This window comes from Paenibacillus sp. 1182 (assembly GCF_017833915.1).
GTDB classification, from domain to species: domain Bacteria; phylum Bacillota; class Bacilli; order Paenibacillales; family Paenibacillaceae; genus Paenibacillus; species Paenibacillus polymyxa_D.
This window is the reverse complement of the sequence record NZ_JAFICR010000019.1, coordinates 1-57,671: the sequence shown is the minus strand read 5'-3', so window position 1 is coordinate 57,671 and position 57,671 is coordinate 1. Positions and strand designations below refer to the sequence as shown.

The following is a 57,671-nucleotide window of genomic DNA, read 5'->3' as shown; positions in this document are numbered from 1 at the left end:
CATGCCTCTTTTTACGTTGGGTTGTTTGATGGTAGCCGTGTGCGCCGGTATCGGGAACGGCGCGGTGTTCAAACTGGTCCCGCTTTACTTTTCCAAACAGGGGGGCATCGCCAGCGGGATCGTCTCTGCAGCGGGCGGTCTGGGCGGTTTTTTTCCTCCACTGCTGCTTACCCTGCTGTTTGGGTGGACGGGCCACTACGCAATCGGCTTTATGGCCTTGTCCGAAGCCTCGCTGGCCAGCCTGATACTTGTTCTGTGGGTATTTTTCAGCAACAAGCTGGAGTTTGCGTCGGATATTATCAAGTCCACAGCCGATGCCGTGATGGTCACTGATGCCAAGGGCGTGATCCATACCGTAAACGCCGCCTTCACCGAGGTCACCGGATATCCCAAAGAAGCGGTGATTGGAAAAACTCCCAATATACTCAGCTCCGGCTTCCAAGATCGCTCTTTCTATAATGCCTTTTGGGACACTTTGCTGACCACCGGAAAATGGCAGGGAAAGATCGTCAATCGCAAGGCAAGCGGGGAGGTTTTTCGAGAGTGGCTCTCGGTAACGGCAATTACGAACGAGCAGAATGTCACTCATTATGTGGCTATATTCAACGACCTTTCGCTGGCTGACTCCGTAATCGGGGAAGGTGAAGGCGGCGGGCTAGCGCGAAATCATTTCTCAAAAAAAGCAACAGGAAAGGAGGCGGGGGATTCATGTCAGGACCCGCATTGAGACATGTGGACAGTCATTCGATGATTCATGAGGCGGCCTTAGGCGAAGCAAGAGAACTTACCGAACTGTTGTACAGAAGTATAAAAAAAGGTGAATTGGACAAAGCGGAGGAAATTGCCTACATCACGGTGGAGCATTGGGAGGGGCGTACGCTCCAGCACGCAGCCAGCGAAGAGGAAGGATTATATGTAGAAGCTGTGGGCATCAAGTCGGAGTTGAAGAACGTCATTATTTCCCTGACTCGCGATCATCAATTAATGCGAGAAATTGTCGCTGAGATTAAGGAACTGCTGGCGCAGAGCAAGGTGGGTGGCGAGCTTCTTGCTCGTTTTCAGGCTTTGATTATCGTTGATGAACTGCATAACCGGGATGAAATGAACATGCTGGAAAAAGAAGTGGAGGGACTGCTCCATGAAAAATGAGACCTATACACTGGCGGCGATGCTTCCCGACAAACCACTTCAATCTGTGGAGCCGAGACTGTATCGGCTACTGGTACAAGAGCTCGAGATGCTCCACCTTCATCCTTATGATGTGAAGGCGGGTGGCCGGACCGATGATCACGGCATCACCGTCTACCTCCGATTTGGCGAGGAATTGGGGCAGGTCACCAGCAGGAAATTTTCCTGGGCATTAGTGGAAGACGGCGATGAAGAGGTCTTGACCTTTTTTAAACAGTCGGCGGAAAAGATTAAGAAATCGATGATTGCCGATTATTTTAAAATGATGAAATTCTAACAAAGGTCGGCAGAATGAGTTGGAAAAATGGCTACGAAAGAAGGCGAACCAGATGAATCAGGTGGAAACGGAACAGTTTGTCCGGGATGATCGGAATGATTTGCTTGCCTTGCTTGAGATGAGATTCGGCGGAGTGCCGCAGCCTGTGCAAGAACAAATCTGCCGGCTGCAGGATCTGAACGAGCTTCAGCGCCTGATTATCGCGGCTTGCAACGCAGCGGATTGGGAAGTGTTTATGGAAGAGCTTCAGTTGGGACAAGACAGCTTCAAACTGACGGGGGAAAGGTTTAACCCGGTAAACCAGCAGGGAAAGGGGCATCTGTGCAATGGCTGAGCATAAAAACAAGCTGCTTGATGCGTTGAAATACTTGCAACGCGGAGAGGCCATAAACGAGGGATGGACCGAGGAGAGCCCAAGATCCCGGGATTGGGAGAGCCTATACCGTGGCCGCTGGCAGCATGACAAGGTCGTTCGGTCGACACATGGCGTCAACTGTACCGGTTCCTGCAGTTGGAATGTTTTCGTCAAGGACGGCATTATCACCTGGGAGACACAAAAAACGGACTACCCGACCACAGGAGCCGACTTCCCCGAGTATGAACCCCGGGGCTGCCCGCGCGGGGCAAGTTTCTCCTGGTATACCTATAGCCCGATCCGGGTGAAGTATCCCTATATCCGCGGTGATTTGTACGACATGTGGCGTGAGGAGCTGGCAGTTGTTGAGGACCCGGTCACGGCCTGGAAAAACATCGTCAGCAATCCCAAAAAGCGTGACAGATACGTCAAGGCCAGGGGGAAAGGCGGCTTCGTTCGGGCGGATTGGGATGATGCCTGTCAGATGATTGCCAGCTCTATTATCCATACCATTCAACAATACGGTCCAGATCGTGTTGTTGGTTTTAGCCCGATCCCGGCCATGTCCATGGTGAGTTATTCGGCTGGGACACGCTTCCTGTCGCTGATTGGCGGAACCATCCTCAGTTTTTATGATTGGTATGCAGACCTTCCCCCTGCCTCGCCGCAGGTTTGGGGAGAACAAACAGATGTGCCGGAAAGCGGCGACTGGTATAACTCCAAGTATTTTATTATCTGGGGGACCAACATTCCGCAAACCCGGTCTCCTGATGCGCATTTCATGGTGGAAGCCCGTTATAACGGCACCAAGGTGGTCGGGGTCAGCCCCGATTATGCCGAGTATGAAAAGTTTGCGGACATTTGGCTGCCAGCTAAAGCCGGGACCGATGCCGCGCTTGCCATGGCTATGACCCACGTCATTCTCAAAGAATTCTACGTGGATCAGCAAGTCCCTTATTTTACGGATTACGCGAAAAAATTTACAGACCTGCCTTTCCTCGTGATACTAGAGAAACATGCCGATGCGTTTCGTTCGGGCCGCTTCCTCCGGGCCTCCGACTTGGGAGATGCCCAGGAGTTGGCCGAATGGAAAACGGTAGTCTGGGACGAGGCATCAGGAGCGCCGATGGTTCCGAGCGGCAGCCAGGGCTTCCGTTGGGATCAGGACAGCAGGTGGAACCTGGATCTCGAAAATCCTGACGGGACAGTAGTGGATCCTCTGCTGTCATTTATTGATGCGGCGGATGAAGTGGCTCCCGTTGACTTTCCTTATTTCGTGGAATCGGAGGGAGGGACAGTTCGGCGTGGAGTTCCTGTAAAGCATTTGCCGAGTGTGGAAGGCAGGACGCTCAAAGTCGTGACGGTTTATGACCTTATGATGGCTCATGTGGGTGTACCCAGACAGCAACTGCAAGGCGATTATCCGGTCGATTATAACGATCCGAAGCCTTACACTCCGGCTTGGCAGGAGGCGATTACTGGCGTCAAGAAATCTCATTGCATTCAGGTAGCGAGGGAGTTTGCCGAAAATGCGGCCAAGACAGGTGGAAAATCGATGATCGCCATGGGCGGAGGAACGAATCATTGGTATCACAGCGACCAAATCTACCGTTCCATTCTGAATTTGGTTCTGCTCACGGGCTCCCAGGGAGTAAATGGCGGCGGATGGGCCCATTACGTAGGTCAGGAAAAGGTGAGGCCAGTGGAGGGGTGGCAGCAGATCGCATTTGCAGGAGATTGGATCAAGCCTCCCCGCTTACAAAACGGAACCTCCTTCTTCTACTTCGCGACGGAGCAGTTCCGCTATGAGGCCAAGGTCAATGAGGAGCAGAAACCATCCTGGGGCGGGCGGTTTAACCATATGCATCCTGCGGATGTCAATGCTCTGGCCGTAAGGCTCGGGTGGCTGCCTTCATTCCCGCAATTCAACCAGAACTCCATCGATGTGGCCAGACAGGTTCGAGAAAAAGGGTTTTCGGACGATCAGGAGGCCGTACAGGAAATTGCGAGAATGGTTAAAGAGGGAGAGCTAGATTTTGCGGTGGAGCACCCCAATGATCCGAACAATTTCCCGCGTGTCTTTTTCAACTGGCGGTCCAATCTGCTTGGCGATAGCGGTAAAGGGCATGAATACTTTGCCAAGCATTTGATCGGGACGGACAATCAGGTGTTGACGGACCCGAGCCATTCGTGGCGGCCGGAGACGGTGAAGACGGATGATGTTCCGCCGGAAGGCAAAACCGATTTGTTCATCAGCATGGATTTTAGAATGACGAGTTCAGGGCTGTTTTCGGATATCGTGCTGCCAGCAGCGACCTGGTACGAAAAATACGATTTAAGCACGACCGATATGCATCCGTTTGTCCATCCGTTTAATCCAGCTATTGAACCACCTTGGCAAAGCAAAAGCGATTGGGACGCTTTTCGGGAAATCGCCAAAACGTTCTCCCAATTGGCAGAGAAACATTTGCCAGCCTGCGAGGATGTTCTCATGACTCCGCTCGGACATGACAGTCCAGATGAAATCGCCCAAGTTCACGGAAAAATCCGCGATTGGCGCAAGGGAGAGACGGAGGCAGTGCCCGGCAAAACGATGCCCCATTTTTTATTGGTGAAGCGTGACTATCCGAACGTGTATGGAAAAATGATTACCATCGGACCGAACATTAAAAAGGGCTATGGAACAAAGGGGATTAAAATTCCCGGCGACAAGGTGTACGGCCAGCTCATGGAGCGGCTGGGGGCATCGAAACATGAGGGGATTGGCAAAGGACAGCCGGATCTATTCCGGGATAAACAGGTAATCGAAGCGATTCTGCTGATGTCTGGCGCCACGAACGGAGAACGGGCCGTGGAAGGCTGGCGTTCGTTAGAGACCAAAACCGGCAAAAAGCTGGAGGACATCTCAAAACCTCGGGAAGAAGAGGCTTTCACACTTCTGGATATTACTGCTCAGCCCCGGCATACGATCTCAACTCCGGTCTGGAGTGGCTTGGAGAAGGACAATCGGAGATACTCGCCCTTTACCTTAAATACGGAGTACAGCATTCCATGGCGCACTTTAACAGGCAGACAAAGCTTTTATCTGGACCATGAGATGATTTTGGATTTCGGTGAAGGGCTGCCGCTTTATTTGCCGCCGCTGGAGCACGTTCCTTTTTTTAAGGGTGAGAAAGAAGTGCCAGCGAATGGAAAAACGATGACGATCCGTTATTTGACCCCGCACCAAAAATGGGGAATTCATACGATGTTCATCGACACCAATCAAATGTCGACGCTGTTCCGCGGATGGCAGGTCGTCTGGCTGAACGAAAAAGACGGGGCTTCGATCGGGATCAAGGATAACGATTGGATTGAGGTATATAACCGGAATGGAGTCATCGCAGCAAGAGCGGTGCTGACTTACCGGATTCCAGAGGGGATCGCTTATATGTATCATGCCCAGGATCGCACGCTTGGCGTGCCGGGTACCTCTATCACCAAGCAGCGCGGCGGTACCCATAACAGTGTGACTCGAATTACGATGAAGCCGACACATATGATCGGAGGCTATGCCCAACTGAGCTACGGGTTTAATTACTACGGGCCGACAGGAAGTCAGAGAGATACGATGACAATCATCCGACCGTTGAAGGAGGTTGACTGGCTTGAGGATTAAAGCGCAAGTCGCCATGGTCATGAACTTGGACAAATGCATCGGCTGCCATACCTGTTCGGTGACCTGCAAGAACACGTGGACCAATCGGCCCGGAACGGAATACATGTGGTACAACAATGTGGAAACCCGGCCGGGTCCCGGTTACCCTCGGGCATGGGAAGACCTGAGGAAATTTAAAGGCGGGTGGGTTCTGCGCAACGGAAAGCTGGCACTCCGGGCGGGGGGGCCAATCACCAAGCTGGCGAATATTTTTTACAATCCGAATATGGCCAGCCTGGACAACTTCTATGAGCCGTGGACCTATGATTACGATAACTTGATTCATAGCCCCAAGCGGAAGCATCTTCCGGTCGCCCGGCCTGTATCACTGATTACCGGCGAATATATGGACAAGCCGGAATGGGGCCCGAACTGGGATGACGACCTGGCTGGCGGAAGCGAGATCGTACCGCTGGACCCAAATGTCAAGCAGCTTCAGGAACAGATCGCCATGGAGTATGAGAAGACGTTCATGATGTACCTGCCCCGCATTTGCGAGCACTGTCTGAACCCTTCCTGCGTGGCTTCCTGTCCATCCGGAGCTTTGTACAAGCGGGAGGAGGACGGTATTGTACTTGTGGATCAAGACGCCTGCCGGGGGTGGAGATTTTGTACCAACGGCTGCCCCTACCACAAGGTATACTACAACTGGAATACGCACAAGGCGGAAAAATGCAATTTCTGCTACCCGCGGACAGAAGCGGGCATGGCCACGATTTGCTCGGAAACCTGTGTGGGCCGGATTCGCTATATCGGTGTCGTCTTCTATGACGCAGATCGAGCCAAGGCGGCAGCTTCCGTGGAGAATCCGCAGGATTTGTATGAATCCCAGCTTTCGGTGTTCCTTGACCCCTTCGAGCCGGAAGTGATCAAGGAGGCGAGAAGAAGCGGGATCAACGATTCCTGGATCGATGCGGCACAGCGCTCGCCGATCTACAAGCTTGCCATGAAGTGGAAGGTTGCTCTGCCACTTCATCCGGAATACCGCACGCTCCCTATGGTGTGGTATGTTCCACCGCTTAGCCCGATTATGAACCATATTGAAGAAGACGAGCTTCAGACCGATCACTATATTCCCGCCGTCGATCAAATGCGGATTCCAATGGAGTATCTGGCATCTCTGCTTACGGCAGGGGATACCTCCGTCATCCGTAGAGTGTTGCTTAAAATGACCGCCATGCGTGTACATAGGCGGCAGCAAGCCGTTGGCGGCATGGATGATCTCAGACACAGCCAGCTTTTGGGAGAGGCGGGAATTACAGTGGAGGAAATTGAAGAGATGACCCGATTGTTCGCTGTTGCCAAATATAACGAAAGGTTTGTGATCCCAACCGCTCGGAGGGAAATGGATGGCGCGAAAGAGCTTCATTACAAGCAGGGGGCCTGCAGCATTGAATCCATTACCCCGTCAAGCGCGGTCACGTCACATCTTTTCGCAAGGGAGGACATGGATGATGGAACATAAGCCCGTTTTGCTGGCGGCCTGCGCCAGATTGCTAGGATATCCCGGTGAGGATTTTCAGGAAATGAAGGAGGAACTGCTTGCAGCTGTCCAAGAGGAAATGAAAGATAATGAGCTGGCGAGCAGGTTTGGCCAGGCGGCCGAGGCTATCTTCTCGGTTCCTCCCAAGGAGCTTCAGGAAATTTATGTTTGGACGTTCGATTGGAAGGAAAAGACCGGACTCTATCTGACCGCTCATGAATTGGGTGACAGTCGGGAACGTGGGGCAGCTCTGATTTTGCTTCAGCATATTGTCCGGGATGCGGGCTTTATGATGCCGAGCGGGGAGCTGTGCGACTTCATTCCGCTGTTGTACGAGCTACTGGCCGTAAGGTCCGACAATGTTCATGTACGCGCGCTTGAACTCCGGCTGGCCGCAGCCACAGAGCGGATTCGGAAGCATCTGTCTGAAGACAGTCCCTATTCCAGGTTGTTGAACTTTCTGATGACCGATGTTTTCGAGGTCCCTACGGAAGAAGAAATTCGCATGCTGGAGAGCAAGCGGGAGAGCGCCGATCTGGATGAACTGCCTTATCCTATCCTGTTTGGCATGGACGGTACGGCTCGTAGCGATTCAGGCTTACCTGTCTACAAAACGTGCGAAGGAATGGAGGTATAATGATGACTGGTATCTTTTGGTGGGTCGTGTTTCCCTATCTCACCTTGACGGTGATGATCTTTGGCTTGCTCTATCGGTTTGCTTTTCGTCAGGTCAGCTGGACGGCGCCTTCCACGGAGATTTTTGAAAAAAGATGGCTCAGAATCGGTTCGACTGTGTTCCATTACGGGATCATTTTCGCGTTTGTTGGCCATATCATGGGTGTGTTGATCCCGCGCAGTGTTTATCATTTCTTCGGCATATCCGATGAGACCTATCATATATTTGCGATCGCGGGGGGCGGCTTTGCCGGTCTGATGGTCGTCATCGGTCTGGTTCTTCTGCTTATGCGCAAAATCCTTAACCGTCGGGTAAGGGCCCATGCGGGTTTTGGTGATTATTTTGCAGTGATTTTAGTCCTGATCATCGCAGCCATCGGAACCTATATGACCATCGTGTATAATACGACTGTGGTGGCCTATGAATACCGTACGACCATCGGGCCTTGGTTTCGCAGCCTGTTCACCTTTAATCCGCAATACGGGTTGATGCACATGGTTCCCTTCGTGTTTCAGCTTCACATCATCCTGGCGTTTCTTCTGTTCGCTTCCATTCCGTTTACCCATCTGGTCCATATGTTTTCTTTTCCCGCACGTTATCCGGCAAGATCTCCGCAGCAGTACCGTTCCAGAAACAGTTACCGGAAACGGGAGAGAACCTGATTTTTATTTTGATATGGACGAAAATTTCTGATGACAATAATAGCTGTTCATGAAGAGCATCTCTGCTTAACCAATGAGAAACTGATTGAAAAATATGCTTCAGCTTTTGGAAAACCAGCTTTATCCGTGCATTCTCTGAGACATTCATTTGCAACCCGTTATCACCTAGAGAACAATAATGTGCCCAGATTGAAAAACAACCTTTATTGTTGGTGGGCGATCAAATTAAGATTGAAGCTCTTGGAGGACAGAACATAGGATGTAGAAAGTCGCCCTTAATGGCGGCTTTTTTCTATAGTAATGGATTCAGAATGATGGTTTGCGTCCAAGGAGAATTCTTTTATGGAATACATAGATAAAATTGTATAATAATATATAATTCACCACTTGCAAGAGGTGATTTCAGTTTCATCATTGATCAAACGACCAAAGTGATGAACTTATAGGTGGGGAGGTTTATCAGTGCTTCTGAACTATTGCCATGACTATATTATGTTTTTTGATTGGTTAGTTTCAGAAAACTTTACTAAGGAATCTATGATTGATGAGGTAGGATTCAATGCTCAGCGCGTACTGATGGAGTACATGAAGATAGCTTTTGCAGACATTAATTGGGTAGAGACGATGGTAGATGATGAAGACGAAGGACTCACCGGAGACGAAACGGAGGCTTTAAGTATTCAATAAACCGATTCCTGAATATCGTAAGAACCCACATTGTTCTGCCAAGAGATGCTTAAATTCTTTCCTGACGATTGGCAGGCAAGCACTCTTATGGATTTAGCAAATAATCCTCGTGTTTCAGTCTGTTCAGGTCAGAGTGTAGGAAAACCGGGCTGGAAGCAGCAACGACCCTTTATTTTCTGCGGTGGATTTTTGTGTTAATGAAGGGGCAATTTTTTACCCTGCCATCGCATTAACTTACCATTGAGGATGACATGGATAGTGTTTTATTATCAAATAACAGCCCCCTTACAAAATTTAATATAAAACAAACATTTTGAATTGAGCAATTTTTTTCCTATGGCAAGGGTTGTATGTCCATCCAATCCTACGGGTGGTCAAAAGGGGCTTATTGAAGGGAGCGAGAAGTGGTGAAGTGGGGCAATAACCTTCTTCGGAGAAAGTAATAGGAGGGCAGTTGTTTTCGAACAAAAATTACCGGCCAATGTCGGTAACGAACATTTTTTTTAATTAAATTGGAACCGGTTTCATAATATTAGGAGGAGAGAAATATGGATTACAAGCAAGTTGCAGCTGACATCCTGGATGCCCTGGGAGGTAAGGAAAACATAACGGCAGCTGCTCATTGTGCGACGCGATTGCGGCTCGTTCTTGAAGATGAATCTTTGCTTGATCAAAAAGCGCTTGATCAAATGGACGTTGTTAAAGGGACTTTTTCTATAGCAGGGCAATATCAAATTATCCTTGGAGCCGGGATTGTAAATAACGTGTATGGCGAGTTCGCCAAACTTACGGGTCTCGGAGAAATGTCCACCGGCGATGTAAAGACGGCAGGAGCAGCTAAAATGAATCCGCTTCAACGACTTGTGAAAGCACTTTCCGACATTTTTGTTCCGATCATTCCGGCGATTGTTGCCGGGGGTCTATTAATGGGGATCAACAACGTTCTGACTGCCAGCAATCTGTTTGGTCCCAGGTCTCTGGTCGAGATGTACCCTGGTATTGCCGATTGGGCAAGCATTATTAATTTATTCGCCAACGCTCCATTTGTTTTCCTTCCCATCCTGATCGGCTTCTCGGCCACTCGCAAGTTTGGTGGAAATCCTTATTTGGGTGCGGCGCTGGCCATGATTATGGTTCATCCCGATCTGCTTAATGGTTACAGCTACGGCCAGGCACTTGTAGATGGGACAGTACCCACCTGGCAACTGTTCGGTTTCTCAATCGAAAAGGTTGGCTATCAGGGAACGGTTCTGCCAGTACTGGCCGTATCCTATATTTTATCGGTAATCGAGAAAAATTTGCGAAAGGTAATTCCATCTTATCTTGATAATCTGTTGACTCCCTTGCTGTCTGTCCTCGTTACCGGCCTCTTGACCTTTGCTGTTGTTGGACCGGTCCTTCGCGCCGCGGGCAACGGACTGACAGATGGTCTCTTCTGGCTCTATGATACGACGGGTTTCATTGGAGGAGGTATTTTCGGTTTTTTCTATTCTTCGATTGCCATAACGGGAATGCATCACAGTTTCCTCGCTGTGGATACCCAACTATTGTCGGACGTTGCTAAGACGGGCGGATCCTTCTTGCTTCCGATTGCCTCGATGGCGAATATCGCTCAGGGCGCGGCTACGCTGGCCGTCTTTCTCATCACACGCAACAGCAAGACGAAGAGTATCGCCTCAGCTGCCGGCATATCCGCGCTGCTCGGTATTACCGAACCTGCAATGTTCGGAATCAACCTGAAGCTTCGCTACCCGTTCATTGCTGCGATGATCGGTTCCGGCCTGGCTTCCGCCTATATTGCTTACGCACATGTGCTGTCCATTTCAATGGGACCGGCGGCGCTACCCGGTATTATCGCAATCCGTCCACAGTCCATCGCTGATTTCTGTATCGGCATGGGCATCAGCTTTCTGGTTACGTTTCTCATCACCCTGCTCTGGGGCAAGCGGAAAAATGCGTCAGCCTCAGGGGAGACTTCAAGCGAAGCAGCGGATCGACCGTAAGTTTAAGCATGCTTGGAACTATTTTGCAGTAAGGAGGTTGCTGTGGAGTGGACAAAAGAAGAGAGATACAGAAGATTAGAAGATACCAATACGGAGGAAATCTCCGGTCTGGCCGCCAGAGTGGCAAGGTGCCCCTGGCGCCAGGGGTATCATATCCAGCCTGAGACAGGGTTGCTGAACGACCCGAATGGATTTGCTTTTTTTCATGAAGAGTATCATTTGTTCTATCAATGTTTTCCTCTCGGTACTGTGCATGGTCTCAAATATTGGTATCATACCAGCTCTCGGGATCTCGTTCACTGGACGAACCGGGGAGTGGCGTTAAAACCGGACCGGGATTTTGACAGTCATGGAGTATACTCGGGCAGTGCAATCGAACACAATGGGCGATTGTACCCTCAGGTACACCGGCAATACACATGATAAGAGTTGGGAGCGAGTGCCTTATCAGTGTATGGCTCAAATGGAGAGAGATGGACGTATACACAAGTTCTCCTCCCCGGTTATAAGCGGACCTCCGTCCGGGTATACCGATCATTGTCGCGACCCCAAAGTATGGAAACAGAAAGATTGCTTTTATGCCGTTTGGAGCGCAACGTTCCAATCTTACCGGCTGAGCCATGCTCTATCGCTCCATTGATCTTTACAAATGGGAAGAGGGTTTACTCTACGAGTTCAGACCGGTGACAAAATCAAGAAAGGACAGCTGCTGGAATTTGATATTTCCGAAATCGAGCAGGCGGGCTTTCCGGTGATCACACCAGTGTTGGTCCCGGACGACCAGGAAATGGTGAAACCGGTGGAGACGATGGAAGGCGCTGGGGTGGTAGACGGTGTCCCCACTGCTTCGTGTTCACTTAAAATGATGGTGTAGCTTGGATTTATCGGAGAACCGGCAAGCTGTTACAGCACATTTGCCAGTTGATTTTTGCTTCTCAAAATAATATAACCACGGCGAAGGGGCATAGCGAGCAGGGCCTGAAATCTCATGATTTCAGGCCCTGCTTTCTGTTGGACTTCTAATTTTTTTGCTTTGATACATTCATTGCTCGTCGATCTTACTAAACCGCCAGAACAGGCTGATAAAATCCCCTTTTATTCTTGGAAGTGTCAAACCGGCGTACATCAGCTCGTCACCTCCGTATATCTTTCCAGTTTCGTGATGGCGGTACAGGTAACGCGAATTCAATCCTTTGCATTTCAGAATAGGCACCCTTTCACCCGGCTGGCTCAGCACTCGGAAGAAAGCAAGTACAGCTTCGCTCTGGTCATCAGAAACAAAGGCCCAGGCCACCTCGTTGCCCTCGAACGGACTTAAAATGCGATAAAATTCTCCGAATTGGATAAGGGGGCGAATTGCTTTATATAGCGCAACTTGGGACTTGATCGCTATCTTTTCCTGCGACGACATCTTGGTAAGATCGAGTTCGTAGCCAAGGTTTCCCGACATCGCGACATGTCCTCGGGTGTCAAGAGGAGTAACCCGGTTGACTTGATGATTCGGTACACCCGAAACATGAGCGCCCATAGACACAGCCGGATAGACCATACTGTTGCCGTACTGGATTTTTAGCCGACTGATCGCATCGGTATTGTCGCTTGTCCACGTTTGCGGCATGTAATAGAGCATGCCGGGATCATAGCGCCCTCCCCCGCTGGAACAGCTCTCGAACAGTACATCCGGAAAGACGGAAGTGAGCTCGTCCAATACCCTATACAGACCGAGGATATACCGGTGTCCTGTTTCGCGCTGGCGCTCCGCCGGAAGCAGGGCAGAGCCGATCTCCGTCAAATGGCGGTTCATGTCCCATTTGACATAAGTAATCGGTGCGGAAGACAGAACATCGGACAGCGCTCCAACAATATAGTCGCATACATCCCGCCGCGCCAGATCGAGAACAAGCTGATTTCGCCCCACCGTGTGGGGACGATCCGTCACATGAAGACACCAGTCGGGATGGCGCCGGTAGAGTTCGCTGTCCGGTGAGACCATCTCCGGTTCGAACCACAGACCGAACTGCATGCCCATTCCGGTTATCCGCCGGGCCAGATTGTCCAGCCCCTCCGGAAGCTTGCGACGGTCAACGGTCCAGTCGCCCAGGGAACTCAAATCATTGTCCCGCTTGCCGAACCAGCCGTCGTCCAGGACAAAGAGCTCCATACCAAGTTCTTTCCCTTCGCGGGCGATCGCTTCGATCTTGTCGGTGTTAAAGTCAAAGTAGGTGGCCTCCCAGTTATTAATTAGAATCGGCCGTTCGGCGTCACGAAATTTGCCGCGACTGAGCCGCGTGCGGTAGAGCCTATTAAAGACGCGGGACATCCCGCCCAAGCCTTGTGCAGAGTATACCATGACGGTCTCGGGCGTTTGAAATCTTTCTCCGGGAGCCAACTGCCAGGAGAAGCCAAACGGATTGATGCCGATCGACAACCGAGTCGTCCGGTACTGCTGAACCTCGGCCTGGGCTATGAAGTTTCCGCTGTAAACGAGATTGAGCGCGTATACCTCGCCATTGTCTTCATCAGCGCCAGGACGAAGCAGGGCCAGAAACGGATTCTGCTGGGGACTGCTGGCACCTCGCCGGCTTTCCGCATTCTGGATGCCGGGCATAAGGGGTCTCCGCGCAATATTTCGCTCATTGGTATGCGTACCGTAGAAGGTCAACATGTCATACTCGTCATCTCTGAAATCGATACTGGCGCTGAGCGCGCGAAGAAGGACCAGATTGTCGGAGCCGGTATGGTCGAAACGAACCGACCGAGCGATGGCGTCGTATTTGTTAAAGACAGTATAAATTAAGGTAGCACGCAGACCGGTCAGTGCATCTTCAAGCACAAGCTCCAGCGTATCCGCTTCGTCCTCCCTCTCGATGTAAGTGGCAGGAAGACCTGGAAGCTTTGGCTTGCCGGCGAATATCCGATGAGTCTGGTAACGGAAATCACAGATTTCAGATCCATTAGACTGGCCGACCTGATAGGCGGGTATGCCAAAATCGCCGTTCCCGTAACCCGGATACTCCTGCGGAAGGTTGTCCAAGGAGAACCTTCGGTCAGCAGGGTCAGGATTCGGCGAAAAGCCCCGATCGATAAAATCAAAAGGTACAGAATCCTGGTAGATGGCGATTCGTCGTCCCCAGTATAAATGCCCAAGGTAGCCGTCGCGAACAATCTGAATGCAGTAGCTGGAACCGGGGGTTTGCAGGTGAAATACCATGCGTTTCTCATCGTAATGAATGCCCATAAGTGAAATCGTGCTCCTTTTAGTGTTATAATTTAGTAAGCGTATGAAATAACTGATTATAGAAAATTCGTCTTTATCATTAGCGTAAAGGTGCAGAAGAACCGAAACAAGAGTAACTTTATAAATTGAGGAGGGTGAAATATTGCTGTGAATCATGGGGAGGGAAACGGGAAAGAGAAGCAGTCCTCGATATCTTTTCACTTTATAACACCTATGCCCTATATCTTGTTAAAAGGTGCTGGATATGAGCTGATTACTTCGCATGATTATATCTGGGATGGACGGAACCGTACCGGAGACCATTGTGTGCTTCAATATACATTGAATGGTCGCGGTGAGATTGAAACGGGGGGGAGGAGACATTCCCTCGAGCCGGGGGATGCTTTTCTGGCTGATGTTCCGGGCGACCATATCTACCGTCTCCCCTCTGATTCTCCCAGATGGGAAGTGCTTTACTTCGAACTGTCACACTTGGCGCTGCATCTCCTCCAGGAATGGCTGGACATAAGCGGCTACATTTTCCGGATTGAGCCGGGGACCGATTTGGAGCATCTCCTGTGGGTGACTTATCGGGAAGCTATTGAGAACAGCTACCGCGATATGTATCAGTGCTCACGGGCTGCTTATTCACTGGCCATGTCACTGGCGAGTCATCTTGTCACTCTTGCCAGCAGCGTCCCATTGCCTCCGATTGTAGAACGCTGTAAGACCTTCATTGACAGTAATCTGCATCGGAGCATTGGCCTTCAGGACATGGCGGAGGTCTCCGGATGTTCTAAATTTCATCTCACCCGTGAGTTTGAGCACAAGCTTGGCCTCTCTCCCGGCCGCTATTTAACTCGTATGAGGTTGGAAAGAGCGGCTGCGCTTCTGCTGGAGCCCGCAAATCTGACATTGGAGCAGGTGGCGGAACAGTCCGGTTTCTCGAATGCGAATTATTTCGGCAAAGTGTTCCGAAAGTATACAGGAATGGCTCCAGGCGAATTCCGCATGGAGGGCGATTTGTATCAAATTCGGCGGTTGATCCGGAGCGATCAATGAAAATAGGGTGAAAAAAGTCAGAAAAAAAGCGCTTCAAAGATTATTGAAACGTTTCCAACTTCGTGCTATTATAATTCCCATAAGAGATATGGGGGGGTTAAATGCCAAGTATTAGAGATGTAGCTAAGATAGCTGGTGTTGCTGTGGGAACGGTGTCCCGCGTTATTAATAACTCGGGCTCTGTAAAACCAGATACACGAAGGAAAGTGGAGAAAGCTATACAAGAACTGAATTATTTTCCTAATGAAGTCGCTCGAAATTTTAAAATGAGGAAATCCAAGATGGTAGCCTTGCTGCTTCCAAGTATCTGGCATCCTTTTTTTTCTGAACTGGCTTATTACATTGAGGATGAGTTAGATCGGGAAGGCTTTAAGCTCATGTTATGTAATAGCGGCGGCAAGCCAGAAAAGGAACTGTATTACCTGGATATGCTACGTCAAAACAAAGTGGCTGGTATTGTCGGCATTACTTACAATGATATAGAAAATAGCGTAAGCAATGACATTCCGATTCTAAGTATTGACAGACATTTCAACAAAAAAATCACTTGTGTGACCTCAGATAATTATGAGGGAGGCCGTCTAGCTTTGAGGGAACTTGTTAAGGCAGGGGCCCAAAAACCGGCCTTTATAGGAAGTGTAACTTCAATTTTTAGTGAAACCATGAATCGAAGAAAAGGTTTCATTGATGAGGCGAAAAAATTGGGTGTAGACCATGTTGTATACGAGAAACCAGATCCTATTGTGGACGACGAAGCCTATTTTGGCGAATTTCTATCTAAGCATCGGGATGTGGATGGCATTTTCGCTATTACCGATATGTTTGCCGCCAAATATATAGAAAGAGCAGGTAGGCAGGGTATTCGAGTTCCAGAAGATGTAAAGGTCATCGGTTATGACGGCATTCAGGATCATCGTTATTTTCATCCGATATTGTCTACAATTAGGCAGCCAGTGGAGGAGATGGCACGTCTGACAATCAGACTACTGTATCAAAAGATGGATGGTATAACTTTAGATCAGCAAGTGTATCGTCTCCCCGTTATCTTCAGGCAGGGCGAAACGACATGAGTTTTATTGTATAAATATTAGCTCATTCAGTTGGATCTCAGTCTGGATCTGCAAACTCGCCTTTTTTTTATAATAAATTGGAAACGTTTCATTTGACAATCAGACTACTCTGTTAAAAGATCCAAGGAATAAGTTTGGATCAGCAAATGTATCGTCTCCTGTTATCTTAGGCAAGGTTGTTTTTGACTTTGGAAAAACTTCAGCTCATTCGGTGGATTTATGGTATGGATCACCGACTGAAGTTTTTCTTTTAATAAATTGGAAACGTTTCAAAAATGAAAATATTCTTTTACAAGAAAGGGAGTGTAATGATGAATTCAAGAACTAGTGAGTGGGATCATTCTACGATCAAGCCAAATCGCAAAATATGGAACCAGATCAAACGTGACTATGAACTATATCTGTTTTTGCTGCCAATCATTATTATTTATCTCGTATTTAAGTACTATCCAATGTATGGAATACAAATTGCTTTTAAGGATTTTTCACCAAGTCGGGGGATTTGGGGAAGCGAGTGGGTAGGTTTTAAGCACTTTATTGATTTTTTCGATTCCTATAACTTCTGGACGATCATGACCAATACGCTTACACTCAGTGCTCTATCGCTTGTGTTTAGCTTCCCAGCTCCGATTATTATAGCGATTATGCTCAATCAGATGCTGGCCAAGAGATACAAGAAAATTGTACAGACTGTAATTTATGCACCACACTTTATTTCGACCGTAGTGCTCGTCGGTATGCTTAATGTTTTTCTGTCTCCAAACAGCGGAATTGTGAATCACATCATCACTTGGTTTGGAGGGGACCCCATTATGTTCTTAGCCGACGAAGGGTGGTTCCGCCCTTTGTATATTTTATCAGGGGTTTGGCAAGAGACAGGTTTTGCTACCATCATTTACCTTGCTGCGTTGGCAGGGGTCAATCCAGAATTGCATGAAGCCGCGATCATGGATGGAGCAAGCAAATGGAAGCGCGTAATGCATGTGGATATTCCAAGCATTTTGCCGACGATCGTCATCTTATTGATTCTCGCACTCGGTAACATTATGGGTATCGGTTTTGAAAAGGCTTTCCTTATGCAGAACGATTTGAATTATGCCACCTCCAATATCATTCCGACCTATGTTTATGAAATCGGGATTCAAAAAGCACAATACAGCTTTTCTACAGCAGTTGGCCTGTTTAATTCAGTTGTAAATATTATCCTGATAGTCACCGTCAACCGGATCGCAAAAAAATTGACGGAAACCAGCCTGTGGTAAGGGGGAGTTCATTTTGAATCAATTATTAAAGAGAAAAAGCAAGGGAGACATGTGGTTTGACATCGTCAACTACGTCATGCTGACCATAGTTATGTTGCTTGTATTATTCCCGCTGTATTTTGTATTGATTGCTTCACTCAGTGACCCCAATCTCATCTACTCAGGTGAAGTATGGTTCTTTCCAAAGGGTTTTACGCTGGATGGATACGGGCGAATATTCAGCGATTCATCTATATGGATTGGATATGCCAATTCGATCTTATATGCGAGTCTAGGAACATTAATCGGAGTTGCCGTGACCATATGTGCAGCTTACCCGTTAGCTCGTAAAGGACTGGCAGGAAAGTCGGTGATAATGTGGTTTTTACTGATCTCCATGTTTTTTAGTGGGGGGTTGATCCCGACCTATTTGCTGATTAAAGATCTTCACATGCTGAATACGATCTGGGCACTTGTTATTCCTGGAGCGGGAGGTGTGTTCAATGTCATTATCGTAAGGACTTTTTTTCAGTCGACCATCCCGGATGAAATGTGGGAGGCCGCTTCCATTGATGGTTGTTCCAATACCAGATTTTTTTGGAGCATCGTATTACCTTTGTCTAAGTCCGTTATAGCCGTAATGGTACTGTATCATGTTGTCGGGTTCTGGAATGGTTTCTTTGACGCTTTGATTTACTTGAACGATGAAAGCAAGTATCCATTACAACTGGTCCTTCGCAACATTCTTGTCCAGAATCAGGCCAACTCGAGCATGATGATAGACGTGGAATCCTATGCAGCGAAGATGCGCGTTACAGAGCTTATCAAATATGGTGTCATCATGGTATCCAGCCTACCGTTGCTGATTTTGTATCCTTTCCTGCAAAAATACTTTGTTAAAGGCGTGATGATCGGCTCGATCAAAGGCTAACATTGTCATGGTGCCTGAAAGGGGGAATGTGCAACAGAATACCTAAATTCAGCATTCAGACAAGTAAATAACTAGGACAAGGGAAGTTCTCAGCTTGTGGACTGACATAAGGAGGTTATGTACGATGAAATTATTCAAAAGGGCTGGAATTCTAATGCTGGCTGGAGTGTTTGCTCTTAGCGGATGTTCGGGAGGCGGAGGCGAGTCAAAAAATCAGACGGTGAATCCAGATCAGGATGCAAATTTTAATAAAACCGGTCTTCCGATTGTTAAAGAAGCGGTGACATTAAAGATGGTATCCCCAAAAGCTGCTTTAGCGCCAGATTACTCGAAAATGGAAATATTTAAGCGGCTGGAAAAACAAACAAACGTAAAAATTGATTGGGAAAACATTCCAGACACTGACTTTGCAGAGAAGAAAAATTTGTTGTTGGCCAGCGGAGATTTGCCAGATGCCTTTTACGGAGCTGGATTCACAGATTACGATCTAATCAATTACGGTAAAGACGGAACCATTATTCCGCTGGAGAATTTAATTGATAAATATGCGCCTAATTTGAAAGCGCTTCTCGATCGACGGCCTGATATTAAACTAGCCATCACAGCGCCAGACGGTCACATCTATGGGCTGCCGTCGTGGGAAGAGAATAAGCTCGATACCAACCCCTTCTTTCACGTTATCAATAAAAATTGGCTCGATAAACTGGGCTTAAAATTACCTCAAACGCTGGACGAATACACGCAGGCTTTGATTGCCTTTAAAACGAAGGACCCGAACGGCAATGGCAAGGCTGATGAAATCCCATTAAGCTTTATGCATATGCAGTGGTGTAGTGACATTGCTGGCATATTCGGAGCTTTCGGTCTTCCGGATAATTTGGAACATCGGATCGTCCGCGAAGGTAAAGTGATCTTTACCGCTACGCAACCTCAATATAAGGAAGCATTAAAATATATTCATGATAACTGGTATAAGCAGGGGCTGATTGACCCTGAATCGTTCACCCAGGATGCCGCTCAGTATTTAGCAAAAGGCAAAACACCAGATGAAACGCTCGGCTCCTACGTTTGGTGGGAAGTCGAAGAAGTTGTCGGACCGGAGCGTAGTAAGGATTATGCTCTGCTGCCCCCGCTTAAAGGCCCAAATGGAGATCAAATGATTGGTCGCAACAACGGCGGCGGTCCGGGACGAGGTAGCTTCGTGATTACAAAGGAGAACCGTTATCCGGCAATGACGATGCGTTGGATCGATCAACAGTATGACCCTTACATGGCGGCTCAAATTCACTGGGGTCCGTTGGATGTCGTATTCAAGAAGGACGAAAAAGGAAAATTGGTGAACCTGCCGCTTCCCAAGGGAGTCTCCGCAGGTGAATTCCGTCAAAAAGTGGCTCCAGGCACAGGAAATCCGGGCGTCATTACTTTCGATGACTTCGGAAAAGTTGTTGATATGGAACCCCGAGCTCAGAAGCGTGCTGAGTATTTGGAGAAATATTACATTCCATATATGAAAAAGGAAAACTATCCGAGCATCTTCTTTGAACCGGATGAACTAGATAAAATCAATCGGATTGAGCCAGAACTTATTAAATATGTAAATACCCAAAGAGGCAAGTTCATCGTCGATGGCGAGGTAGATGAAAAGTGGGACAGCTATGTGAAGACACTCGAGAAGATGGGGCTGAACGAATTAATGGAGATCTATCAAAAAGGGTTGGATCGATATAATGCAAATTTAAAAAATAAATAATCAAACGATAGGTGGGGAGAAAACTGTGCTTGATGTAATAACCATTGGGGAAGTATTGATAGACTTTACGCCATCAGGTCGTACCACGGGAGGCAACGAGCAGTTTGAATGCAATCCTGGAGGGGCTCCGGCTAACGTAGCAGCTGCTCTATCCCGTTTAGGAGCTAGAGCGACATTGATTAGCAAAGTTGGGGATGATCAATTCGGTTCCTTGCTGCACGATACCTTGATGAACGGCGGCATCGACGTGTCTGCGCTTACGTTTACAGATGAAGCCAATACAACGCTGGCATTTGTTCATCTGGATGACAACGGAGACCGATCGTTCAGCTTCTACCGGAAACCAGGAGCGGATACATACTTGCGCACGCAGGATGTCCCGTTCGATAGGATTGAAAACTGCCATGCACTGCACTTTGGTTCTTTGTCGATGACCCATGAGCCGGCCCGTACGGCAACAAGAGCGGCAGTTGTGAAGGCTAAAGAGGCAGGAGTCCTGCTTTCATTCGATCCGAATATCCGGTTTGCTTTATGGGAGAGTAAAGAGGAAGCGAAACAGAATATCCTTTGGGGCATGAAGTATGCAGATATCCTGAAAATATCGGAAGATGAGCTCCACTTTATAATGGGTACAACTGATGTGGAAAAAGGCTCGCTAGAGCTGCAACAGCAATTCGGCATCGCCGGGATCTTCGTAACTTTAGCGGAAAAAGGCTGCTATTACCGATTAGCTGATCATGACGGATATGTGCCGGGTTTTCAAGTAGAGGCCACTGATACGACAGGAGCCGGCGACGCTTTTCTGGGCTGCTTGTTATATAAGATACTGAAAGCCGGTGTTTATTTGAATCAGCTGACCAAACAGCAAATCATCGGTATGCTAACTTTTGCTAATGCCGGCGGTGCATTATTAACCACACGGAAAGGGGCTCTTCAATCTATGCCGACGACAGATGAAATTACCCAGATAATCGAGACAAATAAACAGCACGATGATGATAGATTTAGGCCGGGTTTTCATTTTTCACCTCACTCCCATTGGTTGAATGATCCCAACGGATTAGTCTATTACGAGGGAGTCTATCATCTGTTTTATCAGCACCATCCTTATAGTAACCAATGGGGACCAATGCACTGGGGTCATGCTGTAAGCCAAGACCTGGTTCATTGGGAGCATATGCCTATCGCTCTGTTCCCGGATGAGCATGGCGCTATTTTCTCCGGTTGCTGTGTGGTTGACTGGAATAATAGCAGCGGACTGTTCGATGGTTCCCATGGATTGATCGCACTCTTCACTCATGCAGACAGCTGTCCGGAGACCGAACAACCTCGCCAGCGGCAAAGCCTGGCTTACAGCAGCGATAAAGGCCGAACTTGGCACAAATATGAGGAGAACCCAATACTCGACGAGCATGATCTGGTCGACTTCCGGGACCCCAAGGTGTTCTGGCATTCGCCAAGTGCATCCTGGATTATGGCTCTTGTCGCGGGAGACCACGTTCGGTTTTATCGTTCCGACAATTTGCGTGAATGGTCGTTGTCAGGCGAATTCGGAAAGAGTGAAGGCTCGCATGACGGAGTTTGGGAATGCCCTGATCTCTTTGAATTGCCGGTTGATGACAGCGGACATTCCAAATGGGTACTTATCATAAGCATCGGAGATAATCCCAACTGTCCAGAAGGCTCACGCACGCAATACTTTATCGGAGAGTTCGACGGAAATACGTTCATCAATGACCATCCGGCCGATCATATCCTGTGGCTGGATTATGGCCGGGACAATTATGCGGGGGTCACCTGGTCGGATATAGCTGAGCAGGACGGACGGCGTGTGATCATCGGATGGATGAGCAACTGGAAATATGCTAACCAAACGCCTACCGGGGCCTGGAGAGGCACAATGACTCTGCCTCGCGTCTTGTCATTGACCAGTCGAGACGAGGGCGTAGTTCTGACCCAAATGCCTGTTCGGGAAATAGAGCAGCTGCGGAAAGGAACGCTCTGCTGGAATGAGGTTAAGGTTACGCCAGAGGTGCCGTTTACGCAAAAAACGAATGATGTTCTGCTTGAAATTGAAGCGGATATCGACATTCGTTCCGAAGACGAGGTTCATATTAAAATGAAGTCCTCTGGGCAAAGTGAGACTATTATCGGTTATGACCCTGTGCGCCAATGGCTATTCATCGACCGCTCGAAATCGGGCCTGAGTGATTTCTACCCGTCGTTTGCGTGCAAGCACGGTGCTAGAATGGTTTCGGAGAATGGGAAGATCAAGCTGCATATCTGGCTGGATCGCAACGCGGTTGAAGTGTACGCGAATGAGGGCTTGGTTGCACTGACGGATCAAATATTCCCTGATGCTCCGATGGATCGTATTGAGATAAGTGCGAAATCAGGGGAAGTTGTAGTGAACTCGTTTTATATGCATGCTCTTAACTCCATTCATATTCCTAATGGTCCAACGGAGCAGACATCCAGGAGGGTTGAAGTATGAGCCATGCAACCGATAATCGGGGATTGATTATGTATTGGGCCTTCAATGAAGGAACCGGTACAAGCGCTCTGGAGAGCGTATCCCAAGTCCAGGATAATATCCAGTACGTGTTTAACCAAGCGGAGTTTACTCAACCTTGCCCTCCACGGTGGAGACAGGGGGTAATTGGAAATGGGCTTCTGTTCGATGGTTATTCGACTTACATTGCGCATTCGTTCGATGAGGGAAATCAGAACACCGAGCCAGAGTATCGATCAGCGTTAAGCATAGGAGTATGGGTAGCCCCACGCTCCTATGAATGGGGGGATGATGGCAAATTGTCCGCCATCGTGAACCGCTACAACCTGGATCGCAAGCAGGGTTATCTGCTCGGCATGTTCCGTCACGGTTCCTGGTCCTTCCAAGTCGGGCTGGAAGGAGGAGACTGGAAGGAACTTTGGTCGCCGGACGGCCATGAACTGCCCAAGAATGAATGGTCATACGTGAATGCTGTGTTCGATGGGAACCAAGGGGAAATCAAGCTGTATTTAAACGGCAGTGAAATCGCTTCAGCTGCCGTGCCTCGTGGTTCCCGCCTGGCTGAGGCGGCGGACACGGATCTTCTTATCGGCAAGAATAACCATAGCAGCCTGCTGGCGGAAGTGTTCAGCCTGCACATGTTTAGCGGTATCATTGATGAACTCAAGATTTATAATCGGGCGCTGAGCGCGGAAGAAGTGGCCGCTTCTTATCGGCATGTGCTGGATACCTTTCATGAAGGTATCCGGCCACAATTAAACTATGACGAGATCAAGCTGGACCGAACGCCACTGCTACTTGATCGGCACAGACCGCAATATCATGTTAGCCCGCCGGCCCATTGGATGAACGAACCTCATGCACCGATCTATTTTGACGGGCAATATCATTTGTTCTATCAGCATAACCCGCAGGGGCCGTTCTTTCATCAGATCCATTGGGGACATTGGGTAAGTCAGGATTTGGTGCATTGGCGTGATCTACCCGTGGCCCTGGCGCCCGAAAAGGATCAGCTCGCACCGGACGGGATCTGGTCGGGAAGCGCAACCTATGATGCTGACGGACTTCCTGTCTTGTTCTTTACGGCAGGTAATGACAGCGCTTCTCCGAATCAGAGCGTAGCGCTTGCCCGAAGCACTTATACCCTTGACGGAAACCCGGATCTGGTTCAGTGGGTCAAACATCCAGAGCCGTTGATCGTGCAGAAGAAGGGAATGGGCGCATTTGGGGATTTCCGAGATCCATTCGTATGGAAGGACGATGACGGCTGGTATGCTCTGGTCGGGTCCGGAATTGAAGGTGGAGCAGCACTGGCATTTGCGTCACAGGATATGCTGAATTGGACGTATAAAGGGCCGTTTTTTAAAGCGGATATTCAGAAGTTTCCTTACCTTGGACCCATCTGGGAGCTCCCTGTGCTTCTTCCCCTTGGCAGTGACAAGCAGGGAGTGAACAAACATCTGCTGCTTGTCAGCCCTGTGGGGAAGGGAGCGGATGTCGAGGTGTTCTATTGGATCGGACAACTTGACAAGCAAAATCTTTCGTTCATCCCCGATCAAGAAGAGCCTCAATTGATTGATGTCGGGGATTTCCATTTTACCGGACCGAGCGGAATGGTTGATCCGAAGACCGGCAGAAATATCGTCTTTACGATAGCCCAAGGCGACCGGACCTCCGAGATGGAATATAAGTCGGGTTGGGCTCATAACGGAGGCTTGCCGTTAAGCGTGTATTTGAGGGATGACGGACGTCTGGGAATAGAGCCGATTCAGGAGCTTCAATCGCTGCGTGGCCCTAAGCGGCTATCGCTTCGGGACCAGTCATTGGCTGAAACTAATGTGCAGCTTAGGAATGTTCATGGTGACATGCTTGAGATTCAATTGGAATTGGAGCCCGGCAGCGCCAAAAAATTCGGAGTCAAGGTCCGTTGTACGCCGGACGGAGAGGAAGAAACTCTGCTGTATTATGATTGGAATCAAGCGTTGCTCATGGTCGACCGCTCGAAAACGACCCTGCATCCTGGAGAAAAGTGCGGAGGGATTCAAGGCGGTAAGTTGGAGCTGCTTGGGGAGAATCTGAAGCTTCACATTTATTTGGACCGCTCCATGGTCGAAGCTTATGCAAGCGGATTGAAAAGCCTGACAACCCGGGTATATCCGAGCCGTATGGATGCTTTGGGACTCGAGATTTGGGGAGATGGAGAACCGTTTGTTAAATCCTTGGATATATGGGATATGCAGTCCGTTTGGTAAGACGGTTGTTTAGGCGCTCCTTACGAATGGGGTATGCACAAATGATCAAGAAACTTTGCATTCCTCCGTTTGGAAATTTTTCATTCATATTCTCCCTTCTTCATGACTATTCATCTTTGTACAAGGAGAGCATTTCGAAATGAGGTATCGATGTTCGCAAGTATAACAAGTTTCGAAGGAGGCTCGAGAATGAGGAAAGTCAAAAGAGGAAAATGTTGGATATCGGGAATGGTTATATGGGCTATGGTGCTCCAGCTTGTTGTTCCGGGAATCTCTGTCGCGTCCGAAAATAGAACTGTTGCTGGAGAAACGCTCATTCCTAAGAATGATGTGAAATCATCGGTTACGGATGCGATTTATCAAATCAAGAATATTCCTAAGAATGACATGGGATTGTCAGTTACAGATTCAGTCTATCAAATCCGGAATCCTGGATTTGAAACAGGAGATTTGACGGGATGGACCGTTATCAAAGGCGATGCGTTCGGTCCGAATAGCGTAACCGACGAAACGACTTGGTGGGCAGAAAAAATACCGTATAACCAGGAAGGAGCTTATCATTTAAACGGCTGGAAGTATGACGAATCTGCGACAGGTGTACTTCGTTCCAGCACTTTCGAGCTGGGCGGAAGCGGCTGGATCAGCTTCAAGCTTGGCGGTGCAAAGAACCCAGACAAGGTATTTATAAATATTGTGGAAGTCGATACGGGACAAGTTATTGCCCGATACGGAAATAGCGCATTCGCCGACGTTGGCTTCCCGGATCCTGCGCAGGGCATGCGGCTTGCCAATATGGTGCAATACAAGGCGGATCTTTCCACACAATTGGGCAAGAAACTGTATGTGGAGGTCGTCGATAATGCAACCTCGGATTGGGGAGTCATTTTTGCGGACGCATTCTCCATGTACCATGAGTCGGAGCCAGCTGAAGGAATTGTTGCGACGGATATCAAGCCGGATTTCAAGCGCTATGAAATCGATAATCCAAGCTTTGAAACCGGAAATCTCGATGGCTGGACGGTTGAGGAAGATGCTTTTGAAGTGACTGATGAAGCTCATGCGAGCAAAGAAGGGAACTTTTATGCCAAATCCTCCCTGCAAGGAAAGGGCTCCATCACTTCTAATACTTTCACGCTTCAGGGAACCGGAACAATTAATTTTACTGTTTTGGATATCCTCAAACCGGAAAATGCATATGTTGCACTTTTCGATGCGAACAGCAACACATTGCTTATGAAAACCGGGAATGTCAGCGCGAACGAGAAAATCTTATGGAAAGTGCAAGAACACTACAACAAGAAGCTCTATGTAAAGGTTGTCGATCATTCCAATGAAGCCAGCATTGCCGTTGATAGTTTCCAAGCAAGTGGTAGGGGGACTATTTTCTACTTAAACCTTGATGAAGGCGCAGGAAAGAAAGCGTTGGAGAAAGTACACGATCTTAAGCACGATGTGAACTATGTATTTAACAACGCCAGGTATATGGCGTCGAAGGATCCGAGATGGACTCCGCGCGGAATAAAAGGCGGCGCCTTATTGTTCGATGGATACTCGAATTATATTGAGGTCAATGCAAACGATACTGTGCCTATAAGCGACGCGTTAACCATCGAAGCTTGGGTTGCACCGCGTAGCTATGAGTGGGGAGACGGAAACAAGCTGTCTGCGATCGTAAACCAATCCGACCAGGATAAAGCGGAAGGCTTTTCTCTTGGTATGTATCGGCACGGTACATGGTCGATGCAAGTAGGCATAAGCGGTCAGTGGATTCAGGTATGGGTAAAGGATCACCCGTTGGAAAAATACAAGTGGAATTATGTGGCCGCTACTTTCAGTAAAGAAGATGGAAAAATTAAGTTATATCTAAACGGTGAGGAAGTGGCTTCCCAAGTAACCCCCCTCAACGTTCCGATCACACCATCTACCGAAAGCCTGATCATCGGGAAAAATAATAAACCTGTAGAGTTAGCAGGGGTGTTCTCCTTCAATATGTTCAGCGGACTCCTAGATGAAGTGAAGCTGCATAATAAAGCCCTTACGAACCAGGAGATACTTGCTGGATATGAGAGCGTGAAGGCGCTTCATGGAGGTGCAATTCCGAAAATTCCAAATGCGGACATTGATGAGGATCCAAGTGTGTTTGGCGGAGATCAGCACCGACCCCAGTACCACGCGATGCCTCCGCAAAACTGGATGAATGAAGCACATGCACCGATTTACTATAACGGCAAATACCATTTATTTTATCAACATAACCCGCAAGGTCCATTCTGGCATCAAATCCACTGGGGGCATTGGGTGAGTGACGATATGGTGAACTGGGAAAATGTAAGACCTGCTCTTGCGCCCGAAGCGGGCACCCTAGATCCGGACGGCACGTGGTCAGGCAGTGCAGCGTATGATCGAAACGGCAATCCTGTTCTGTTCTATACCGCTGGCAACGACTCCTTGTCGCCGAACCAAAGAACAGGGTTGGCAACTCCGGCGGATTTGTCCGATCCCTATTTGGAAAAATGGGTGAAATATCCTAAACCGGTAACGGAGCAGAACGGAAAAGGCATCCACAACGAGTTCCGCGATCCGTTTGTATGGTACGACAAAGAGGTGGACAAGTGGTATCAGTTAGTGACATCTGGTCTTCCAGACTTCAGCAGCGGCACAGCTTTGGTGTATGTATCCGATGATATGTACAATTGGGAATATAAGGGGCCGCTATACGTTAGTGACAGAAGCCGTTATCCAGAGTTGGGTACGGTATGGGAGCTACCAGTGTTATTGCCGTTAGGCACGGATAGTACGGGCAAGCAAAAATATATTTTCATGATTAATCCCCATGAAAAGCCGGAGCATGTTCCTCCAGCGAACGATGTGCAAAGAGATGTTGAGGTCTTTTACTGGATCGGGACTTGGGACCGGGATAACTTTAAATTTATTCCTGATCAGGAGGCACCCTCCAAAATGGATGTAGGTGACGGCTATTTAACCGCAGAGAGCGGTCTGGTCACACCTGACGGAAGAACGGTCGTATTCTCCATGGTGCAAAATGTAAGAACACCGCAAGCCGAATATCAATCCGGATGGGCTCATAATTTATCTTTGCCGGTTTCCCTAAGCCTCGATAACCATGATAAATTGCATATCGAACCGATTAAAGAACTGCAGAGCCTTCGAGGGAAAAAATGGGTTGATTTTTCGGACAAAAATTTGGAAAGCGCCAATCAATTGATCCAAAATGTCAAAGGCGACATGCTAGAGATTGTGATGGAGATTGATCCGCGTGAGGCCCAGAAATTCGGTCTCAAGGTACGCCGCTCGGAAAAAGGCCAAGAAGAGACGCTCATTTACTACGACAAGAAGAACGGGACGTTTAATGTGGATCGAACCAAGAGCAGCATTGATCCAGATGTGCGTGTGGACGGCATTCAAGGAGGATATGTAGATCTTAAAGGAGAGAACTTGAAACTCCATATCTTTCTCGATCGCTCGGTCATTGAAGCCTTTGCAAATTACAAGAAGAAGCTGACAACACGTGTCTATGTAGGCAGATACGACTCCTTAGGCTTACAGATCTGGGCCGATGGCGATATCAATATCAAATCCATGCAAGTATGGGATATGAATGCCTTAACGGGTAAACCGGCTGCTCCGGTCTATGTACCCGATAAGTGGGATAATTCTGTGTATAAGGATATTACAGAGCTGCCTAACCATGATTTTGCTACGGGAGACTTAACAGGATGGATGACGGAAGGAGACGCCTTCCAGAATGTCCATGTGACCAATACCCAGTTCTTCTGGGACAACATTTACTTCAACCCGTCGCATAAAATTCCGGGCGGCTACCATTTGTGGGGCTTCAACGAGCAAGCCGGCGGCGATAGCTTAACCGGAGCACTAAGATCTCAAAATTTCGTCCTTGGTGGGAACGGTAAGATCAACTTCCTTATCAGCGGCGGCCGGGATATAGATCGTCTGTATGTTGCGCTGGTTCGGGCGTCGGACGGCAAAGAGTTATTTAAAGAGACAGCGACCAATTATGAAGAATATCAACGTAAGATTTGGGATGCGTCGGATTATATCGGGGAGGAGCTTTATATAAAGGTGGTTGACCACTCCAAAGGCGGGTTTGGACATATTAACGTCGATGATTTTAATGTACCTGTTCAGGTAAAGAAGAAAACTAACAACTGACTCTTGTTAATACAGAATACCCGTGAGTCCTGTAGTCACTCCAAGCAAATCGAATAGTCAAATAGCTTATCATTCGAAATGGCATCGGTATTGTATCTGATTCTGGAATTGAGCTTTTGATAAATGGGAAGTAAATAATGTAAATCTCGAAACCCCTTATCTTATCTATGGATAGGGGGTGAATTATTGTTGTCAGAATGCAACGTATTGTGTAGAATTAAAGAAAATTATGGAAACATAATTGAGGTGGGGGTGGTCCCTCTATACTCAACTTATACAGAGGAATGAATAAAAATGCTTGGGAGAGGGGGGGAGTGTGTGTATAAAGAGCTTCTGAGTATAGCACAGCTAATGGGGGAAACAATGCGATTGGTTGGGTATGCCCGATACTACAAATCCCTTAACATTGATGGTTTACATTACATACATCAAGTAGAAGGTACCCAAGTGATCGCTATTGTTAAACCAAATCATAGTACTCATCATGAAGCTACAACATTTTTAATGAATCTATTATTAACGGAAAAGCTAAAAATGAATACGGTTACAGGGCATGCCCAGAATCTGAAAAAGTTCTTGGATTACATGATGTTCTGGAGGCTAGAGGAAGATTTTGAACATATCCATAATATCGAAGTAAAAGCAGGTGGACCGTATCCTATTGAAGTAATATTACTGGGATTTGCGGATTACCTTCGATGTATTCCAAAAGGTTACAAGCCATTTGAAGATTTAAAGGTGGCGACTCACGGGATTCATTGGTCTATGTTAAAGAATATCCCCCTTAACAAACATGCAATGGCAGAAGGGAAGCTATCAACCGTAATTCGAAGCAGTCATAACGATTTAAAGAAAACCAACTGGTGTGAGTACCCGTCTGGTGCACTTGCTCCGATCATCTATACTGCATGTGCATATCTGAAGTTCTTGCGTGATAGAACAACAAGATTTAAATACCTGCCATTAGAGCAGGTTCCGAGAAAAGAAATAAGAGATAATCATTCATTAATAGCGGGTACTGCGGGTAGTAGGGTGCGGATAGTGTTTGATGTGGAAAATATTGCTCGAGATTCCGGTACTGCAGGACCTGGAGGAGGGAAGAGCAGGCAAGCCTCTCCCATTAACCACGACAAGGTCTTTAGTGAGACCGAAGCAGACATGTTCTTTGAATTGATCGATCCGTATGAAAATGCTTTGGATCTTCTTCTCTTTGCGATATTGCGTTACTTTGGATTACGCCCTGGTGAAGCAGCTGAGATTCGAATTGAGCCGTCAACAATTCCTTCCAACTTAAACGTGTATCATACAGCAAGAGAGGAATTAACCGAGTCTCTTTCCGGGAACTTGCAGTTTGTAAAAGAACGCGGGTTGCGGGGGAATTGGGTCATTGATACGGGATGGAAAACGAAGGCTTCCTGCAGGGACGTGGCGTTGATAACTCACAAAACAATTGATCCATTTAGCAGGAAAAATATCCGATTTCCAACACAAGAGGAGTTCACTGATCTTCTGTATTGGGCACTTCTTCAGCGGCGGGAACTTTTGTCTTATTACACAAGTGAAGATCATGGCTATCTATTTGTATCAGAGTCAAACAATTCAAAAGGGAAGCCATTAAGTAAGAAAGGCGTTTACAGTAAGTATAATAATTTGGCTGATGACTTATTTCAACGAACTGGGGGAAGCGTAGACCTACGTTCCTACTATCCACACACCTTCCGACACTTATTCGCGACATCACTTCTCCTAAGATATCGCAGACCAATCGAAGAGATCAGCAAGTGGTTGGGGCATTCTTCTGTCGTGATTACGCGCGATACATATATTCATTGGATACCTGAGTCAAATAATGACACAGAAAAAGGTAAAGTAGATCATTTAGGGAGGGTATTTATGCGACAGGCGGAGATCTCAGAGGGAATCCACGCGCATGAGGAGGACTCGGAATGACACTAGAATGGACTCCATTATCGGAATTTCGCAAATTTTTAAAAAACACGCTGCGTTTGAATCATGTGAATCAAGTATTTTCTTCTATAAAAAATCCCGTCCTTCAATTATTTACTACATTTCCGGCCCCGGATAACTGGTTAGCTGTACCGCCTGAAGAGAGACCAACCTTTCGGCATCGCGACAGTCGAGACCTATGGTATGTCATTTTCTGGGCTTGGCATACAGGTTTTTGCAAGGGAAATGATGTAGTAGCACAATATCGTCGAAACGACTTGGTTTGTTACCTGTCAACCAGAGGTCGTGTTAATCTGTCGGATTTCCCCGTCAAAATGGGCCTCCTCAAAAATTCAGAAGCAGAACACATCCGCAAAAAAGACTCAAACCGTATAGGTTTGTTCAACAAACTATCTATACACCTTCTAGGTGTTATGAAACCGCTGGGCGATTTCACGGAAGAAGATATAGCGTTAGCGGATGTAATGCGTCCGAACGACAAACGTTATAACGCCAAGTGTTTAAAGGACATTCTTTTTGAGCTTGGATATTCGGATGAACCAGGAAGACGTAGGCAAAGAATACTGTTTGACGATTGCTGTGAGCATCCAAAGTGGGGGGGATATCGCACGTGAGTTTCGCGAGCATTTAAAACGAAGTAATTCGCTAGACTATTATATTCGTAAAGCGGGCAGTGCTTTGCATAAATTTTTCAAATGGCTTGACCAGCACGGGGAGTCGGATGCTTCATCTCTCGAGTATGAAGATTTTCTCGATTTGTTTGATTACATTTCAAAGAATAACGATGGAGAGGAGTTTTCAGCTAAGTATACCGGGAACAATCTTCTACACATAAAGTTATTCTTTGATTGGGGGAAAGGTTCTCATACATTTTTTCCAACATACGTTGACTGGCCCAGTGATTTATATTCTGGAATTCATCGTGAGGCCCAAGAAGAAACATATTCCGGTGATGGCCTCGCTTTTGATGACCCAAACTTCCCGATGCTCATGAAGGAAGCAATTGAAAATTATCATCCCGAAGATGATGTTGAAGTTTTATGTCGCGCTTTTTGGTTAATTATTGCCTCATCACCGGTGCGTAAAACGTATCTGCTCAATCTTCAGGCTGAAGAATGTATGCTGCCATTGCCTAATGCTCCATCAGCGGTAGGATTATACAGCCCATATTCAGGTATTGAGAAAGCTAAACATCGTAACGGCCAATTTCCTATAATTGATTCTGCAGGTCTTAGAGCGGTCGAATTTTTACAGAAAAGATCGAGCGATAAAGCCTTCCGACCGATACGGAACGAAAGAGCGGATGCATCGTATGTGCATCTTTTTCAATTGGAGAAATATCCCTGGATTTTGAATGAAAGACAAATATATAGGTTTTTTGACAAGATAGCAGAATTTATTGGACATGGAGATAAAAAAGGGAAGGCTCATGGTTACAGACACTATCTCATAACTCACATTGCAATCGAAACCGGGAACAGTGAGTTAGCACGACTTGCTGCAGGTCATGAAAATCAAACCATGCTGAATCGATACTTACGAAGTAATCTCTCCCGTCAAGCATTGTTATTTGCTACTATTAAGAAATATCAGGATGGTGAGATTGCGGGACGGTTTATTTGGCGAATCTTCGAAGCACTTGCCAGCGAACAAACTGAGCCTGACGAATTGATAAAAGCTTTGGGATCTGAAGAGCTATCTTTAGATGAATTCTTTGCAAAATTCGGGCTTCCAGCTCCTACAGGTGTAGGAAGATGTTTAATACAGGGGGCTTGCCTTTTTGAGGCAAAGTGTTTTTCCTGTCATCATTTCGCCATACGAAAAAGTGAAGCAGCACAGGCATTTCATACTTTGGCCAGATTAACCAAGGACATGTGGAACATGATGCGAGGCAGTCGGGATTTTACAACCAAAAACGCCAAGGCGGCCGGATTAGCTACGCAAATAGCGTTGCTTGGGGACATGATTCGGCATTTCGGCTATAGTGACGAACAGATTCAAATAGAGGTTATCAGTCGACTAGTCTGAGCTTAGATTGGAAAGAGGTGAAATCGTGTCGCAAATATTAGCTTGGCAATCCCTGAGATTTGGACCCATTACTGTAAGGCGAAAGGGACAATTCGAGAGTAGAGAGCATCTGACAAGATCGGAGTATGAACAATACAGATCGGCAGAGACTTGGGGACGGGTTGAACCTATTTTATCAAGCTCCTTAACGGATTTGGTACAACCCACAATATTTTTCAAGTTACCCGGCACCCAAAGAGATTACGTATTACTGCTTGCCTTTTTACAACGGATCAGTTTGCCTTTAGAGATCGTATTTCCAACCAAGACCGAATTCAATAAATTTCCTTTTCCCGAGTTACCGAATTTTGAGTACTTTGATGCGCTTTACGATAAATACTATCCGGTATTGTATCCGATGGATAGCGAAAAACAACTACAAAAGGCAAAGAAAAGGATTCCTTTGCTTCGAACTGTAGTTTGCTTATGGTTCGCAGGTTACGCCCTTAAGGAAGGGTTAGAGGGTAATCATATTATTACTTCCTCTGTATTAGCAAAAGCAAGTAAGATCGCTAAATATCATAGAAGTAGTTTAACCCTCCTAGGTAAGATGTTAGCTAAAGAAACAGATTCCTTGATTGAAAATAAACCGGTCATACCTTGCGATGAAGCGGAAAGAAGTGTCTGGATAGCCGCGGGAATATATCCAACCCAAACGCCGTTTGAGGAGAGTCTCTATACCTTTGCATTTTCTTACTTGAGGCAACGTGTGAATGATTCAATAACTGATGATTATTACGACGATGAAGGAAATTTACTTTTCAGATACGGTAAAAAAACTATCAGCATAAATTATTGGAAAGCGATAGTCAAGTACATCCGGTATTTTGCAATCAAATGTCGATCAAAAGGTCTTACTGACATAAGCGAGAATTCAATATCAGAAGTATACACAGAGATTTTTGGCCAGATGAAGGGACAAGAAGATAAGACGTTTTTCCGAGTGGCGCTTCGACATTGGCTTAGGTGGCTTATAAGAACTACAAATGCTTCATACAACATAGAACGGATTATGCCAAGACCTAGACGTGTTATGTCAAAAGATCATGGACGAGTATTTAGTATGTCCAAAGCTTATATTCTTGTGCAGACCTTAATGAACGATCAAACTCCTTTAATTAACGAGAACATTCTGATGGACTTTCGTCATAGGCGGGCTTGCCTGTTGATGTTATCAACTGCAGCAAGGCCTCATGAAATAGTTAATTTGCTTCAGAATGCTTTATTTATAGATTCGCAGGATAATTCCTGGATTCGTTTTCACAAAACCAAGACCATTCGCAATCAACCCGATCGAAACGGCTATGAATGGGTTCATCACGCTCTAGTGAAGAGCGATGCTGCAAGATGGTTTAACGAATTGATTCATTTTGCCCCATCAGAACCTATATTTTTTCCAAGAGAGTGGGGTGGGGATGGCCTTACGGAACTTCGTTTACTGGCTTCAAAACATAATGATGGCCCTATACGAACTAGCGGACTGTATAATTTTTTAACTCGCATTCAATCGAAGTTATGGCCTGAACTTAGGAAGCCATATTTCACACCCCATAATCTAAGAGCGCTCCATCTTACTTATCGGCGTATCTTAGGAGACAATGATGAGCTACTAGAGAGGCAGGCCGGACATAGTCATCCTTCCTCAAAAAAGCCTTATACGGAAACAATGCCTGCAGAAGAAGTTGCAAAGTTTGGTCATCTACTTCAAAAAGGCGTTTGGAGAAAGAAACCGGAAGGGGAGGATGCTGATAAGACAGAAGGGGCTGGAATTTCGTCTACTGAATATGTAGCCATTGATGAGATAACCGAAATTTCATCTAAGTTTGAGGTCACGCCTCAAAAGCTAGATGAAGCATATAAATTAACCCAGAAAATTATAGAGGAATCACCACGTTTCCAAGGTAAATTTATTGATTTGGAAGATGAGTTACACGAGGTTAACGTAGGTGGTTATACGCATAATTGTAATGCACATGTCTTGCTAAACTGTGGTCATACACCCGGGCATTGTAGAGCATGTGATGATTATAGTCCTGATGAGGGTACAGAAGATGCGCACAAGGCCGACATATTTCGTGAAATGTTGCATTATTACTATTGTCTCGATGCAGAGAAAAATTTCAAGTCCACAGGACAACGAAAAATGGTTTTTCAGAAGGCTGAGGATATAAAGGAACGGTTGAACAAAACAGAAAGAAGTCTCTGGGTAAATAAATTTAAAATGCCGCCAAATGAGGCGAAAAAACTGCATTCATTGCTCTTTAAGAAAGCAAAGGCATACTTTCGTGAACAGTCTAAAGAGAAGCCTAATCCAACTAATGCAGAAGTGCTTTGTTATATTTTAAGTGGGGAGGTAAAGTAAATTGGCTCGTCCGGTTTCTTTCAGTAGCAGCGACTTGGCATGGGAATGTGCACAAGTAAAAAGAAAGCTTTTAAATGATGTCAAAAAGGGGCGATTATCGCGTCTTTCAAAATCAGATGTGTACGATATGATTGCAAAACGCCCGCGAATCAGATTGAAAAGCTCGCGAATGTTGTGGACGGGTTCCTATAAGGAATATTTGGAAAAATGGTTCACCAAATTGAATGAGGAAATACAATTAATCCTAGACTCGGCCTCTGAAGGAGAACCAACGATTACAAGTCCTGAGATTGTAGCCCAGGAGCACCGGGAATTGCAAGCCAAGGTTACTCATTTAACACAGCTTATAAGTACGTATAAAGATGCTTTGGACGAATTACGCATAGAGAACGGACAGTACCGAGAATTAATCAGCCAGCGTTTCGGAGATATTGACTTATTCTAATGATCCTGAATGTCCCGTGTACTGATACCCTTCGCATACATATGTGCTCCTCAATGCCGGTCACATTCGTTTGATTTTTCTTCACGACTACAGGTTCAAATTCTACATCACCGTATTCGGAGGTTACGGTTTTCTTACTGTTGTAGCCGTCGCGGCTGTTTCTCGTTTGTTTGTTTTTACATCATGTTTCTCATAACCGGGATGCGTATCCAGTTCGGCTTCTAATGCTTCTTGAAGTACATCTGCAAATAATTCCTTTAATGTCCATTGAATATCTTCTGCCGATTGAAAATTATGCTCTTTTACGAATTGACGTAATTCTTGTTTTGACAATAATCCGCTTCAGGTCACCATGTGCTTATTCCTCCAACTTTGATCTAGTAGTCAGTATTGACAAATTTATCTCAGTTGAAGTAAAGATTATGTCCAAACTAAATTGTTACTTCAAGCCTTGTACGGAATTGAATTACAAATGGGTGAATCTCTCCCGGAGCGACTATTCTTTGGTGTGACGGTTCACTCGCAATTAATGAAAGCAGGCCGCGTGATAGATTTGAGGGCTGAACGCATTCTTATCATTGGAAATAAAACTGTATTTCATGAATATATCCAATCGTTATCGAGAATTGGTAATTTGTTAGAGAAGAAGATCATTGTTGTTTATCTTGGAGGTTTTCCAGGACCGGATAAACGATTTTTTCTTCGGCAAATCCAAGATAAATTTGATAAAAATGGTCTTCAGATTGAAGTTCAGTTTTGGGGCGACATCGATTGGGGAGGGTTCCAAATATTCCGGCATTTGCAAAAATCAGTGTTTCCACAACTACGACCCTATCGTATGGATAAGACTACTTTCCATCAGCATTTGGATTGGGCAGAAACCTTCACTGCAGATTATCAAGTCAAATTGGAGCAGCTACTGGAAAACACGGATAATTCCTAGTTTCACGGATTAATTCGAGAGATGTTGTGTACGGGCAAGCGTTTAGAGCAAGAAGCTATATTATTATAAACTGTATTTCAGCCACTGGTTGTTGCCGAATTCTATAAGATTCGTGGTAATACTTTGTATTGACAGTGTATTTCACAATAGCCGCGACTTTTGCGGCTTTTTTCATTTATTGTTATTAGTTGTTTTCTTGGACTGGGACAAAAATCAAAATTGAGCCTTCTATTTTTACCATAAAAATGCAAGTAAATCCGTAACTGGCCGATCAAGGAAACAAGGTTGTTACCAGGTTGGTGTAGAGCAAGGTAACGTCTGGGTATCTTGGCGGCTTATTTAAATGGGGGATGAAGAGCCAGTTGCAGACTACATTCTCAGTTCCCGGCTACAGCAAGCGATCAAAGCGTGATCGTGTGCTGACACCGGCGGTAAGCTTGTCCCTAGACACCAACAATAAACAGCACGCGATTCTCCAAGACCATGACATCTTCTTTTATTTATTCTTTGTACCCCCGGTTGTTTCAAAAATGTCATTTGTAATCCGATAAATCATGCTGATTTCCTCTAAGCTTTTTTGAATTAGCAGTTCCTGAAGCAGTTGAATGACGGTCATTTTATTTGAACGTATGCTGTCTAGTTGAATATTCTCCAATCTTAGTAACTCCAGCATCGTCACATCCAAAGCCCTCGTTAATTTATCCAATGTCTCTAAAGAAACGTTCACTTCTCCACGCTCGATTTCGCCGATATAGGATTGTGACATATCTACTTTTTCGCCAAGTTGCTCCTGTGACAATGATCTCGCTCTTCTGATTTCGCGGATTTTATAACCAATAATTGTCTTCAGTTCAGACATGTTACTCGCCTCCAATATTAGGTTAGGCAAGAACACCAAAAACTAACATACTGTTATAACATCTGAAATATTGATTTTAATAACTAAAACATCTATATTTAGGGTATAATTTAATTTAAGTGGTAAGGAGCTAAGTTAAAATATGAATGTTTTACCGACACAGTCAGTCATCGAAAATGTTCTGCAGTATAAAATGCGCGGTAAGGTAGCATACCTAGGTCATGTAACGGCTTCAGTTGCTGTTAATTTAACATATGTCAAGCCGTATAATGATCCATCTGGGAAAGGATATCAGAGACCAGTAGATCCCAAACGGTGCCACGATTTTTCGCTTTATTTATCAAAAGGGGACGATGCTTTATTTACTCCCGTTCTACTCAATGCCAATTCACAATGAGAATTTGTAGCGTATGATAAATTTAGATCTTCGTATGGAAGATTAATTTGCAAAGGTAAAGCATCTTTAATGGACGGCCAACATCGCTTGGGTGGGATAACAAAGTACATTAAAGAAACCAATTCTGAGCTTAATGTGCCATTTCTAGCATTTCATTGCTTAGACGAAGACGAAGAAATTCGTTTGTTTGATGTCATCAATACGAAAGCAAAAGGAATTGGTTCGTCTTTAAGTCGATTTCTGCGCAGAGATTCAGATGAGCTAAGTTGGGTCGCTACCGAATTAATGGTTCAGAATAGTAGCCCCTTTTTTAGTATTGGGAGTATAATCGGGAAACGAAATAAAGATAGGCATATCACGCTCCAAAACTTATATAAGACGCTTCATTATCTGACAAAAGAACCGCGAATTGCTTCTTTATCCAAAGAAGAAAAACTATCTTTATCTTTGAGTTATTTTGATTCTATTAGACAAACATTTGAAAACGAATGGAGCAATTACAAGGACTATCGACTGACACATATCGTTTGTTTGGATGCTTTGTCGATCGCAGGATCTGGAATATTGGATAGGGCAGTACACAATCAAAATAAGCGGTTCGACTACGCCTTAATAGAAAAAGCCGTAAAAAAATTAAAGAGAGTGGACTGGTCGATGAATGGCCCGCTGAAATATCTTAAAGGGCTCCCAGGATCAAGGAGTTTAGCAGAAGAACTTAAGGAACAAATGCTAAAATAATTTGATAGAGGTGTATACATGTCTGGGACGAATAGGAGAGTTGAGTCGCTAGTCATAGTAGATCCAGAGGGGAATCTCCAGCCATTTCATTTTATTGACCATTATAGAGAGAATGACCAATTTTATTGTATTTTACGTCACTATAACGAAATTAAAATTTTCAAGTTGGTTGAAAAAGATGGAGAGTCTGTTTTGTTTATGGCACCATTGGCGATGATGATTCAACCGTTGTGCCAACTGAATATAAAATTGCCGGCATCAGTTTTGATGCATTAACAACAGATAGTCAATTGTCCTGTAAATTCCAAGTATCACAAAATGGAAAATCAATAAATATACAGGAATATTTATAAAAATAGATGTTTTTCTAGGATTGTCAGCAGGTTCAATGGTTGGGGGACTGATCGTAAACCATTATTCTGTCACGACAAATTCCTGGGTTGGCGGACTGATTGTTATTTTAGCTATCATATCAGCAATCTTCTCCTTAATAACAAAAAGCAAAGGAATTGACCGTTACATCTTAGGAAAATAATAATTGGAACTAACCACACCTAATGAGCCAAACAATAGAGCGACGGTCGGTGTCAGTAAGTGCATAACCGTCGCCCTGAATCTGTGCTGGACTTCGAATCGTTCTAAATACCCGAATAAATAATATTCCTCAACTGGATGACCAGACTTTTGAGCTCTTTCTCTCTTTCCAAATAATAGAGCGAAGCTTGCAGCAACGGGAGATTCGGTTCCGCTTTTCTAACCTCCGTCTGGATAAAATGGCAAAGCTCACTCAGCTCCGAACGATGCTTGGCGCTGGACGAAAGAATGTTAAGGGCCGAATCCATCTCCCGGAACAGTTCGGTAAGGATCTGCTCTTTCTCCCCTTGGCGGTTCCCGAGCCCCCAGTTTAAATACCTCTCGAACGAAGCTTGTTTCAGCAGAGGCTTCGGATCGGAAGCCATCATATGCTTAACGAGCACGTTGAGCTTGTCAAAAATAAACTTTGCCGTTTCCTCGAGCGATAACGACTTTTCTTCATAAACAATCCAAAATAGATACTCCTTCAGAATCGCTCGATAGATGGAAACCAAATCCCACAGATACGGATGGATTTCTTCGCCGTACACATGCAGCAAACACTCACTATGCCATCGGATGAGCCGCCCTCTAACCTTGTGTCTAAGGGGGTGGAACTTGGGATCCTGTTGGATAGGGAGCTCCGTAAATTCGACCAGAATATGCTTGTATTCTATAAAATAACGGAATCGAAGAATGATCTGCTGTATAAACTGCTCTTCCGGCGAGAGTCCAGGAAGGCGCGTCAGCTCATCGACTTGATCAAAATAGTCGTTATGGCATTGATCAAACACCTCGCTGAATAGGTCTTCCTTGGAAGGGAAAAATTTATAGACGGATCCTTTGGCAATACCGCAATCCTCGGCAATATCCTGTATCGTCGTTAAAAGAAAACCCCGTTCCTTAAAAAGCCTCGTCGCCGATTTTAAAACCTCTTCCCTTGTCACACTCATAAACAATGTCTCCCCACTTGACTATTTTTGAATCATAGTACAAAATATAAGACATCAAGTCAAATGACCAAATGTTTAATATTTTAAACTTCAGGTCAAATCCAAAGGGTGAGGAGAACATATAGAATGGAAAAATTATTGGATCCGCAAAAAACAGCGTTAGTTGTCATTGATTTGCAAAAATGGCTTGGTAATCAATACGCCCCTTATTCCGCCGAGCAGGTAGTATCTAACGCTGCCGCCTTGGCAGATGCTTTCCGTGAGCAAGGCTCAATGGTTGCCCTGGTCCGGGTATCTAGCAAAGATCTGAAGGATATCCCGAGACCGAAGTTGGATTCGCCTGCACCACCACTGAATCTGCCTGAAGGATGGGATCAAATCGTCCCGGAAATGCGGGTCGCCGAAACAGACCACATCATTACTAAAAAGCAATGGGGAGCTTTTTACGGAACGGAGCTCGACCTGCAGTTGCGTCGCCGGGGAATCGACACCATCGTCTTATGCGGCATCGCTACCGGGCTTGGCGTGGATACGACCGCGCGGGAAGCGTTTATGAATGGGTATCAGCTGATTTTGGCGATCGATGCCATGACCGGGTTTTCTCAAGCCGAGCACGATCACGTGAAAAATTTTATTTTTCCACGCATCGGGCGTGTTCGGACAACACAGGAAATCATTTCTGCCTTTGCTGAAGTTTGAACCCAAAGGAGATGTGCCCTTGGATTTATCAGGTTCCAGGGGTCGTTTTTTTATTTCAGGAGGTTGGTCTCTATGACCCAAAAGAGAAGTCCCAAGTCCGACAGGATGTACCCCTGGTATGTCTTATCTGTAACCAGTCTCGGAGCGTTCCTGGTTCTGGTCAATATCGGAACGCTTAATGTCGCATTGCCGGAATTAAGCCAGCAATTTCATGCGAATGCGGCAGCTTCCAGCTGGATTTTACTTTCCTATATGCTGGTAAACACTATCCTGATTTTAATCTTCGGACAAATTTCGGATATTTTCGGAAGAAGCCGAATGTATTTAATAGGAATGGCCATCTTTACCGTATCCAGTTTACTACTCGGTTATGCTTTTAATGTAGAGGTACTAATCCTTCTTCGGATCGTACAGGCTGCCGGAGGAGCGCTCGTAGTGACGAACACAACACCGCTGATTACCGATGCGTTTCCCCAATCGCAGCTGGGCACCGGTCTCGGTCTGAATTTATTGTCCGCTTCCGTCGCGCAGGTGCTTGGCCCGGTCGTCGGCGGCGTGGTCACGACCGCCTGAGGCTGGAGGTGGGTGTTCTGGTCTAATGTTCCCTTCGGGATCATTGCTCTCATCTGGGGGCTCTGGATTCTAAGGGTGAAGCCCCTAGCGCAGCTCCATAAAAAAGTGGACGGATATGGAGGCATCATGATCTTTGTCGCTTTAGCGGGTCTAATCATTGCTTTATCCAAGGGGGGAGAACTGGGCTGGGGAGACAAGCAGGTGATCGGAGGTTTTGCGATATTCGCTATATTTACTACTATATTTTTATGGCATGAGCATCGTTCAGCATCACCTCTACTAGATTTAAGCCTTTTTGAAAGCTGGACGTTCAGTATGGGGAACATCGCTACATTCTTTAATTCTTTTGCCCGTACGGCGGTTGCTCTGCTCTTCGCTCTCTATTACCAATTTGCCTTCCACCAAAACGCGCTTAATGCCGGTCTAAGGATCCTTCCAATTACGATAGGGATGTTGGTCATTTCTCCGATTGCTGGCATGTTGACTAAGAAGGCGGCCATTCGAGTTCTGGCCTCACTTGGAATTCTTATTTCTATAGCAGGACTACTACTACTCCTATTCGTGGTCGGTGGAAATTTCTCTTACGGGGTCACCGCTTGCGGCATGTTGTTAATCGGGGTCGGGACCGGTTTATTCCTTACCCCCAATACGACGGAGATCATGTCAAGCGTTCCGGAGCAAAGCCGCGGGGTGGCGAATGGACTGCGGTCCATGCTATATAACTTGGGTCAAGTGCTGAGTACGGCTCTTTCTTTAACCATCGTCGGCGCAGCGCTGCCAGCCCACCTGAGGAACGTGCTGTATTCCGGAAAGAACAATGTGATTTCTGCCGTTGATTTTGCTTTCGTCATTCACGGTTACCGCTGGGTCATCATCGCACTAATAGGGACTTCTCTACTCGCTCTTGCTGCCTCGTGGTTCCGTCCGCAACAGAAAAAAGCTTACGAAAGCTCTTCAGCGGCCTCTTGACTTTGACGCATTGATGCCGCGTCAATCCGTCCGATCCTCATCGATCGGTCCTGCGGCTGCCGCCATAACCCCAGCGCGTCCGGTAAGCCCAAACTTCTGGAGCTAGCGATATATATCCGGCGGGTAGTGGAGCGTTGACGATAATATTGCTTACCAACCTGTAACTAAAGAAGTTTTTATTAGAAGGATACCTTTTTACTTCTACAAACCCGATACACGCTCAAAAAATGTAGGTGGCTTCCTTGCTATAATACGTTGCTCTCATTTTAAGATTTCCGGCCTGATAAAAATTTCAAGTAAAGTAGAACTTATGACCTATTGGAATTATTTTCATATTACTGTATTATCATTGAGTGTAAACATGATCGATCAGGACTTTTTAAAAGAACACATAAAGGATAAATACGGATACGAAAGACTCATCACTTATTTCTCAAGACATGAAGTAATTGGGGAAGAAATTTTTCCGTATCTTGGTACTGCCATTCACTAAACGGACTGGTATATTTGCGTTTATGGGAGGATTTCACGGAATGTCGCTGGGGAGTCTGGCTGTTACCAGCAACATTCAGAAAAGATCTTCCTCCGGCATAGCATTATCCGATGTTACCTTTTTCCCATACTCCGAGAGTCCAATTGACTCATTCGATACTATTGAATACATGGAAGCCGTTCTAAACGACGGTCACTCGGGAATCGAAAAACCGGCGGCTATTATATTTGAAACCATTCAGGCGGAAGGCGGCGTAAATATAGCTTCACCCGAATGGATGCTCAGGCTGAGGGAACTTAGCGACAGACACGGTATTCTACTGATTTGCGATGACATTCAGGTTGGCTGCGGACGCACCGGACCGTTCTTTTCATTTGAACGTGCCGGGATGATCCCTGATATTGTACTGCTTTCCAAGTCAATCAGCGGGTATGGCCTTCCCATGTCTATTCTGCTGATGAAACCGGAACTTGATGTCTGGAAGCCTGGTGAGCATAACGGTACGTTCCGGGGAAACCAGCTTGCTTTCATTGGAGCTACAGCTGCGTTGGAATATTGGGAAATGAATAATTTGGAACAGTCTGTGAAATATAAGGAAGCATTTGTAAGAGAATATTTAACCAAGCAGATTTTGTCATTACATAAGGGCCTGACCATTCGGGGTGCAGGTTTGATTTGGGGTATTGATTTTTCCAATGTGGAGGATGAGCGAATCACGCAAAAAGTAGTAGAGGAATGTTACCAAAACGGTTTAATCATCGAAAGCGCAGGAAGAAAAGACAGTGTTATAAAACTTATGCCTCCGTTAACCATCGAGCTTGAACTTTTGCAGCAGGGTTGTTCAATTATCAGACAAGCTATTCAAGAGAATATAAATAAAGTATTGGAGGTCGAAAGTTATGGATAAAATCGCCATTATAGGAATAGGATGCCGTTTGCCAGGAGGAATAAGGGGGCCTGAGGAGTTCTGGGAAGCATTGACTGCGGGAAAAGATATGACTTCCGATTTACCCGAAGGCCGCTGGGATTTAGAAAAGTTTTATGATCCTGACAAATCAAAGCCAGGCAAGCATTACACCTGTCATGGTGGATTTTTAGATAAAATAGATGAGTTTGACCCTTTGTTTTTTGGTATTTCTCCAAGGGAAGCGGCCTTTCTTGATCCACAGCAAAGACTGATGCTGGAGACATCATGGGAAGCAATGGAAGATGGAGGCTTGGATCCGGCCAAGCTAGCAGGAACCAATACCGGTGTCTTTGTAGCGGGCTTCACCCTTGACTATCAAGCAATACAATTTAAAAACGAATCGGTTGAAAGTTTAGATACACATTCGGCAACGGGTATGATGATGACAATGTTGTCCAACAGGATTTCATATATATATGATTTCAGAGGTCCAAGTTTGTCTGTAGATACAGCGTGTTCGGGCTCTTTGGTTGCAACACACCTTGCATGCGGGAGTTTATTGAATAATGAATGTAATCTCGCAATAGCAGGCGGAGTAAGTGTTATAGCTACACCTGAGTATACCATAGCGGAAAGTAAGGGTGGTTTTTTATCTCCCGATGGACGGTGCAAAACTTTCGATTCCAGTGCAAACGGCTATGCAAGAGGAGAAGGAGCCGGCGTTGTGGTTTTAAAACGCCTGTCAGATGCTATCGAAGACGGAGATAGGATTTATGCCGTAATAAGTGGATCGGGTGTAAACCAGGACGGCCACACAGACGGGATTACTGTTCCAAACGGGCAGGCTCAGGAAAACTTAATGAAGGAGGTATACAAAAAGGCAGGAATATCACCTTCAGATATAACATATATTGAAGCTCACGGCACCGGCACTCCGGTTGGAGACCCTATTGAGGCTAATGCAATAGCACGAGTGGTTTCAACAGACAGGCCAAAAGATAAAAAGTGTATTGTCGGATCTGTTAAGACAAACATTGCCCACCTTGAGGCCGCTGCAGGAGTTGCCGCACTGATAAAAGCTTCACTAATCATAAAGCATAAGCAAATACCTCCACATCTGCACTTTAAGAATCCAAACCCTAAAATTCCCTTTGACGATTTATGTATACGAATTCCTCAGACCCTGGAGCCTTTGCCGCAACCCGCATTGGTTGGCATAAATTCATTCGGTTTTGGAGGAACAAATGCCCATATCCTCTTGGAGGAAGCTACAGATCTCCAAAAACAGGGTACTCCTGAAGTTAATGTAAATACCGGATGGCCATATATGATTCCCATATCTGCGCGCTCAGAAAAGGCGCTAAAAAACTATGCGCAAAAGTATGTTGATTTTATTAATGGAAGTGGAGAAAGTATTTCTTTATATGATATTGGAAGCATGATGAGCAAAAAGCGCACCCATCATGACTATAGACTAGCGGTTTCGGCATCTTCAAAGGAAGAACTTGCAGGAAACCTGGAAGCGTATATTAAAGGACAAGCACGCCAGGGGATGTCTGCGGGAAATGTTGAGGCAGGAAAGTACAATAAAGCTGTTTTTGTATATACAGGTATGGGGCCCATATGGTGGGCTATGGGCAGACAGCTCCTTGAAAAAGACCCTGTGTTTAGAAATATGATAGAAAAATGCGATAAACTTACACGTCAGTATGCTGGATGGTCTCTACTGGAGGAACTTCTCGCCGATGAGGAGAATTCACGTCTGGACCAGCCCCAGTTTGCTCAACCTGCCAATTTTGCTGTTCAGGTGGGTTTGACTGAAGTATGGAAATCCTTGGGTATTATACCCCATGCGGTGGTAGGACACAGTGTTGGAGAAGTGGCTTCTACATATGTTGCAGGAATTTACAGCCTTGAAGATGCCATGTTGGTAAGTATTCACAGAAGCCGTGCACAGCAAAAAGCAGTAAACAAGGGCACAATGCTGGCGGTAGGTTTACCAGAAAAAGAAGTTGTGGCCCTGCTGGATGAGAACATAAAAGGTGTTTCAATGGCAGCAATCAATAGCCCAAATTCGGTAACTTTGTCAGGTGATCCTGATGCCCTTGAGCAGATCCAAAAACAGTTGCAGGATAAGGGGGTTTTTGCGCGGCTTTTAAAGGTCAATGTAGCGTATCACAGTTACCAAATGGAACCATATGAGCAGGAGCTATTGGAGGCATTAAAAGGAATAAAGTCCCAGCCTGCCGGGATACCGATATATTCCACGGTTACAGGGAAAATGCTGACGGGTACAGAGTGTGATGGACATTACTGGTATAAAAATGTAAGAGAGCCGGTACGTTTTGAAGCAGCAATGTATGAAATGATTTCGTTGAATTATAACTTATTTATTGAGGTGGGCCCTCACCCTGTTTTAGCAGCTTCTATTTCTGATTGTCTGTCAGCTAAAAACGTTGAAGGTAAGAAGTTGTTCTCTATAAAAAGAAATGAAAACGAACAGGTTTCAATACTGGAGAACTTAGGGAATCTATATGCACTGGGATACCCTATAGATTGGAACAAGATTTACCGGTACCAAGGTGAGTTTGTAAGTCTCCCTCTTTATCCATGGCAATGGGATAAATACTGGATGGAAACGCAGGAATCAAGTGAATTTAGGCAGGGAAAAAATAAGCACAAGTTTTTAGGACGCCGTTTGAAAACTTCCAGCCCTATATGGGAGATTGAACTTAATACTACCTATATGACGTATCTTTCTGATCATAAAATACAAGGTATAGAAGTTTTCCCCGGAGCAGGGTATGTAGAGCTGGGAATGGCTTGTGCCAGAAGCTATTTTGGAGAGGGTTTTTATACAGTTGAAGATATAAAGTTTGAAAATGCTTTATTTTTAAATCAAGGAGTATCACCTGTGGTGCAGGTGGTTTTGGATCCAAAAACCGCAAAATTCGAGATTTCAAGCAGGATACCGGGACAAGATAAGACTTGGACATGCAATGCATCCGGCACAATAAGAAAACGGCAAAACATAAAGATCACTGCTAAAGATGAGTTGATTCAAATACTTGGCAATTGTACCAAAGAATACGGAAAAGAAGTATGTTATAAAACCTTCTATCAAATGGGTTTCCATTATGGTCCTTATTTCCAAGGTATAGACAAGATATGGAAAGGCGATAACGAAGCTCTTGGCAGGATTGAGATCCCTAAAATACTGGAGATTGATAGCTCTATCTACGGTCTTCACCCGGCGGTATTGGACGCCTGTTTCCAGGTTACCATTGCGGCAGTTGCACCACTTAATGAAGATGAAAATAACGAAGGCCAATCATTCCTACCTGTAGGAATAGACAGGGTGCAGCTTTATGGAAGGCCGGAGCCTGTCATGCTTTGTCATACGCAGATGGTAGATAGGAAAGATAATAATTTGAACGCCAACATCCGTCTATATAGTGAGGACGGAAATCTAATCGCCGAAATACTGGGCATAAGAACTAAGGAACTTGGAAATAGTGGAGGGTCTGATGCTGGAAGAGTTAAGGATTATCTTTATGAGATAAACTGGGAGCTTCTAAAAAGTGAAGAAGTTGATACCCGCACAGCTGCTGCTAACTCTGGAGCATGGCTTATTTTTGTGGATCATAAAGCAGCAGGAAAAGAACTGGCAAATCTCCTTGAAAAAAGGGGAGAAGAATGCTTTATGGTATATCCTGGTGAGAATTTTGGTTGGCAGTATGAAGAGCGTGAGATATATATAAACCCTCGAAGCATTGAGGATCTTAGAGCGTTGTTTGATGAATTCTCAAAAATTAAAACGAAGCTAACAGGTATTGTATATATGTGGAGCCTCAATATCCTTGAGATCCAGGAAGTTAGCAATACAGCTATAGAAAAAGCTTGTTTTGAAAACCTGTTTGTATTAAAACACCTGGTACAAGCAACCACAAATCTGGGATTAAATTTTAAGCTGTGGGTTATTACAAGAGGAGCCCAAATGATCAACAGGGCTACTCCAAATTCTGCATTCTTACAGTCGTTGGTATGGGGCCTTGGCACCGTCATAGGTTACCATGAGTTGCCTTCAAATTGGGGAGGCCTTGTAGACCTTGACATAGAGGCCAATGCGGGTGAAATGGAAATGCTGTTAAAAGAAGTCTTAGGTAATGGAGAGAACCAAATTGCTTTCCGTAATGGGAATAGACTTGCAGCAAGAATCGATAAACTGCGGATTGATATGCAGCATCAAGTACCCGTACATCTTCGCCCCGATGGAAGTTATGTTATTACAGGTGCTTTTGGTGGCATAGGTATGATTACAGCCCAGTGGATGGTTGCCAAGGGAGCAAGACATCTGGTACTGCTTGGACGCGGAGAATTTCCAAAACGTTCTGAATGGAACAATGTAGAGCCAGGCAGCAGCCTTGCAGAGAGGATTGAGTTTGTTCGTAAGCTGGAGTCCCAGGGGGCAACAGTATATATTGGATCAGTGGATGTAACTGATGAGGAAAAGCTTGCTGGATTTTTTAAAGATTTTGATAAGGAAGAAAGGCCTCCTATTCGAGGTGTTGTACATTCTGCTGGTATTACGGATGATCAATTTCTTGAGGTTAGTAAAGATGAGACTTTTTATAGGGTCCTTTCGCCTAAGGTAAATGGTGCATGGAACCTTCACCGTATGACAGAGGGACGGCCTATTGACTTCTTTATTTTATTTTCTTCAGTTGCTTCTGTATTTGGTTCACCAGGCCAGGGAGCATATGCAACTGGGAATGCCTTTTTGGACTCACTTGCACATTACCGTTTATCGAGAGGACTTCCTGCACTGAGTATCAATTGGGGACCATGGTCAGAGGTTGGAATGGCTGCAAGGTTTATGGAACGTGATCCGGAGTATTATATACAAAAATCCATAGAATCTGTAACGGTAGAAAAGGGAATTAGGGCTATGGAGCACCTTGTTGGAGAAGCTGTTGCACAGTCTGTGGTTCTACCTATACTCTCGTGGCAAACGTTTTGGGAAAAATGGTTCTCACCCATGAGTTCTCCACATGTGCTTAAAACTCTTTTGCAAGATGAGTCAGGACAACAAGAGAATATAAATAAATCAAAGGTGGATGTTGATATCCTGGAGGATATTATTTCATCTCCAATACAGAGCAGGCAGAATATCGTTGAAATGCATATTAAAACAATAGTAGCGAAGGTTTTGCGTTATAATCCTGAGGATCTAAGTACCAAACAACCACTAACTGTTTTTGGGATGGATTCATTAATGGCCACCGAAATAAAAAACAGGATGGAGGTTGCCTTTAAAACACCTGTTTCCATAGTAGAACTTCTTAAGGGTTCCAGCATATACGATCTTTCCGAGCAAATGATATCAAAGCTATACGAATCGGGAAAGATTTCAGAACAGGGTTCCCTAAATATGGGTAAGGCTGAGCTTGAAAGAATACCTAAAGTTTCTGAAAAAGAGTACTATGAAACCTCATCTGCACAAAAGATGATGTATATCATTAATAATCTTGAGGGTAACAACATTGGGTATAACATACCTGTGGGAATTTTATTTGAAGGTGGGATTGAAAGGGTTGCCCTTGGGGAAGCATTAAAAACATTGATACAAAGGCATGAAGCATTTAGGACATCCTTTGAGATGATTGATGGGGAGCTTGTGCAAAGGATACAAGATGAAGTTGATTTTACTATAGAATATTTTGAGTCTGAGGAAGACGGAGTAGAGAAAATAATCGATGAATTTGTAAGACCGTTCGATTTAAGCAAAGCACCCTTAATAAGAGTAGGTCTTATAGAAATCCATGCTAGCAGGCAAATACTTTTGCTTGATGTACATCATATAGTCTCGGATGGAACTTCAATAATCAGGACTTTTGATGAAATAGTTTCTATATTAAGTGGTGAAAGCCTTCCGGCAATGGAGGTGCAATATAAGGATTTTGCCCAGTGGCAGAATGGCTTGTTTAGCACTGAGGTTTACAAAAAGCAGGAAGAATACTGGCTTAATAGGTTCAAGGGTGAAATTCCTATCCTTGATATGCCTACAGATTATCCTAGGCCTGTCCTTCAAAGCTTTGAAGGAAATAGGTTGCTATTTGATTTAGACAGTCATTTGATGGATAAATTAAATGTACTTTCCTCCCAAACAGGAGCCACCGTGTATATGATACTTCTTGCGGCATTAAATACACTAATGTATAAATACTCAGGACAGGAAGACATAATTATTGGTACTCCTATAGCGGCAAGAACTCATTTTGATACTGAAAGAATACTGGGGATGTTTATAAATACCCTGGCATTAAGGAATTTCCCAGAGGGAAATAAGGCCTTTACTGAGTTCTTGGAAGAAGTAAAAGAAAGCTCCTTAGAAGCATATGAAAATCAGGAATACAGGTTTGATCAGTTTGTGACAAAACTTAACGTAAAGAGAGATTCAAGCAGAAATCCTTTATTTACTGTTATGTTTAATATTGTTCCTTCTGATGAGCATATTATGGAACATCGTGGTGAATTAAAGTATTCCAAATATCCGGTTGAAAGTAAAACATCAAAATTTGACCTAACATTCCAGTTGATACCAAATGGTCATAATATAATATTATGGATGGAATATGCTACACGTCTGTTTAAGAAGGAGACGGTAGAAAGGCTTGTTCAGCATTACTTTAATATCCTTGAAGAGATAACCTCAAACCCTGAAAAAAAACTATCAGAAATCAATATGTTATCCCAAGAAGAAAAGGAGCGAATAATATACGGCTTTAACGATACGAAGGTTGAATTTGAACATCACCTGACGGTACACCACCTGTTTGAGCAGCAGACGAAAGTACGTCCAGACAATATAGCAGTAGCGTATGAAGGCCGTAGATTTACATATGGCCAGATTAACCAAAGGGCAAACAGGATAGCAAGGTACATGCTAAAGGCTGGCACTGGTAGAGAAGAAGCCGTAGTTGTCATGCTGGAGAGGGGACCCTTATTTGTAGAATCGGTACTTGGTATATGGAAAGCAGGGGGGGCTTACATACCTGTAAATCCAAAATACCCTACACAAAGGGTGCTTGATATATTTAAGGAATCTAAAGCTGCCTATGTGTTGACCTTATCAGATTATGTGACCCAGCAGCTTAGTGAGAACTATAAAGGCCGAATTATATACCTTGACCAGTGTGAAAAAGAGATTGAGGCTGAAAGTGGCGAAAACCTAGATCTAGATATAGACATAAATAGTTTGGCCTATGTTATATATACATCTGGTTCAACTGGTGTACCAAAGGGAGCTATGATAGAGCATCTTGGCATGATAAACCACATCCATGCGGAAATAAAGGAACTTTGTATAACTAACAACAGCATAATATCCCAGAACTCGCCTCAATACTTTGATGTATCTGTATGGCAGTTCTTTGCAGCCCTAACCATAGGAGCTCAAATTATCATCTATCCAGATGAAATAGTAAAGGATGTTGCAAGGTTTACGAATCGGATCATAGAAGATGGCATAACGGTCCTTGAGGTGGTACCTTCATACCTTGCTTTAATGCTTGAGTATGTGGAAAATACAGGGAATAAACCGGAAAAACTTCATTACTTGCTGATAACGGGAGAAACCGTAAAATCCGGCATAGTAAGGAAATGGTTTGACCTATGTCCAAATACTAAAGTAGTTAATGCCTACGGACCTGCAGAGGCAGCGGACGATATTACTCTATATACTATGGAAGCTGCTCATGAAGGAGAGAACATTCCTGTAGGCAAGCCTATACAAAATATGAATCTATATATAACAGATAAAAACATGAACCTGTGCCCTATCGGAGTAAAAGGAGAGATCTGCGTCTCTGGAACAGGTGTAGGAAGGGGTTATTTAAATGACCCTGAAAAAACAGCCCATGTATTCCTTGAAGATCCTTTCAGAGAAGAAAAGGGGATAAGGCTGTACAAAACAGGAGACCTGGGAAGATGGCTGCCTGACGGGAATATCGAATTCCTGGGCAGAATAGACCATCAGGTTAAGATCCGCGGATACCGAATAGAGCTTGGAGAAATAGAAGCTCAGCTTCTAAAACATTCTTCAATAAAAGAAGTTGTGGCAGCAACAAGGGAAGACCCCCAAGGGAACAAGTACATCTGTGCATATATAGTTGGAGAAAGTGAATTGACAATACCGGAATTAAGGGAGTATCTCTCCAAAGATCTGCCAGACTACATGATCCCTTCATATTTTGTACAGTTGGAAAAACTGCCTTTATCAGCGAATGGCAAGGTAGATAGAAATGCCCTGCCTGCCCCTGATGGAAATATTAATACAGGGGTAGACTATGCTGCACCATTCGGTGAAATTGAGGAGAAGCTTGTACTGATATGGAGCCAAATCCTTGGAGTCCAGAAGATTGGAGTAAATGATAACTTCTTTGAATTAGGAGGAGACTCATTAAAGGCAACCAATCTTGTATCAAGGGTTCATAAAGAATTTGACATAGAATTTGCATTAAAAGAAGTGTTTATGGGTCCTACAATTTCGGCAATAGCAAAAAGTATTAAAAATAGACTTAACGATACAGTGGAAATCGAAGAAATTTTAAGCATGATTGAAAATCTATAAATAGGAATTAAAAGAGATGAAATAGAGAAGAGGGACGAAGTTATGGATAATTTGATGAAAAGAATAGAATCTCTTTCTCCAGAAAAAAGAAAGCTATTTGAGACGATGCTAAAAGAAAAAGGAAAAGATGTTTCAAAATATACGCCAAATGCCTTTTCTGGAATACCTTCTGCCAGAGAGCAGGAATTTTACCCTATGTCATCTGCCCAGAAAAGGCTGTATATACTAAACGAGCTTGAAGGAGCAGGTACTGCATATAACATGCCAGGCGTCGTACTGCTGGAAGGAAACATTGATGCAGTACGCTTCGAACAGGCATTCAAGGAGCTAGTAAAAAGACATGAGGCTCTGCGCACATCATTTCATATGGTTGAGGGTGAACCAGTACAAAAGGTTCATGATTACGTGGATTTCAGTATTACGTACCTGGAACTGGATGAAGAAAAAGCAGCAGAAATAGTCAAAGAATTCATAACGCCCTTTGATCTTAGCCAAGTTCCATTACTGAGAGTAGGACTTGTAAAAACGAACGAAGACAGGCGTGTTATGATGTTTGACATGCACCACATAGTATCAGATGGTATATCAGTCAATATACTTATGAGTGAGTTTTTGGATTTGTACCAAGGGAAGACCCTTTTGCCACTACGGATACAGTACAAGGATTTTTCTGTATGGCAGAAGGAGATGTTTGCCGGAGACTCAATAAAGAAGCAGGAAGAATACTGGCTCCAGACATTTAAGGGTGATATACCGGTACTGGATATGCCTACTGACTATCCAAGACCGGCGGTACAAAGTTTTGAAGGAGATGCTGTAAGCTTTGAAATAAACCCTGAACTTTCAGTCAAACTAAATAAGCTTGCAACAGATAATGGAGCTACCTTATACATGGTACTGATGGCTGCATATAACGTACTCCTGTCCAGATACACTGGACAGGAAGACATCATAGTTGGAAGTCCTGTAGCCGGAAGGCCCCATGCTGACCTGCAGGGTATCATTGGTATGTTTATAAATACCTTGGCCATAAGGAACTATCCTGAGGGAGAAAAGACCTTCGTCCAATTCTTGCAGGAAGTAAGGGAAAATGCGTTTTTGGCTTTTGAAAATCAGAACTACCAGTTTGAAGAACTTGTAGAAAAACTTAATCTCATGAGGGACATGAGCAGGAATCCTCTTTTTGACACTATGTTTGCACTGCGCACTTCAAACAAGACAGAATTTGCAGCATCGGGTATAAACTTCAAACAATACAACAACTGGCTGGAAGGCAGAAAGGCAAAATTTGACCTTATGCTTGAAGTGGTAGAGGGTCAAGAAGGTATAACATTTAACCTTGAATATTGTACCAGGCTGTTTAAGAAGGAGACAATAAAAAGGTTTGGAACCCATTACATTTCCGTTCTTGAAGAGATAACGGCATGCCCTGAAAAAAGGTTGTGGGAAATTGATGTACTGTTACAGGAAGAAAAACAGCAAATCCTATATACCTTTAACGCTACAGAGGCACAGTATCCTAAAAACAAGACTATCCATCAGCTTTTTGAAGAGCAGGCAGAGAAGAACCCTGATCATGTAGCTGTGGTATTTGAGGGTAAAAAGCTTACATATAGTGAACTCAATAAAAAATCAAATGGGTTGGCCCATGTATTAAGGGCTAAAGGAGTCAAACCGGACAGTATCGTAGGTATTCTGGCAGAACGCTCACTTGAGATGATAGTAGCAATCCTAGGGGTATTAAAAGCAGGAGGGGCATATCTTCCCATAGATCCAGATTATCCTGAGGAAAGAATAAGTCATATGCTGGAAGACAGCCGGGCAGTGATCCTGTTGACCCAATCACATTTTATAGACAAATATACATCAATAGGTACAGTAATAAATTTAGAAGATGAGCAGGAATATTCAGATGAACAATATAACTTATCGGAGGTAAATAAACCTTCCGATCTAGCTTACTTAATATATACCTCAGGCTCTACAGGTAAACCCAAAGGGGCAATGATAGAGCATAGAAACATAGTAAGGCTGTTATTTAACAGTAAAATGCAGTTTGATTTTAACGAAAATGATGTATGGACTATGTTTCATTCTATGAGTTTCGATTTTTCCGTATGGGAGATGTACGGGGCGTTGTTATATGGGGGCAGATTGGTGGTAGTTCCTAAAATGACAGCACGCAGCAATGTAGAGTATCTGAGACTTCTAAGGAATGAGAAGGTGACCGTATTAAATCAGACACCTTCAGCCTTCTATAATATAGCCAATGAAGAAGTATCATATGAAGAAAAAGAACTTAAGATAAGATATGTCATATTCGGAGGGGAAGCATTAAAGCCTGCATTGTTGAAGGAATGGAGAAAGAAGTACCCGCGGACTAGACTCATCAATATGTATGGAATAACCGAGACAACAGTGCATGTCACATATAAAGAGATAGAAGAGGAAGAAATTAGATCTAATGTGAGCAGCATAGGAAGGCCTATACCAACACTTACAACATATGTAATGGATAAGAACATGAAAGTTGTTCCCATTGGAGTAGCCGGAGAGCTTTGTGTAGGAGGAGACGGAGTTTGCAGAGGATATCTTGGAAGACCGGAGCTTACAAAGGAAAAGTTCGTTCAAAATCCGTACAAGCCGGAAGAGAGGTTATATAGATCTGGAGACCTGGTCCGGTTATTATCTGATGGAGAAATGGAATACCTGGGTAGAATAGACCACCAGGTAAAGATAAGAGGCTTTAGGATAGAGCTTGGTGAAATAGAAGCACAACTGCTAAAGCATCCTTCAATTGAGGAATCTTTGGTGATTGCAAAGGAAGACCATCAGGGCAGTAAATACCTGTGTGCATATATAGCGGGAGAAAATGAGCTGACAATATCAGAACTAAGGGAGCATCTCTTAAAAGAACTGCCCGAATACATGGTACCATCATACTTTGTGCAGCTTGAAAAAATGCCATTGACAGCTAATGGCAAGATAGACAGGAAGGCATTGCCTGAACCCGAAGGTAATATAAATACGGGAATAGAGTATGAAGCGCCTATAGGCGAATTTGAAGAGAAGCTTGCACTGATTTGGCAAGACATCCTTGGAATTAAGAAGATAGGAAGAAATGACAACTTCTTTATGTTAGGTGGACACTCTTTAAAGGCTACAAGCCTTGTAGCGAGAATTCACAAAGAGTTCAATATAGACATGCCTCTTAAGGAAATATTTAAGGCTCCAATTATAGCGGAAATAGCAAGGTATATGAAGGAAGCAAAGGAGAGTATATATCAATCCATCCAAACTGCTAAAGAGATGGAATACTACCCTATGTCATCAGCCCAAAGAAGGCTGTATATATTAAATCAGTTTGAAGGAGCAGGGACAGCATACAATATGCCAGGCAGCTTGCTGGTTGAAGGCAGTATTGATCTGGAGCTTTTTCAGAAGACCTTCCAACAGCTTATAAATAGGCATGAGACCCTTCGAACATCTTTCCATTTCATAGAGGGTGAACCCGTCCAGAAGATCAATGATCCTGTGGGTTTTAGTGTAGTGTATCTAGAATCTTACGAAGAAAAAGTGGGGGAAATCGTAAAAGAATTTATAAAGCCGTTTGATCTTGGAATTGCTCCGCTGCTAAGAGTAGGCCTTGTGAAAACGGGAAAAGACAAGCATGTCATGATGTTTGACATGCACCATATCATATCTGACGGTACGTCCATGGATATACTGGTACATGAGTTCATGGATATGTATGGAGGAAATAACCCTTCTTCCCTCCGTATACAGTACAAGGACTATTCTGTTTGGCAGAAGGAACTATTTGCTGGGGACAAAATAAAGAAGCAGGAGGAATACTGGCTCCAGGAATTTAATGGAGAAATTCCTGTGCTGAATATGCCAGTAGATTACCAAAGGCCTGCGGTTCAAAGCTTTGACGGAGGTTTTATCCGTTTTGAAGCAGGCAGTGAGCTTACGGGAAAACTTATTAAGCTTGCAAGGGATAATGGGGCTACTCTTTACATGACATTGCTTGCTTCATACAACATACTGCTGTCTAAGTATACGGGGCAGGAAGATATTATAGTGGGAAGCCCTATAGCTGGAAGACCTCATACAGATTTACAAGACATAATAGGTATGTTTGTAAATACTTTAGCCATGAGGAACTATCCCCAGGGAGAAAAGACCTTTGCTGAGTTTCTAAAGGAAGTAAGGGAAAACTCTATAAGGGCTTATGAAAATCAGGACTACCAGTTTGAAGAACTGGTGGAAAAGCTTAATGTAAAGAGGGATATGAGCAGGAATCCTCTTTTTGATACTATGTTTGTATTGCAAAATACCGGCTCATCAGAATTGAAGATAGATAGGCTTAAGTTTATACCCTATACAAATGAATTTAGAATATCCAAATTTGACTTGACATTAAATGCTCGGGAAACCCAGGAAGGTATTGCATTTGATTTGGAATATGCCACAAGGCTGTTCAAGAAAGAGACTGTAGAAAGGTTTGCAGCCCATTACCTTAATGTTCTGGAAGAGATAACGGTTTATCCTGGAAAAAGGTTGTCAGAAATTGATATGCTTTCACAGGAAGAAAAGCAGAAAATACTATATGACTTTAACGATACAAAGGTCCGGTATCCTAAGGATAAGACTATACATCAACTGTTTGAAGAGCAGGTAGAAAAGACACCCAATAATATTGCTGTAGTGTTTGAAGATAAACAGCTGACTTATAAGGAAGTAAACGAAAAGGCAAACCAACTGGCCAGAAAATTAAGAGAAAAGGGAATAAAACCTGATAGTGTAGTGGGAATTATGGTAGAACGTTCCCCGGAA

The 57,671-nt window shown here is 44.9% G+C and carries 35 protein-coding genes and 6 pseudogenes (1 of these 41 running past the window's edge); 37 read left to right on the top strand and 4 right to left on the bottom strand.

Translation table 11 applies throughout. The annotated features are described in order from the left end of the window. The 15 genes and pseudogenes from JOD82_RS26855 to JOD82_RS29850 all read left to right on the top strand — a co-directional run. Positions 1 to 727: the end of a nitrate/nitrite transporter gene (locus JOD82_RS26855; RefSeq protein WP_209950307.1), read on the top strand. It extends 863 nt beyond the left edge of the window; 727 of the gene's 1,590 nt are visible here — the last part of the coding sequence; the start codon falls outside the window, past its left edge; its stop codon occupies positions 725 to 727. After that, entirely contained in the window at positions 709 to 1,149 is a 441-nt protein-coding gene (locus JOD82_RS26850; protein ID WP_209950301.1) for a hypothetical protein, read from the top strand. Before JOD82_RS26855 ends, JOD82_RS26850 begins: the two co-directional genes overlap by 19 nt. After that, positions 1,139 to 1,465 (top strand): hypothetical protein, encoded by a 327-nt coding sequence (locus JOD82_RS26845; protein WP_039274876.1) that lies wholly within the window; start codon positions 1,139 to 1,141, stop codon positions 1,463 to 1,465. Before JOD82_RS26850 ends, JOD82_RS26845 begins: the two co-directional genes overlap by 11 nt. A 52-nt stretch (positions 1,466 to 1,517) precedes the next feature. Next, positions 1,518 to 1,799 carry a hypothetical protein gene (locus JOD82_RS26840; protein WP_209950300.1) on the top strand — a complete coding sequence of 94 codons (282 nt, stop codon included), beginning with the start codon at positions 1,518 to 1,520 and terminating at the stop codon, positions 1,797 to 1,799. Next, positions 1,792 to 5,478, top strand: a complete 3,687-nt coding sequence (locus JOD82_RS26835) for a nitrate reductase subunit alpha (RefSeq protein WP_209950299.1) — start codon at positions 1,792 to 1,794, stop codon at positions 5,476 to 5,478. Before JOD82_RS26840 ends, JOD82_RS26835 begins: the two co-directional genes overlap by 8 nt. Further along, complete coding sequence (narH, locus tag JOD82_RS26830; protein ID WP_069011448.1) at positions 5,468 to 6,982, top strand: nitrate reductase subunit beta; 1,515 nt, start codon at positions 5,468 to 5,470, stop codon at positions 6,980 to 6,982. Before JOD82_RS26835 ends, narH begins: the two co-directional genes overlap by 11 nt. After that, positions 6,969 to 7,637 carry a nitrate reductase molybdenum cofactor assembly chaperone gene (narJ, locus tag JOD82_RS26825; RefSeq protein WP_069011447.1) on the top strand — a complete coding sequence of 223 codons (669 nt, stop codon included), beginning with the start codon at positions 6,969 to 6,971 and terminating at the stop codon, positions 7,635 to 7,637. Before narH ends, narJ begins: the two co-directional genes overlap by 14 nt. Positions 7,638 to 7,639: 2 nt before the next feature. Continuing rightward, entirely contained in the window at positions 7,640 to 8,338 is a 699-nt protein-coding gene (narI, locus tag JOD82_RS26820; protein ID WP_069011446.1) for a respiratory nitrate reductase subunit gamma, read from the top strand. A gap of 75 nt (positions 8,339 to 8,413) precedes the next feature. Further along, a pseudogene (locus JOD82_RS29435) lies at positions 8,414 to 8,542 on the top strand (tyrosine recombinase XerS); the annotation flags it as partial. Between the two features lie 258 nt (positions 8,543 to 8,800). Continuing rightward, a complete protein-coding gene (locus tag JOD82_RS26815; protein ID WP_069011445.1) occupies positions 8,801 to 9,025 on the top strand; it encodes a hypothetical protein in 225 nt (74 codons plus the stop codon). A 548-nt stretch (positions 9,026 to 9,573) separates the two neighbouring features. After that, positions 9,574 to 11,028, top strand: coding sequence for a sucrose-specific PTS transporter subunit IIBC (locus tag JOD82_RS26810; RefSeq protein WP_209950298.1), 1,455 nt, complete (start codon positions 9,574 to 9,576; stop codon positions 11,026 to 11,028). Between the two features lie 42 nt (positions 11,029 to 11,070). Next, positions 11,071 to 11,451: a sucrose-6-phosphate hydrolase gene (locus JOD82_RS29430; protein WP_069011443.1), complete on the top strand. Its 381-nt coding sequence runs from the start codon at positions 11,071 to 11,073 to the stop codon at positions 11,449 to 11,451. Continuing rightward, positions 11,378 to 11,668, top strand: a complete 291-nt coding sequence (locus tag JOD82_RS29425; protein WP_312887719.1) for a hypothetical protein — start codon at positions 11,378 to 11,380, stop codon at positions 11,666 to 11,668. Before JOD82_RS29430 ends, JOD82_RS29425 begins: the two co-directional genes overlap by 74 nt. 9 nt (positions 11,669 to 11,677) lie before the next feature. Beyond that, positions 11,678 to 11,755 (top strand): annotated as a pseudogene (locus JOD82_RS29855) (PTS sugar transporter subunit IIA); the annotation flags it as partial. A 24-nt stretch (positions 11,756 to 11,779) separates the two neighbouring features. After that, positions 11,780 to 11,902, top strand: coding sequence for a hypothetical protein (locus JOD82_RS29850; protein ID WP_412178876.1), 123 nt, complete (start codon positions 11,780 to 11,782; stop codon positions 11,900 to 11,902). A gap of 168 nt (positions 11,903 to 12,070) precedes the next feature. Here JOD82_RS29850 and JOD82_RS26795 read toward each other — a convergent pair whose 3' ends face one another. Next, positions 12,071 to 14,266 carry an alpha-galactosidase gene (locus tag JOD82_RS26795; RefSeq protein WP_069011441.1) on the bottom strand — a complete coding sequence of 732 codons (2,196 nt, stop codon included), beginning with the start codon at positions 14,264 to 14,266 and terminating at the stop codon, positions 12,071 to 12,073. Between the two features lie 147 nt (positions 14,267 to 14,413). Between JOD82_RS26795 and JOD82_RS26790 the strand changes: the two genes are divergently transcribed. From JOD82_RS26790 to JOD82_RS26730, 13 genes are all read left to right on the top strand, one after another. Continuing rightward, entirely contained in the window at positions 14,414 to 15,307 is an 894-nt protein-coding gene (locus JOD82_RS26790; protein WP_069011440.1) for a helix-turn-helix transcriptional regulator, read from the top strand. A gap of 101 nt (positions 15,308 to 15,408) precedes the next feature. Continuing rightward, positions 15,409 to 16,377: a LacI family DNA-binding transcriptional regulator gene (locus tag JOD82_RS26785; protein ID WP_029515279.1), complete on the top strand. Its 969-nt coding sequence runs from the start codon at positions 15,409 to 15,411 to the stop codon at positions 16,375 to 16,377. Positions 16,378 to 16,688: 311 nt separating this feature from the next. Then, the gene (locus tag JOD82_RS26780) at positions 16,689 to 17,639 is read left to right on the top strand and encodes an ABC transporter permease (protein WP_176715754.1); all 951 of its coding nucleotides are present in this window, start codon (positions 16,689 to 16,691) and stop codon (positions 17,637 to 17,639) included. 13 nt (positions 17,640 to 17,652) lie between these two features. Continuing rightward, positions 17,653 to 18,549: a carbohydrate ABC transporter permease gene (locus JOD82_RS26775; RefSeq protein WP_069012408.1), complete on the top strand. Its 897-nt coding sequence runs from the start codon at positions 17,653 to 17,655 to the stop codon at positions 18,547 to 18,549. A gap of 124 nt (positions 18,550 to 18,673) precedes the next feature. Continuing rightward, positions 18,674 to 20,299, top strand: coding sequence for an ABC transporter substrate-binding protein (locus JOD82_RS26770; protein WP_069012407.1), 1,626 nt, complete (start codon positions 18,674 to 18,676; stop codon positions 20,297 to 20,299). A 25-nt stretch (positions 20,300 to 20,324) separates the two neighbouring features. Continuing rightward, the gene (locus JOD82_RS26765; RefSeq protein ID WP_081317609.1) at positions 20,325 to 22,793 is read left to right on the top strand and encodes a PfkB family carbohydrate kinase; all 2,469 of its coding nucleotides are present in this window, start codon (positions 20,325 to 20,327) and stop codon (positions 22,791 to 22,793) included. Continuing rightward, positions 22,790 to 25,063, top strand: coding sequence for a GH32 C-terminal domain-containing protein (locus JOD82_RS26760; RefSeq protein WP_069012406.1), 2,274 nt, complete (start codon positions 22,790 to 22,792; stop codon positions 25,061 to 25,063). The genes JOD82_RS26765 and JOD82_RS26760 overlap by 4 nt, the downstream gene beginning before the upstream one ends. A gap of 189 nt (positions 25,064 to 25,252) precedes the next feature. Continuing rightward, positions 25,253 to 29,254 carry a GH32 C-terminal domain-containing protein gene (locus JOD82_RS26755; RefSeq protein ID WP_069012405.1) on the top strand — a complete coding sequence of 1,334 codons (4,002 nt, stop codon included), beginning with the start codon at positions 25,253 to 25,255 and terminating at the stop codon, positions 29,252 to 29,254. Positions 29,255 to 29,572: 318 nt separating this feature from the next. Continuing rightward, positions 29,573 to 31,204 (top strand): tyrosine-type recombinase/integrase, encoded by a 1,632-nt coding sequence (locus JOD82_RS29655; RefSeq protein ID WP_039274859.1) that lies wholly within the window; start codon positions 29,573 to 29,575, stop codon positions 31,202 to 31,204. Next, positions 31,201 to 31,836, top strand: a complete 636-nt coding sequence (locus JOD82_RS26745) for a hypothetical protein (RefSeq protein WP_069012404.1) — start codon at positions 31,201 to 31,203, stop codon at positions 31,834 to 31,836. The genes JOD82_RS29655 and JOD82_RS26745 overlap by 4 nt, the downstream gene beginning before the upstream one ends. Beyond that, the gene (locus tag JOD82_RS26740) at positions 31,757 to 33,250 is read left to right on the top strand and encodes a site-specific integrase (protein WP_176715753.1); all 1,494 of its coding nucleotides are present in this window, start codon (positions 31,757 to 31,759) and stop codon (positions 33,248 to 33,250) included. The genes JOD82_RS26745 and JOD82_RS26740 overlap by 80 nt, the downstream gene beginning before the upstream one ends. Positions 33,251 to 33,275: 25 nt before the next feature. Beyond that, entirely contained in the window at positions 33,276 to 35,651 is a 2,376-nt protein-coding gene (locus tag JOD82_RS26735) for a site-specific integrase (protein WP_069012402.1), read from the top strand. Position 35,652: 1 nt separating this feature from the next. Continuing rightward, entirely contained in the window at positions 35,653 to 36,096 is a 444-nt protein-coding gene (locus JOD82_RS26730; RefSeq protein ID WP_023988780.1) for a hypothetical protein, read from the top strand. Here JOD82_RS26730 and JOD82_RS26725 read toward each other — a convergent pair. Further along, positions 36,096 to 36,429 (bottom strand): annotated as a pseudogene (locus JOD82_RS26725) (transposase); the annotation flags it as partial. The gene JOD82_RS26730 and the pseudogene JOD82_RS26725 overlap by 1 nt on opposite strands. 139 nt (positions 36,430 to 36,568) lie before the next feature. On the opposite strand from JOD82_RS26725, the gene JOD82_RS26720 reads away from it, so the two are divergent. Then, complete coding sequence (locus tag JOD82_RS26720; RefSeq protein WP_023988778.1) at positions 36,569 to 37,039, top strand: Wadjet anti-phage system protein JetD domain-containing protein; 471 nt, start codon at positions 36,569 to 36,571, stop codon at positions 37,037 to 37,039. A 496-nt stretch (positions 37,040 to 37,535) separates the two neighbouring features. Here JOD82_RS26720 and JOD82_RS26715 read toward each other — a convergent pair whose 3' ends face one another. After that, on the bottom strand, positions 37,536 to 37,898 hold the full coding sequence (locus tag JOD82_RS26715) for a helix-turn-helix domain-containing protein (protein WP_069012401.1): 363 nt from the start codon (positions 37,896 to 37,898) through the stop codon (positions 37,536 to 37,538). Positions 37,899 to 38,040: 142 nt separating this feature from the next. Here JOD82_RS26715 and JOD82_RS29415 point away from each other — a divergent pair, with 142 nt between their 5' ends. From JOD82_RS29415 to JOD82_RS26705, 3 genes and pseudogenes are all read left to right on the top strand, one after another. Beyond that, entirely contained in the window at positions 38,041 to 38,295 is a 255-nt protein-coding gene (locus JOD82_RS29415) for a ParB N-terminal domain-containing protein (protein ID WP_081317608.1), read from the top strand. Between the two features lie 39 nt (positions 38,296 to 38,334). Continuing rightward, positions 38,335 to 39,033, top strand: a pseudogene (locus JOD82_RS26710) (DGQHR domain-containing protein); the annotation flags it as partial. A gap of 18 nt (positions 39,034 to 39,051) precedes the next feature. Further along, the gene (locus JOD82_RS26705; RefSeq protein WP_209950297.1) at positions 39,052 to 39,309 is read left to right on the top strand and encodes a hypothetical protein; all 258 of its coding nucleotides are present in this window, start codon (positions 39,052 to 39,054) and stop codon (positions 39,307 to 39,309) included. A 362-nt stretch (positions 39,310 to 39,671) separates the two neighbouring features. Here JOD82_RS26705 and JOD82_RS26700 read toward each other — a convergent pair whose 3' ends face one another. Beyond that, positions 39,672 to 40,559, bottom strand: coding sequence for a TetR/AcrR family transcriptional regulator (locus JOD82_RS26700; protein WP_208332719.1), 888 nt, complete (start codon positions 40,557 to 40,559; stop codon positions 39,672 to 39,674). Positions 40,560 to 40,685: 126 nt separating this feature from the next. Between JOD82_RS26700 and JOD82_RS26695 the strand changes: the two genes are divergently transcribed. The 5 genes and pseudogenes from JOD82_RS26695 to JOD82_RS26670 all read left to right on the top strand — a co-directional run. Continuing rightward, a complete protein-coding gene (locus JOD82_RS26695) occupies positions 40,686 to 41,258 on the top strand; it encodes a hydrolase (RefSeq protein WP_025723565.1) in 573 nt (190 codons plus the stop codon). A 72-nt stretch (positions 41,259 to 41,330) separates the two neighbouring features. After that, positions 41,331 to 42,800, top strand: a pseudogene (locus tag JOD82_RS26685) (MFS transporter). A 491-nt stretch (positions 42,801 to 43,291) separates the two neighbouring features. Then, positions 43,292 to 44,200, top strand: a pseudogene (locus JOD82_RS26680) (aminotransferase class III-fold pyridoxal phosphate-dependent enzyme); the annotation flags it as partial. Next, positions 44,193 to 52,832: a non-ribosomal peptide synthetase/type I polyketide synthase gene (locus JOD82_RS26675; protein WP_209950295.1), complete on the top strand. Its 8,640-nt coding sequence runs from the start codon at positions 44,193 to 44,195 to the stop codon at positions 52,830 to 52,832. The pseudogene JOD82_RS26680 and the gene JOD82_RS26675, both read left to right, overlap by 8 nt. A gap of 42 nt (positions 52,833 to 52,874) precedes the next feature. Next, positions 52,875 to 57,671 (top strand): non-ribosomal peptide synthetase (locus JOD82_RS26670; protein WP_209950294.1); only part of this gene is annotated, 4,797 nt, incomplete at its 3' end.

Excerpts from the sequence above, each read along its gene's own strand:
- JOD82_RS26850 (WP_209950301.1), top strand. The coding sequence starts at position 709 with ATGTCAGGACCCGCATTGAGACATGTGGACAGTCATTCGATGATTCAT.
- JOD82_RS26845 (WP_039274876.1), top strand. The coding sequence starts at position 1,139 with ATGAAAAATGAGACCTATACACTGGCGGCGATGCTTCCCGACAAACCA.
- JOD82_RS26840 (WP_209950300.1), top strand. The coding sequence starts at position 1,518 with ATGAATCAGGTGGAAACGGAACAGTTTGTCCGGGATGATCGGAATGAT.
- JOD82_RS26835 (WP_209950299.1), top strand. The coding sequence starts at position 1,792 with ATGGCTGAGCATAAAAACAAGCTGCTTGATGCGTTGAAATACTTGCAA.
- narJ (WP_069011447.1), top strand. The coding sequence starts at position 6,969 with ATGATGGAACATAAGCCCGTTTTGCTGGCGGCCTGCGCCAGATTGCTA.
- narI (WP_069011446.1), top strand. The coding sequence starts at position 7,640 with ATGACTGGTATCTTTTGGTGGGTCGTGTTTCCCTATCTCACCTTGACG.
- JOD82_RS26810 (WP_209950298.1), top strand. The coding sequence starts at position 9,574 with ATGGATTACAAGCAAGTTGCAGCTGACATCCTGGATGCCCTGGGAGGT.
- JOD82_RS29425 (WP_312887719.1), top strand. The coding sequence starts at position 11,378 with ATGGAGTATACTCGGGCAGTGCAATCGAACACAATGGGCGATTGTACC.
- JOD82_RS26795 (WP_069011441.1), bottom strand. The coding sequence starts at position 14,266 with ATGGGCATTCATTACGATGAGAAACGCATGGTATTTCACCTGCAAACC.
- JOD82_RS26785 (WP_029515279.1), top strand. The coding sequence starts at position 15,409 with ATGCCAAGTATTAGAGATGTAGCTAAGATAGCTGGTGTTGCTGTGGGA.
- JOD82_RS26780 (WP_176715754.1), top strand. The coding sequence starts at position 16,689 with ATGAATTCAAGAACTAGTGAGTGGGATCATTCTACGATCAAGCCAAAT.
- JOD82_RS26770 (WP_069012407.1), top strand. The coding sequence starts at position 18,674 with ATGAAATTATTCAAAAGGGCTGGAATTCTAATGCTGGCTGGAGTGTTT.
- JOD82_RS26760 (WP_069012406.1), top strand. The coding sequence starts at position 22,790 with ATGAGCCATGCAACCGATAATCGGGGATTGATTATGTATTGGGCCTTC.
- JOD82_RS26755 (WP_069012405.1), top strand. The coding sequence starts at position 25,253 with ATGAGGAAAGTCAAAAGAGGAAAATGTTGGATATCGGGAATGGTTATA.
- JOD82_RS26745 (WP_069012404.1), top strand. The coding sequence starts at position 31,201 with ATGACACTAGAATGGACTCCATTATCGGAATTTCGCAAATTTTTAAAA.
- JOD82_RS26740 (WP_176715753.1), top strand. The coding sequence starts at position 31,757 with ATGAACCAGGAAGACGTAGGCAAAGAATACTGTTTGACGATTGCTGTG.
- JOD82_RS26720 (WP_023988778.1), top strand. The coding sequence starts at position 36,569 with ATGGGTGAATCTCTCCCGGAGCGACTATTCTTTGGTGTGACGGTTCAC.
- JOD82_RS26715 (WP_069012401.1), bottom strand. The coding sequence starts at position 37,898 with ATGTCTGAACTGAAGACAATTATTGGTTATAAAATCCGCGAAATCAGA.
- JOD82_RS29415 (WP_081317608.1), top strand. The coding sequence starts at position 38,041 with ATGAATGTTTTACCGACACAGTCAGTCATCGAAAATGTTCTGCAGTAT.
- JOD82_RS26705 (WP_209950297.1), top strand. The coding sequence starts at position 39,052 with ATGTCTGGGACGAATAGGAGAGTTGAGTCGCTAGTCATAGTAGATCCA.
- JOD82_RS26700 (WP_208332719.1), bottom strand. The coding sequence starts at position 40,559 with ATGAGTGTGACAAGGGAAGAGGTTTTAAAATCGGCGACGAGGCTTTTT.
- JOD82_RS26695 (WP_025723565.1), top strand. The coding sequence starts at position 40,686 with ATGGAAAAATTATTGGATCCGCAAAAAACAGCGTTAGTTGTCATTGAT.
- JOD82_RS26675 (WP_209950295.1), top strand. The coding sequence starts at position 44,193 with ATGGATAAAATCGCCATTATAGGAATAGGATGCCGTTTGCCAGGAGGA.